49 protein-coding genes, 4 tRNA genes, 2 rRNA genes and 2 pseudogenes (1 of these 57 running past the window's edge) are annotated in these 57671 nt (G+C 63.7%); 16 read left to right on the forward strand and 41 right to left on the reverse strand.

All coding sequences use genetic code 11. The annotated features are described in order from the left end of the window. Nucleotides 1–145 precede the first annotated feature (145 nt). The 6 genes from QE444_RS00005 to QE444_RS23450 form a co-directional block, all read right to left on the reverse strand. A 23S ribosomal RNA gene (locus QE444_RS00005) occupies nucleotides 146–3038 on the reverse strand. A gap of 291 nt (nucleotides 3039–3329) precedes the next feature. Then, nucleotides 3330–3405 (reverse strand) — tRNA-Ala (locus QE444_RS00010). Nucleotides 3406–3411: 6 nt separating this feature from the next. Then, a tRNA-Ile gene (locus QE444_RS00015) sits at nucleotides 3412–3488 on the reverse strand. Between the two features lie 97 nt (nucleotides 3489–3585). Next, nucleotides 3586–5122 (reverse strand): 16S ribosomal RNA (locus QE444_RS00020). Together the 16S and 23S rRNA genes with 2 tRNA genes alongside form the textbook arrangement of a ribosomal RNA operon. A 506-nt stretch (nucleotides 5123–5628) precedes the next feature. After that, nucleotides 5629–6828, reverse strand: coding sequence for a tyrosine--tRNA ligase (gene tyrS / locus QE444_RS00025; RefSeq protein ID WP_208693709.1), 1200 nt, complete (start codon nucleotides 6826–6828; stop codon nucleotides 5629–5631). Between the two features lie 145 nt (nucleotides 6829–6973). Then, complete coding sequence (locus QE444_RS23450) at nucleotides 6974–7210, reverse strand: hypothetical protein (RefSeq protein ID WP_231500985.1); 237 nt, start codon at nucleotides 7208–7210, stop codon at nucleotides 6974–6976. Between QE444_RS23450 and QE444_RS00030 the strand changes: the two genes are divergently transcribed. Together QE444_RS00030 and QE444_RS00035 are read left to right on the forward strand one after the other, a co-directional pair. Next, nucleotides 7193–8431 carry a peptidoglycan DD-metalloendopeptidase family protein gene (locus QE444_RS00030; RefSeq protein WP_285389237.1) on the forward strand — a complete coding sequence of 413 codons (1239 nt, stop codon included), beginning with the start codon at nucleotides 7193–7195 and terminating at the stop codon, nucleotides 8429–8431. The two genes, QE444_RS23450 and QE444_RS00030, sit on opposite strands and share 18 nt — an antisense overlap. Nucleotide 8432: 1 nt before the next feature. Beyond that, nucleotides 8433–9518 (forward strand): anhydro-N-acetylmuramic acid kinase, encoded by a 1086-nt coding sequence (locus QE444_RS00035; RefSeq protein WP_285389239.1) that lies wholly within the window; start codon nucleotides 8433–8435, stop codon nucleotides 9516–9518. A gap of 30 nt (nucleotides 9519–9548) precedes the next feature. Here QE444_RS00035 and erpA read toward each other — a convergent pair whose 3' ends face one another. Beyond that, nucleotides 9549–9899, reverse strand: a complete 351-nt coding sequence (gene erpA / locus QE444_RS00040; protein WP_007162616.1) for an iron-sulfur cluster insertion protein ErpA — start codon at nucleotides 9897–9899, stop codon at nucleotides 9549–9551. 174 nt (nucleotides 9900–10073) lie between these two features. On the opposite strand from erpA, the gene hemJ reads away from it, so the two are divergent. The 4 genes from hemJ (at nucleotide 10074) to coq7 (ending at nucleotide 12447) form a co-directional block, all read left to right on the forward strand. Then, entirely contained in the window at nucleotides 10074–10499 is a 426-nt protein-coding gene (gene hemJ / locus QE444_RS00045; protein ID WP_058792657.1) for a protoporphyrinogen oxidase HemJ, read from the forward strand. A gap of 48 nt (nucleotides 10500–10547) precedes the next feature. Further along, entirely contained in the window at nucleotides 10548–11336 is a 789-nt protein-coding gene (locus tag QE444_RS00050; protein ID WP_285389243.1) for an SDR family oxidoreductase, read from the forward strand. Nucleotides 11337–11417: 81 nt separating this feature from the next. After that, a complete protein-coding gene (locus QE444_RS00055) occupies nucleotides 11418–11759 on the forward strand; it encodes a histidine triad nucleotide-binding protein (RefSeq protein WP_017642985.1) in 342 nt (113 codons plus the stop codon). A 40-nt stretch (nucleotides 11760–11799) separates the two neighbouring features. Beyond that, a complete protein-coding gene (gene coq7, locus QE444_RS00060; protein WP_187980448.1) occupies nucleotides 11800–12447 on the forward strand; it encodes a 2-polyprenyl-3-methyl-6-methoxy-1,4-benzoquinone monooxygenase in 648 nt (215 codons plus the stop codon). A 59-nt stretch (nucleotides 12448–12506) separates the two neighbouring features. Here coq7 and pcaG read toward each other — a convergent pair whose 3' ends face one another. The 3 genes from pcaG to pcaQ all read right to left on the reverse strand — a co-directional run bounded on the left by pcaG (nucleotide 12507) and on the right by pcaQ (nucleotide 14877). Then, on the reverse strand, nucleotides 12507–13118 hold the full coding sequence (gene pcaG, locus QE444_RS00065; protein ID WP_158893737.1) for a protocatechuate 3,4-dioxygenase subunit alpha: 612 nt from the start codon (nucleotides 13116–13118) through the stop codon (nucleotides 12507–12509). Nucleotides 13119–13128: 10 nt separating this feature from the next. Continuing rightward, nucleotides 13129–13854, reverse strand: a complete 726-nt coding sequence (pcaH, locus tag QE444_RS00070; protein WP_285389251.1) for a protocatechuate 3,4-dioxygenase subunit beta — start codon at nucleotides 13852–13854, stop codon at nucleotides 13129–13131. A gap of 99 nt (nucleotides 13855–13953) precedes the next feature. Then, nucleotides 13954–14877 (reverse strand): pca operon transcription factor PcaQ, encoded by a 924-nt coding sequence (gene pcaQ, locus QE444_RS00075; protein ID WP_285389254.1) that lies wholly within the window; start codon nucleotides 14875–14877, stop codon nucleotides 13954–13956. 116 nt (nucleotides 14878–14993) lie between these two features. Here pcaQ and QE444_RS00080 point away from each other — a divergent pair, with 116 nt between their 5' ends. From QE444_RS00080 to QE444_RS00100, 5 genes are all read left to right on the forward strand, one after another. Continuing rightward, nucleotides 14994–15686, forward strand: a complete 693-nt coding sequence (locus QE444_RS00080) for a TetR family transcriptional regulator (RefSeq protein WP_187980450.1) — start codon at nucleotides 14994–14996, stop codon at nucleotides 15684–15686. Nucleotides 15687–15783: 97 nt separating this feature from the next. Continuing rightward, nucleotides 15784–16284, forward strand: a complete 501-nt coding sequence (gene ureE, locus QE444_RS00085; RefSeq protein WP_187980451.1) for an urease accessory protein UreE — start codon at nucleotides 15784–15786, stop codon at nucleotides 16282–16284. Next, entirely contained in the window at nucleotides 16281–16952 is a 672-nt protein-coding gene (locus tag QE444_RS00090; protein WP_187980452.1) for an urease accessory protein UreF, read from the forward strand. The genes ureE and QE444_RS00090 overlap by 4 nt, the downstream gene beginning before the upstream one ends. Before the next feature lie 11 nt (nucleotides 16953–16963). Beyond that, entirely contained in the window at nucleotides 16964–17578 is a 615-nt protein-coding gene (gene ureG, locus QE444_RS00095; protein ID WP_285389259.1) for an urease accessory protein UreG, read from the forward strand. 173 nt (nucleotides 17579–17751) lie between these two features. Next, nucleotides 17752–18324 (forward strand): HupE/UreJ family protein, encoded by a 573-nt coding sequence (locus QE444_RS00100; protein ID WP_187980454.1) that lies wholly within the window; start codon nucleotides 17752–17754, stop codon nucleotides 18322–18324. Between the two features lie 4 nt (nucleotides 18325–18328). Here QE444_RS00100 and QE444_RS00105 read toward each other — a convergent pair whose 3' ends face one another. After that, nucleotides 18329–19585 carry a metallophosphoesterase gene (locus QE444_RS00105; RefSeq protein WP_273861274.1) on the reverse strand — a complete coding sequence of 419 codons (1257 nt, stop codon included), beginning with the start codon at nucleotides 19583–19585 and terminating at the stop codon, nucleotides 18329–18331. Nucleotides 19586–19595: 10 nt separating this feature from the next. Beyond that, complete coding sequence (locus QE444_RS00110) at nucleotides 19596–21224, reverse strand: glycosyltransferase family 39 protein (RefSeq protein ID WP_285389265.1); 1629 nt, start codon at nucleotides 21222–21224, stop codon at nucleotides 19596–19598. 258 nt (nucleotides 21225–21482) lie between these two features. Here QE444_RS00110 and QE444_RS00115 point away from each other — a divergent pair, with 258 nt between their 5' ends. The 3 genes from QE444_RS00115 to QE444_RS00125 all read left to right on the forward strand — a co-directional run bounded on the left by QE444_RS00115 (nucleotide 21483) and on the right by QE444_RS00125 (nucleotide 23330). Beyond that, a complete protein-coding gene (locus tag QE444_RS00115) occupies nucleotides 21483–22010 on the forward strand; it encodes a DUF3455 domain-containing protein (RefSeq protein WP_187980457.1) in 528 nt (175 codons plus the stop codon). An 85-nt stretch (nucleotides 22011–22095) separates the two neighbouring features. Continuing rightward, the gene (locus tag QE444_RS00120) at nucleotides 22096–22623 is read left to right on the forward strand and encodes a sigma-70 family RNA polymerase sigma factor (protein ID WP_187980458.1); all 528 of its coding nucleotides are present in this window, start codon (nucleotides 22096–22098) and stop codon (nucleotides 22621–22623) included. Continuing rightward, entirely contained in the window at nucleotides 22620–23330 is a 711-nt protein-coding gene (locus QE444_RS00125) for an anti-sigma factor domain-containing protein (protein ID WP_133863058.1), read from the forward strand. The genes QE444_RS00120 and QE444_RS00125 overlap by 4 nt, the downstream gene beginning before the upstream one ends. Before the next feature lie 9 nt (nucleotides 23331–23339). Here QE444_RS00125 and QE444_RS00130 read toward each other — a convergent pair whose 3' ends face one another. The 9 genes and pseudogenes from QE444_RS00130 to QE444_RS00170 form a co-directional block, all read right to left on the reverse strand. Next, nucleotides 23340–24098 (reverse strand): SDR family oxidoreductase, encoded by a 759-nt coding sequence (locus QE444_RS00130; RefSeq protein WP_158893757.1) that lies wholly within the window; start codon nucleotides 24096–24098, stop codon nucleotides 23340–23342. A 250-nt stretch (nucleotides 24099–24348) separates the two neighbouring features. Beyond that, complete coding sequence (locus tag QE444_RS00135; RefSeq protein ID WP_285389269.1) at nucleotides 24349–26070, reverse strand: aconitase family protein; 1722 nt, start codon at nucleotides 26068–26070, stop codon at nucleotides 24349–24351. A 2-nt stretch (nucleotides 26071–26072) separates the two neighbouring features. Next, nucleotides 26073–26789 carry an ABC transporter ATP-binding protein gene (locus QE444_RS00140; protein WP_007162636.1) on the reverse strand — a complete coding sequence of 239 codons (717 nt, stop codon included), beginning with the start codon at nucleotides 26787–26789 and terminating at the stop codon, nucleotides 26073–26075. After that, entirely contained in the window at nucleotides 26786–27661 is an 876-nt protein-coding gene (locus QE444_RS00145; RefSeq protein WP_133863055.1) for an ABC transporter ATP-binding protein, read from the reverse strand. Before QE444_RS00145 ends, QE444_RS00140 begins: the two co-directional genes overlap by 4 nt. Then, nucleotides 27658–28938: a high-affinity branched-chain amino acid ABC transporter permease LivM gene (gene livM / locus QE444_RS00150; RefSeq protein ID WP_133863054.1), complete on the reverse strand. Its 1281-nt coding sequence runs from the start codon at nucleotides 28936–28938 to the stop codon at nucleotides 27658–27660. Before livM ends, QE444_RS00145 begins: the two co-directional genes overlap by 4 nt. 4 nt (nucleotides 28939–28942) lie before the next feature. Then, nucleotides 28943–29859 (reverse strand): annotated as a pseudogene (locus QE444_RS00155) (ABC transporter permease subunit). Between the two features lie 96 nt (nucleotides 29860–29955). Next, entirely contained in the window at nucleotides 29956–31077 is a 1122-nt protein-coding gene (locus tag QE444_RS00160; protein ID WP_058792644.1) for a branched-chain amino acid ABC transporter substrate-binding protein, read from the reverse strand. A gap of 494 nt (nucleotides 31078–31571) precedes the next feature. Beyond that, complete coding sequence (locus QE444_RS00165; RefSeq protein WP_285389274.1) at nucleotides 31572–32849, reverse strand: FAD-binding oxidoreductase; 1278 nt, start codon at nucleotides 32847–32849, stop codon at nucleotides 31572–31574. A 24-nt stretch (nucleotides 32850–32873) separates the two neighbouring features. Further along, nucleotides 32874–34364, reverse strand: coding sequence for an aldehyde dehydrogenase family protein (locus QE444_RS00170; protein WP_285389276.1), 1491 nt, complete (start codon nucleotides 34362–34364; stop codon nucleotides 32874–32876). A 113-nt stretch (nucleotides 34365–34477) separates the two neighbouring features. Between QE444_RS00170 and QE444_RS00175 the strand changes: the two are divergent. After that, a pseudogene (locus tag QE444_RS00175) lies at nucleotides 34478–35363 on the forward strand (LysR substrate-binding domain-containing protein). A 214-nt stretch (nucleotides 35364–35577) separates the two neighbouring features. Here QE444_RS00175 and pnp read toward each other — a convergent pair. The 14 genes from pnp to ftsH form a co-directional block, all read right to left on the reverse strand. Continuing rightward, on the reverse strand, nucleotides 35578–37680 hold the full coding sequence (gene pnp, locus QE444_RS00180; RefSeq protein ID WP_133863050.1) for a polyribonucleotide nucleotidyltransferase: 2103 nt from the start codon (nucleotides 37678–37680) through the stop codon (nucleotides 35578–35580). Nucleotides 37681–37855: 175 nt separating this feature from the next. Then, on the reverse strand, nucleotides 37856–38125 hold the full coding sequence (rpsO, locus tag QE444_RS00185) for a 30S ribosomal protein S15 (RefSeq protein ID WP_133863049.1): 270 nt from the start codon (nucleotides 38123–38125) through the stop codon (nucleotides 37856–37858). A 92-nt stretch (nucleotides 38126–38217) separates the two neighbouring features. Next, the gene (gene truB / locus QE444_RS00190) at nucleotides 38218–39132 is read right to left on the reverse strand and encodes a tRNA pseudouridine(55) synthase TruB (protein WP_285389280.1); all 915 of its coding nucleotides are present in this window, start codon (nucleotides 39130–39132) and stop codon (nucleotides 38218–38220) included. Nucleotide 39133: 1 nt separating this feature from the next. Beyond that, nucleotides 39134–39517, reverse strand: coding sequence for a 30S ribosome-binding factor RbfA (gene rbfA / locus QE444_RS00195; protein ID WP_133863047.1), 384 nt, complete (start codon nucleotides 39515–39517; stop codon nucleotides 39134–39136). A gap of 132 nt (nucleotides 39518–39649) precedes the next feature. Continuing rightward, nucleotides 39650–42205: a translation initiation factor IF-2 gene (gene infB / locus QE444_RS00200; RefSeq protein ID WP_133863046.1), complete on the reverse strand. Its 2556-nt coding sequence runs from the start codon at nucleotides 42203–42205 to the stop codon at nucleotides 39650–39652. A gap of 26 nt (nucleotides 42206–42231) precedes the next feature. Beyond that, on the reverse strand, nucleotides 42232–43704 hold the full coding sequence (gene nusA, locus QE444_RS00205; RefSeq protein WP_017640621.1) for a transcription termination factor NusA: 1473 nt from the start codon (nucleotides 43702–43704) through the stop codon (nucleotides 42232–42234). A 49-nt stretch (nucleotides 43705–43753) separates the two neighbouring features. Continuing rightward, entirely contained in the window at nucleotides 43754–44212 is a 459-nt protein-coding gene (gene rimP, locus QE444_RS00210) for a ribosome maturation factor RimP (RefSeq protein WP_133863045.1), read from the reverse strand. Between the two features lie 127 nt (nucleotides 44213–44339). Then, nucleotides 44340–44416 (reverse strand) — tRNA-Met (locus tag QE444_RS00215). 88 nt (nucleotides 44417–44504) lie between these two features. Next, nucleotides 44505–44590, reverse strand: a tRNA-Leu gene (locus QE444_RS00220). 16 nt (nucleotides 44591–44606) lie between these two features. Beyond that, the gene (gene secG, locus QE444_RS00225; protein WP_133863044.1) at nucleotides 44607–44987 is read right to left on the reverse strand and encodes a preprotein translocase subunit SecG; all 381 of its coding nucleotides are present in this window, start codon (nucleotides 44985–44987) and stop codon (nucleotides 44607–44609) included. After that, nucleotides 44987–45745 (reverse strand): triose-phosphate isomerase, encoded by a 759-nt coding sequence (tpiA, locus tag QE444_RS00230; RefSeq protein ID WP_285389285.1) that lies wholly within the window; start codon nucleotides 45743–45745, stop codon nucleotides 44987–44989. Before tpiA ends, secG begins: the two co-directional genes overlap by 1 nt. A gap of 66 nt (nucleotides 45746–45811) precedes the next feature. Further along, nucleotides 45812–47149, reverse strand: a complete 1338-nt coding sequence (gene glmM / locus QE444_RS00235) for a phosphoglucosamine mutase (protein ID WP_158893783.1) — start codon at nucleotides 47147–47149, stop codon at nucleotides 45812–45814. Then, on the reverse strand, nucleotides 47149–48012 hold the full coding sequence (folP, locus tag QE444_RS00240; protein WP_285389288.1) for a dihydropteroate synthase: 864 nt from the start codon (nucleotides 48010–48012) through the stop codon (nucleotides 47149–47151). Before folP ends, glmM begins: the two co-directional genes overlap by 1 nt. A 7-nt stretch (nucleotides 48013–48019) precedes the next feature. Then, the gene (ftsH, locus tag QE444_RS00245; RefSeq protein ID WP_133863040.1) at nucleotides 48020–49936 is read right to left on the reverse strand and encodes an ATP-dependent zinc metalloprotease FtsH; all 1917 of its coding nucleotides are present in this window, start codon (nucleotides 49934–49936) and stop codon (nucleotides 48020–48022) included. Nucleotides 49937–50488: 552 nt separating this feature from the next. Here ftsH and QE444_RS00250 point away from each other — a divergent pair. Then, nucleotides 50489–50800 carry a YhbY family RNA-binding protein gene (locus QE444_RS00250; RefSeq protein ID WP_133863039.1) on the forward strand — a complete coding sequence of 104 codons (312 nt, stop codon included), beginning with the start codon at nucleotides 50489–50491 and terminating at the stop codon, nucleotides 50798–50800. On the opposite strand, the gene QE444_RS00255 is transcribed toward QE444_RS00250, so the two are convergent. The 6 genes from QE444_RS00255 to dapB form a co-directional block, all read right to left on the reverse strand. Further along, on the reverse strand, nucleotides 50788–51240 hold the full coding sequence (locus QE444_RS00255; protein ID WP_133863038.1) for a hypothetical protein: 453 nt from the start codon (nucleotides 51238–51240) through the stop codon (nucleotides 50788–50790). The two genes, QE444_RS00250 and QE444_RS00255, sit on opposite strands and share 13 nt — an antisense overlap. Then, complete coding sequence (gene greA / locus QE444_RS00260; protein WP_133863037.1) at nucleotides 51218–51694, reverse strand: transcription elongation factor GreA; 477 nt, start codon at nucleotides 51692–51694, stop codon at nucleotides 51218–51220. Before greA ends, QE444_RS00255 begins: the two co-directional genes overlap by 23 nt. Beyond that, nucleotides 51691–54912, reverse strand: a complete 3222-nt coding sequence (gene carB / locus QE444_RS00265) for a carbamoyl-phosphate synthase large subunit (protein ID WP_133863036.1) — start codon at nucleotides 54910–54912, stop codon at nucleotides 51691–51693. Before carB ends, greA begins: the two co-directional genes overlap by 4 nt. A gap of 21 nt (nucleotides 54913–54933) precedes the next feature. Then, nucleotides 54934–55590: a leucine efflux protein LeuE gene (gene leuE / locus QE444_RS00270; RefSeq protein ID WP_007162660.1), complete on the reverse strand. Its 657-nt coding sequence runs from the start codon at nucleotides 55588–55590 to the stop codon at nucleotides 54934–54936. A gap of 21 nt (nucleotides 55591–55611) precedes the next feature. Then, complete coding sequence (gene carA / locus QE444_RS00275; protein WP_309737145.1) at nucleotides 55612–56748, reverse strand: glutamine-hydrolyzing carbamoyl-phosphate synthase small subunit; 1137 nt, start codon at nucleotides 56746–56748, stop codon at nucleotides 55612–55614. A gap of 176 nt (nucleotides 56749–56924) precedes the next feature. Next, nucleotides 56925–57671, reverse strand: partial view of a 4-hydroxy-tetrahydrodipicolinate reductase gene (gene dapB / locus QE444_RS00280; RefSeq protein ID WP_133863034.1) — the 3' portion only. It continues 60 nt past the right edge of the window; the window shows 747 of its 807 coding nt (coding positions 61–807); its start codon lies off the right edge, out of view; its stop codon occupies nucleotides 56925–56927.

Here is a 57671-nt window from a genome sequence, read left to right on the forward strand (position 1 = left end):
CGACCAGGCGATGAGGCTGCCTAGCTGGCCCAATTGGGTCTGTGATCGAAGTAGACAACTCGTCTTGGGTCTTGCGAACCCACGCGCCCGTTTTCGGCGTCGTCTTCCTCACGCTCTGACCACGGTCAGATTGTTTGGGTGTTATATGGTCAAGCCTCACGGGCAATTAGTATCGGTTAGCTCAACGCCTCACAGCGCTTACACACCCGACCTATCAACGTCGTAGTCTTCGACGGCCCTTCAGGAAGCTCAAGGCTCCAGTGAGATCTCATCTTGAGGCAAGTTTCCCGCTTAGATGCTTTCAGCGGTTATCTCTTCCGAACATAGCTACCCGGCAATGCCACTGGCGTGACAACCGGAACACCAGAGGTTCGTCCACTCCGGTCCTCTCGTACTAGGAGCAGCCCCTCTCAAATCTCAAACGTCCACGGCAGATAGGGACCGAACTGTCTCACGACGTTCTAAACCCAGCTCGCGTACCACTTTAAATGGCGAACAGCCATACCCTTGGGACCGGCTTCAGCCCCAGGATGTGATGAGCCGACATCGAGGTGCCAAACACCGCCGTCGATATGAACTCTTGGGCGGTATCAGCCTGTTATCCCCGGAGTACCTTTTATCCGTTGAGCGATGGCCCTTCCATACAGAACCACCGGATCACTAAGACCTACTTTCGTACCTGCTCGACGTGTCTGTCTCGCAGTCAAGCGCGCTTTTGCCTTTATACTCTACGACCGATTTCCGACCGGTCTGAGCGCACCTTCGTACTCCTCCGTTACTCTTTAGGAGGAGACCGCCCCAGTCAAACTGCCCACCATACACTGTCCTCGATCCGGATAACGGACCAGAGTTAGAACCTCAAGATTGCCAGGGTGGTATTTCAAGGATGGCTCCACGCAGACTGGCGTCCACGCTTCAAAGCCTCCCACCTATCCTACACAAGCAAGCTCAAAGTCCAGTGCAAAGCTACAGTAAAGGTTCACGGGGTCTTTCCGTCTAGCCGCGGATACACTGCATCTTCACAGCGATTTCAATTTCACTGAGTCTCGGGTGGAGACAGCGCCGCCATCGTTACGCCATTCGTGCAGGTCGGAACTTACCCGACAAGGAATTTCGCTACCTTAGGACCGTTATAGTTACGGCCGCCGTTTACCGGGGCTTCGATCAAGAGCTTCGCTTGCGCTAACCCCATCAATTAACCTTCCGGCACCGGGCAGGCGTCACACCCTATACGTCCACTTTCGTGTTTGCAGAGTGCTGTGTTTTTAATAAACAGTCGCAGCGGCCTGGTATCTTCGACCGGCATGAGCTTACGGGGTAAACCCTTCACCCTCACCGGCGCACCTTCTCCCGAAGTTACGGTGCCATTTTGCCTAGTTCCTTCACCCGAGTTCTCTCAAGCGCCTTGGTATTCTCTACCCGACCACCTGTGTCGGTTTGGGGTACGGTTCCTAGTTACCTGAAGCTTAGAGGCTTTTCCTGGAAGCATGGCATCAACCACTTCTCCTTCTAAAAGAAGGATCGTCATCAGCTCTCGGCCTTAACTGTCCGGATTTACCTAAACAGTCAGCCTACCACCTTAAACTTGGACAACCAACGCCAAGCTGGCCTAGCCTTCTCCGTCCCCCCATCGCAGTAACTAGAAGTACGGGAATATTAACCCGTTTCCCATCGACTACGCCTTTCAGCCTCGCCTTAGGGACCGACTCACCCTGCGTCGATTAACGTTGCGCAGGAACCCTTGGTCTTTCGGCGTGCGAGTTTTTCACTCGCATTGTCGTTACTCATGTCAGCATTCGCACTTCTGATACCTCCAGCAAGCTTCTCAACTCACCTTCACAGGCTTACAGAACGCTCCTCTACCGCATCACCAAAGGTGATACCCGTAGCTTCGGTGCCTGGTTTGAGCCCCGTTACATCTTCCGCGCAGGCCGACTCGACTAGTGAGCTATTACGCTTTCTTTAAAGGGTGGCTGCTTCTAAGCCAACCTCCTAGCTGTCTAAGCCTTCCCACATCGTTTACCACTTAACCAGGACTTTGGGACCTTAGCTGACGGTCTGGGTTGTTTCCCTTTTCACGACGGACGTTAGCACCCGCCGTGTGTCTCCCATGCTCGGCACTTCTGGGTATTCGGAGTTTGCATCGGTTTGGTAAGTCGGGATGACCCCCTAGCCGAAACAGTGCTCTACCCCCCAGAGTGATACATGAGGCGCTACCTAAATAGCTTTCGAGGAGAACCAGCTATCTCCGAGCTTGATTAGCCTTTCACTCCGATCCACAAGTCATCCCCTGCCTTTTCAACGGAAGTGGGTTCGGTCCTCCAGTCAGTGTTACCTAACCTTCAACCTGCTCATGGATAGATCGCCCGGTTTCGGGTCTATTCCCAGCGACTAAACGCCCTATTAAGACTCGCTTTCGCTACGCCTCCCCTATTCGGTTAAGCTCGCCACTGAAAATAAGTCGCTGACCCATTATACAAAAGGTACGCAGTCACCTAACAAAGTAGGCTCCCACTGCTTGTACGCATACGGTTTCAGGTTCTATTTCACTCCCCTCTCCGGGGTTCTTTTCGCCTTTCCCTCACGGTACTGGTTCACTATCGGTCAGTCAGGAGTATTTAGCCTTGGAGGATGGTCCCCCCATATTCAGACAGGGTTTCTCGTGCCCCGTCCTACTCGATTTCATTGATAAGAGCGTTTCGCGTACAGGGCTATCACCCACTATGGCCGCCTTTTCCAAAGCGTTCCGCTACTCTCAAATCAACTTAAGGGCTGGTCCCCGTTCGCTCGCCACTACTAAGGGAATCTCGGTTGATTTCTTTTCCTCAGGGTACTTAGATGTTTCAGTTCCCCTGGTTCGCCTCTTAACCCTATGGATTCAGGTTAAGATACCTAGCTTATGCTAGGTGGGTTTCCCCATTCAGAGATCTCCGGGTCGCAGGTCATTTGCCACCTCACCGAAGCTTATCGCAGGCTATCACGTCTTTCATCGCCTCTGACTGCCAAGGCATCCACCGTATGCGCTTCTTCACTTGACCATATAACCCCAAGCAATCTCGCTGGCATCCAAGGACGCTACCGATCTGCAGGCGTTACATGAGTGAAGACGACATTTCGCCGAAAACTTGCGCTTGAGTTCGCAAGATTTTACCTTGACGACACTAACTGCCAGTGAAAACAGTTAATGCAGTCTACTTCTATCACTTTCCCAATTTTTTAAAGAACAGTTCTGATCAAAGACCAGACATCAGAGTTTGGGCTGCACCGGAAGGCGCATCAAACGCTCATGTCTGAGCTTTTCAAGCAATCGCGTTAGCGGTAGGTGGAGATGGTGGAGCCAAGGAGGATCGAACTCCTGACCTCCTGCGTGCAAGGCAGGCGCTCTCCCAGCTGAGCTATGGCCCCATCGATTGGTGGGTCTGGGCAGATTCGAACTGCCGACCTCACCCTTATCAGGGGTGCGCTCTAACCAACTGAGCTACAGACCCAATCGTCTTACCTTGAGTCTAACTAACTCAATTGCTCTTCTATCAGTGAATCAAGCAATTCGTGTGGGTGCTTGCCAGCAAGCTGACATCTTTCGATTAAGGAGGTGATCCAGCCGCAGGTTCCCCTACGGCTACCTTGTTACGACTTCACCCCAGTCATGAATCACTCCGTGGTAACCGTCCTCCCGAAGGTTAGACTAGCTACTTCTGGAGCAACCCACTCCCATGGTGTGACGGGCGGTGTGTACAAGGCCCGGGAACGTATTCACCGTGACGTTCTGATTCACGATTACTAGCGATTCCGACTTCACGCAGTCGAGTTGCAGACTGCGATCCGGACTACGATCGGTTTTATGGGATTAGCTCCACCTCGCGGCTTGGCAACCCTTTGTACCGACCATTGTAGCACGTGTGTAGCCCTGGCCGTAAGGGCCATGATGACTTGACGTCATCCCCACCTTCCTCCGGTTTGTCACCGGCAGTCTCCTTAGAGTGCCCACCATAACGTGCTGGTAACTAAGGACAAGGGTTGCGCTCGTTACGGGACTTAACCCAACATCTCACGACACGAGCTGACGACAGCCATGCAGCACCTGTGTCTGAGTTCCCGAAGGCACCAATCCATCTCTGGAAAGTTCTCAGCATGTCAAGGCCAGGTAAGGTTCTTCGCGTTGCTTCGAATTAAACCACATGCTCCACCGCTTGTGCGGGCCCCCGTCAATTCATTTGAGTTTTAACCTTGCGGCCGTACTCCCCAGGCGGTCAACTTAATGCGTTAGCTGCGCCACTAAGATCTCAAGGATCCCAACGGCTAGTTGACATCGTTTACGGCGTGGACTACCAGGGTATCTAATCCTGTTTGCTCCCCACGCTTTCGCACCTCAGTGTCAGTGTTAGTCCAGGTAGTCGCCTTCGCCACTGGTGTTCCTTCCAATATCTACGCATTTCACCGCTACACTGGAAATTCCACTACCCTCTACCACACTCTAGCCAGACAGTTTTGGATGCAGTTCCCAGGTTGAGCCCGGGGATTTCACATCCAACTTATCAAGCCACCTACGCGCGCTTTACGCCCAGTAATTCCGATTAACGCTTGCACCCTTCGTATTACCGCGGCTGCTGGCACGAAGTTAGCCGGTGCTTATTCTGTCGGTAACGTCAAAACTCACAGGTATTCGCTGTAAGCCCTTCCTCCCAACTTAAAGTGCTTTACGACCCGAGGGCCTTCTTCACACACGCGGCATGGCTGGATCAGGCTTTCGCCCATTGTCCAATATTCCCCACTGCTGCCTCCCGTAGGAGTCTGGACCGTGTCTCAGTTCCAGTGTGACTGATCATCCTCTCAGACCAGTTACGGATCGTCGCCTTGGTAGGCCTTTACCCTACCAACTAGCTAATCCGACCTAGGCTCATCTAATAGCGTGAGGTCCGAAGATCCCCCACTTTCTCCCGTAGGACGTATGCGGTATTAGCGTTCCTTTCGAAACGTTGTCCCCCACTACTAGGCAGATTCCTAGGCATTACTCACCCGTCCGCCGCTGAATCGAGGAGCAAGCTCCTCTCATCCGCTCGACTTGCATGTGTTAGGCCTGCCGCCAGCGTTCAATCTGAGCCATGATCAAACTCTTCAGTTAAGTAGACTGATCGGGTTTTGAGAAAACCCTAAACTTGGCTCAGCAATCGCAAAAAACTCATGAATTCACGAGTTACTTGTGTTGCTGATAATCTTGCGACATCAGACTTATCTCACAAGCACCCACACGAATTGCTTGATTCAACTTGTTAAAGAGCAGTTGGTTGCGACCGTGTCGCTAACCGAGGCGCGCATTCTACGCTGTCCTCACATCCTGTCAAGCGTTGATTTGAACTTTTCCGTTTCAACTCAACCACTTGCGCTTGCCTGACTGGTCTAGCCAATCTCGGCAGCGGGAGGCGAATCCTACAGCATCCTGAGACGCTGTCAACCCCCTCCGCTTCATCCCGTCATCACCCGGAGGTGAAGACCAAACAGCGAAGAATCCGTGGACCCCTCGCCCGGCTCAGACCTAAGTGCTTGATTTTCAAGCCGCTTCAGCGTCTGCGCTGGAAGTGGGGCGCATTATAGGGGAGTTTCAGGACAGGTCAACAGGTTATTTCAGATTTATTGCTGACGGACGCTGATGCGGGCAAAGGCCTTCTTGCCGGCCTGACATATATAGGTACGGCCGATCTCGAACAGGAAGCCACGATCGACCACCTCGCCATCCACCTTGACGCTCCCTGCCGCCAGCAGATCGCGAGCTGCCGCAGCGTTCTTCACCAGCCCGGCCTTGTTGAGGACGGCAGCGACCGGCAGCGCCGCATCGGTTTCCAGCTCGACTTCCGGCAGATCTTCCGGCAGCTCGCCATCCTTCATGCGGTTACCCGCGGAGCGGTGGGCGGTCTGGGCGGCTTCTTCCCCGTGGAAGCGGGCGACGATCTCTTCGGCGAGCTTGATCTTGATGTCGCGGGGATTGGCGCCCTGCTCCACATCGCTACGGAACTGGGCGATCTCTTCCAGGCTGCGGAAACTGAGCAGCTCGAAGTAGCGCCACATGAGGGTGTCGGGAATGGACACCAGCTTGTTGTACATGACCCCCGGCGCTTCCTGGATCCCAACGTAGTTGCCCAGGGACTTGGACATCTTCTTCACACCATCCAGACCTTCGAGCAGCGGCATGGTGAGGATGCACTGGGCTTCCTGGCCGTAGGCGCGCTGCAGTTCGCGGCCCATGAGCAGGTTGAATTTCTGGTCGGTACCACCCAGCTCGACATCGGCGCGCAGGGCAACGGAGTCATAGCCCTGAACCAGCGGATAGAGGAACTCATGGATGGCGATGGGCTGGTTGCCCGCGTAACGCTTGCTGAAGTCGTCGCGCTCGAGCATGCGCGCCACGGTGTACTGGGAAGACAGACGAATGAAGTCGGCCGGCGACAGCTGATCCATCCAGGTGGCATTGAAGGCCACTTCGGTACGCGCCGGATCAAGGATCTTGAATACCTGGGCCTTGTAGGTCTCGGCATTCTCCAGCACCTGCTCGCGGGTCAGTGGTGGGCGGGTGGCGCTCTTGCCACTGGGGTCGCCGATCATGCCGGTGAAGTCGCCGATCAGGAAGATGACCTGATGGCCCAGCTCCTGGAACTGGCGCAGCTTGTTGATCAGCACGGTGTGGCCGAGGTGCAGATCCGGAGCGGTCGGATCGAAGCCTGCCTTGATGCGCAACGGGGTGCCGCGCTCCAGTTTTGTTACAAGCTCTGACTCGACGAGTAGCTCATCTGCTCCACGCTTGATGACCGCCAGCTGCTCCTGGACCGTTTTCATGGGGCTTCGCCTCTGAATTTCGAAAGCGTGAACCTTATCAAGATGCCCCTAGTAGCCGCCAGCCGGCACGTCGGATCACCACCCCAAAGGGTTGTGACAGCCAGATTTTGATTATATTTTAGGCAGTTATTCACTTCTTTTAACGTCAGATCATCACTTTAGCTAAATGACGAAGCCAATCCCCAAAAGTCCGTTCTACCCCAAAAGCCACCTCGTGGCCGCCAGCGGGGTGGCCGCACTCTTGAGTCTGGCCTTGCTCGTGTTTCCCTCTCAGCAGGTCGAGGCGAAACGCACTTCCATCAATCTGGATGTTGAACAGGACGCCCGGCGCGTCGTGCAGGGTCAGGATGACCTGAAGGAGCAAGTGCTCGCAGATACTCAAGCCGCGGACACCCAGTCCCCCTCCCCCTTTGCCCAGGTAGCCCCGGAGCAGACGGAAGCCCAGACCGCCGAGGAAGCGCCTGCCGAAGAAGAAGTTGCCGCCACGGAACGCGTCGAGCCGCAGTGGAAGACCGAAACCGTGCGCAAGGGCGACACCCTCTCGACCCTGTTCGAGCGGGCCGGCCTTGCCGCTGCCGTGGTGCACGAGGTGCTGGCCAGCAGCAAGGAAGCCAAGAAGCTGACTCGCCTGCGGGTGGGCCAGAAGATCGAATTCCAGCGTGATACTTCGGGTGACCTGCTGGCGGTGCGCACCAAGCTCACCGCGTTGCAGACCCTGTCGCTGGTCAAGTCCGACCAGGGCTACGAGGTCGAGCACAAGACCGTCACCCCGGACATCCGCAAGGCCTATGCCCAGGGCCGGATCAGCAGTTCGCTGTTCGCCTCGGCGCAAAAGGCCGGGCTGTCCCATGACATGACCATGGCGCTGGCCACCATCTTCGGCTACGACATCGACTTCGCGCTGGACATCCAGGAGGGCGACGAATTCGAGGTGGTCTACGAGGACAAGGTGGTCAATGGCAAGCACGTCGGCTACGGCAATATCCTGGCCGCTCGCTTCGTCAACAAGGGCAAGGCCTACACGGCCGTGCGCTACACCGCCAAGAACGGCACCACCAACTACTACACGGCGGAAGGCGGCAGCATGCGCAAGGCCTTCATCCGTACCCCGGTGGAGTTCTCGCGGATCAGCTCGCGCTTCACCATGGGCCGCTTCCACCCGGTGCTGAACAAGATGCGCGCGCACAAGGGCGTCGACTATGCCGCTCCCACGGGTACGCCGATCCATGCTACCGGCGATGGCAAGATCGCCAAGTCCGGTCGCGAGAATGGCTACGGCAACGTGGTGATGATCCAGCACGGCAAGACCTACACCACCGTCTATGGCCACATGAGCCGGATCGCCAAGGGCATGCAGGCCGGTGCCTCGGTGAAGCAGGGCCAGGTGATCGGCTACGTGGGCATGACCGGCCTGGCGACTGGTCCGCACCTGCACTATGAGTTCCGCATCAACGGCAACCACGTCGATCCGCTCGGGGTGAAGCTGCCCATGGCCGATCCCATCGCCAAGAACGAGATCTCGCGTTTCCTGGCGCAGAGCCAGCCGCTCATGGCCCGCATGGACCAGGAGCGCGCTTCTCTGCTCGCGATGAACAAGCGCTGAGATGAAGCGCTACCTGGGGGTAATGTCCGGCACCAGTCTGGATGGACTGGATGTTGCCTTGATCGAACAGGACGAGCGGACCCGTTTCGTCGCCGCCCTGGGCGTGCCCATGCCGGACGCGCTACGCCAGGAGCTGCTGGCGCTGTGCGCGCCCGGCGACAACGAGATCGAGCGCATCGCCCGGGCCGAACAGGCCTGGGTCAGGCTGGCCGCCCGGGGTATCGCCGAGCTGCTGGCCCAGCAGGGACTGACCTCCGCGGATATCCGCGCCGTGGGCAGCCACGGCCAGACCATCCGCCATCTACCGGCACAGGGCTACACCCTGCAGATCGGCGATGCCGCCCTGCTGGCCGAGTTGAGCGGTATCGACGTGGTCGCCGACTTCCGCCGTCGCGACCTGGCCGCCGGGGGTCAGGGGGCACCCCTGGTCCCGGCCTTCCATGCCGATCTCTTCGGCCTGGAAGGCCCGCGTGCGGTACTCAATATCGGTGGCTTCAGCAACGTGACCCTGCTGGCGCCGGGTCTGCCCGTACGGGGCTTCGATTGCGGACCGGGCAATGTGCTGCTGGATGCCTGGATCCACCACAGTCAGGGGCGATTCTTCGATGCCGATGGCGCCTGGGCGGCGCAGGGGCAGGTCGTGCCGGCGCTGCTGCAACGGCTGCTGAGCGATCCCTTCTTCATGAAGAGCGGACCGAAGAGCACCGGGCGCGAGCACTTCAATCTGCCCTGGCTACAGGGACAGCTCGCCCAGCATGACGCGCTGGATCCGGCGGATGTCCAGGCCACCCTGGCCGAGCTGAGCGCTCGCAGCATCGCCGAGAGCATCCTGGCCGCCCAGGCGGTGGACGAGGTGCTGGTCTGTGGCGGCGGGGCGCACAACCGTGACCTGATGGCGCGTCTGGCCAGGCAGCTGGCGCCAGCCGTGGTGCAGAGCACCACGGCCTATGACGTCTCGCCGGACTGGATGGAAGCCATGGCCTTTGCCTGGCTGGCCCAGCGCTTCTGCGAGCGCCTGCCCGGCAACTGCCCGGAAGTCACCGGCGCCCGTGGCCTTCGCGTGCTGGGTGCGCTTTACCCGCACTAGCCAGCGCGCTGAGCCGAGGGGGTTGCCGGGTCAGATGGAGAAGGACTGACCACAGCCACAGGTGGTGGCAGCGTTGGGATTCTTGATGACGAAACGCGAGCCTTCCAGGCCTTCCTGGTAGTCCACCTCGGCGCCGGCCAGGTACTGGAAGCTCATGGGATCCACCACCAGGTGCACACCATCGCGCTCGATGACGGTGTCGTCGTCGGCGGAATCTTCGTCGAAGGTAAAGCCGTACTGGAAGCCCGAGCAGCCGCCACCCGTGACGAAGACGCGCAGCTTCAGGCGGGGATTGCCCTCTTCCTCGATCAGGTTCTTCACCTTGCTGGCCGCGCCCAGGGTGAACTGCAGGGGGGTCGGGGTGAAGGTTTCAATGGTCATTGCCGTAGTCTCCCGGCTTGCGCCGAACACAATTCAGTCAGGAAATTATCCGCTTGCCCGAGCAAAACGGTCAACTATTGCGCGACCATGGGCTGCCAGCCGAGACGACCGGAGTGAATGACTTGCCGGCAGCGCCACTCTAATATCGCGCCGCCCGATAAGGAGAACGCCCCGATGCTCTATCTTTGGTTGAAAGCCTTCCACCTGATTGCCCTGGTCTGCTGGTTCGCCGGCCTGTTCTATCTGCCGCGTCTGTTCGTCTATCACGCCCAGAGCAGCGACGCCGTGAGCCACGAGCGCTTCTGCCTGATGGAACGCAAGCTGTATCGCGGCATCATGCTGCCGGCGATGATCCTTACGCTGCTGTTCGGCATCGGCCTGCTGGTGATCAATCCGAGCTGGCTGACCCAGGGCTGGATGCACACCAAGCTGGCGCTGGTGGTGGTGCTGATCGGCTATCACCATGTCTGCGGCGCCATGCGCAAGAGATTCGAGCGTGGCGAGAACAAGCGCAGTCATGTGTTCTACCGCTGGTTCAACGAGGTGCCGGTACTGGTGCTTATCGCCATCGTCATTCTGGTGGTGGTCAAACCTTACTAGGTGCGCGGCAGATCCGCCGGCGACCGGCGTTTTCCTGGAGAAAGCAGTATGCAGCGTTATGCCCTGGTAACCGGTGCCTCGTGCGGGATCGGTCTGGCCCTGGCCGAGGCCCTGGCGCGGCGGGGTCAGCCGCTGATCCTGCTGGCGCGGCGCAAGGACAAGCTGGAGAGCATCGCCGCCGAACTGGCCCAGCGCTTCGACGTGGAGGTACTGTACCGGGTCTGCGACCTGGCGGAGCCGCTGCACCTGACCGGTCTGCTGCACGAGCTGGAGCAGAGCGAGAGAGCCATCGGCCTGCTGGTCAATTGCGCCGGGATCGGCAGCGGCGGGGATTTTCTCGCCGCCGACTGGCCGCGGGTGCAGGAGCAACTGGAGCTGAACATCCTGGCGCTCACCCGCCTGTGCCATGCCCTGGGCCAGCACATGGCGATCCAGGGTGGCGGTCAGATTCTCAATGTCGCCTCGACCGCGGCCTTCCAGCCCATTCCCTACATGAGCAGCTATGCGGCGACCAAGGCCTATGTGCTGCACTTCTCCGAGGGCCTGCGCGAAGAGCTCAAGAAGCGCGGCGTGTCGGTGTCGGTGCTCTGCCCCGGGCCGACCCGTACCTCCTTCTTCAAGAATGCCGGGCTGCACACCGGGCGCATGGAGCAAGGCAAGCTGCTGATGTCCGCCGAGGAGGTAGCCCTGGCCGCGGTGCGCGGGTTGGAAAGGCGCCAGGCGGTGATCGTCCCGGGCTGGCGCAATCGCCTGGGAAGCCTGTTGCCGCGCTTCTTCCCCCGCGCCCTGGTGCGTTCGGCCGCGGTGCGGGTCGGCAAACTCTTTCAACCCGCGTAAGGGTGATCCCGCCAGTCGAACCTGCCGGTGGGCGGTAGCCGCTGGTACACTCAAGGTCTATTCAGCCAGCAGGAGATCGACGTGGATTGTCTGTTCTGCAAGATCGTCGCCGGGGACATTCCGGCCAAGGTGCTCTACGAGGATGATCAGGTCATGGCCTTCCATGACATCGCCCCGCAGGCGCCCGTGCACTTTCTGGTCATCCCCAAGAAGCACATCGCGACCCTGCACGACCTCAGCGAGGCCGATGACAAGCAGCTCGCCGGCCATATCCTCTTCACCGCCCAGCGCCTGGCGCAGGAGCAGGGCTGCGAAGAAGGCTTCCGCGTCGCGATGAATTGCAACGCCCTGGGTGGCCAGACGGTCTATCACATCCATATGCATGTGCTGGGCAAGCGGCAGATGACCTGGCCTCCGGGCTGAGCCACGTTCTCTCCTCCCTTCGCCCGCCAAGGAGATCACCTTGAGATCCAAGCGCCTCTACTCCCCACTCGATCGACTGCTGATCCAGGCCGATACCGCTCTGCGTACCCTGACGCCCTTCAGTGGCGCTCCCACGCGCAGCTCGCCGGCCATTCCACTCAAGGATGCCGAGCTGAGCGACGAGGAACGCCGTCACGCGGCCGGCCTCATGCGCATCAACCACACCGGCGAGGTCTGCGCCCAGGCGCTGTACCAGGGTCAGGCGCTGACTGCCAAGTTGCCGGAAGTCAGGGAGGAAATGGAGCGTTCGGCAGACGAAGAGATTGATCACCTGGCTTGGTGCGAGCAGCGCATCCGTGCCCTGGGTGAGCGTCCCAGCCTGCTCAACCCGCTGTTCTATGGCCTGTCCTTCGGGATCGGCGCCGGTGCCGGACTGATCAGCGATCGCCTGAGTCTGGGCTTCGTCGCCGCCACCGAGGATCAGGTCTGCCGCCATCTGGACGAGCACCTGGACACGCTGCCGGCAGCCGACGCCAAGTCCCGTGCAGTGCTGGAACAGATGCGTATCGACGAGGAGCAACACGCCGAGCACGCTCTGGCGGCCGGTGGCTGGCGCTTTCCCACGCCGGTCAAATACGGCATGAGCCTGGTGTCCAAGGTGATGACCAAGACCACCTACCGCATCTGACCTGCGGTTGGCGCCCACGAAAAGCCCTGCCTCGGCAGGGCTTTTTGCTGTCTGCAACGCTAGATATCGAAGAAGACGGTTTCCTGCGGACCCTGCAGATGGATGTCGAAGCGATAGGCCAGGCGGCCATCGATTTCGCAACGGCGCGCCAGCAGGGTGGGGCGGCGCTCCGGCTCCGGCAGGTTGTAGACCGGACAGCGGGCGTTGGCCTCGGCTTCATCGTCGAAGTAGAGGCGGGTCTGCAGGTGGATGTTGATGCCGCGGGCGAACAGGGTGACGTTGATGTGCGGCGCCATGGGCTGGCCGCGCTGGTCGGCGACCTGGCCGGGCTTGATGGTGTGCAGCGTCCAGTCACCGGCGTCGAAGGTGGTGGCGGTGCGACCGAAGCCGTTGAAGGCCTTTTCCACGTCGTAGACCGGGTCGTACTGACCCTCATGGTCGGCCTGCCAGAACTCCAGGAAGGAATCGCGCACCAGGTTGCCGTTGCCGTCAAACACCTGGCCGGTGAGCAGGATGTGCTCGCCAGGAGCATCGGGCCTGGCCAGCTCGTTCCAGATCTCGACCGCGCGGGTGGGATTGCCGGCGGCGGCCAGAGCCAGGCCGATATGCACATAGGGGCCGGCGGTCTGGGAGGGGGTTTCCGGTAGCAGGTCGTGGCGGTTGGGGATCATGTCGGCGTCCTCAATGATGTTCGAAGAACGTCTGCCGCGCGCCGCGGGTGACGATGTCGAAGCGATAGGCCAGGCAGTCCATGGGATTGGCCATGCTCATGTCCAGGCGGGCGATGAGGGTCTGCACCGCGGCGGGATCGGCAATGGACTTGACGATGGGGCACAGAGGGATCAGCGGATCGCCTTCGAAATAGAGCTGGGTGATCAGCCGGGTGGCGATGGCCGGCCCCATGACCGAGACATGGATGTGCGCCGGACGCCAGTCGTTGCTGCCGTTGCGCCAGGGATAGGGACCCGGGCGGACGGTGCGGAAGACATAGTTGCCCTGGCTGTCGGTACGGGTGCGGCCGACGCCACCGAAGTTGGGATCGAGCGGCGCCAGGTAGACATCGTTCTTGTGCCGGTAGCGGCCGCCAGCGTTGGCCTGCCAGATCTCCACCAGGGAATTGGGCACCGGCTTGCCGAATTGGTCACGCAGGGTGCCGAACAGGATGATGCGTTCGCCCTGGGGCAACTGACCGGTGCCGAAGTTGAGCAGCAGGTCGTTGTCGTGCGGCCCGAGCGGCAGCCGCGAGAAGTCCGGGCCGCTGCGCTCGGACGCGGTCTGGTGCTGCAGACTGACCAGCGCCTGGCGCGGTGAGCGGGGAATCGAGGATTTGTAGGCGGGCGTATAGGCCTGGGGATGCCAGGTGCGATCACGGGCGACGTAGCGAACGTCGTGGGGCTTGTTATGCATTGGAATGCTCCACGGAAGGATCGGGGCCAAGACTGGCTGATCCCAGTGTGGCCCAGGTCGCCGCCTGGCTGAATTGAAAGCTGCGCCCTGACCCATAACCTAATGGTTAAGGATCAAGTCGCCGGCCACCTCGCGCAGGACGTCGCAGAATCTCTGGGTGGCCAGCGACAGGGACACGCTGCCATTGCGGCAGATGCCGACCGAGCCGCCGGCTTCGCGGACGCCAAGCTCCACCTCGATCAGCTCGCCGCTGGCCAGGTCGCGACGCACCGCATCCCGCGGAGCGATCCACAGGGCCTCGCTCTGGCGGACATACTGGCGGCTGAGGGTCGGCGACAGAGTTTCCAGCCGCTGGGGACTGAGTGGGATACCGCATTGCACGAAGAGACTCTCGGCGTGGCGGCGGATGGTGGTACCGGGCAACGGCAGCACCAGGGGATAGCGCGCCAGGGTCGCCAGATCCGCCGGCAGCGCCTCGTTCAGCGGATGCCCCGGACGGACCACCAGGGTCAGGGCCTCGGTATAGAGGTGCTCGAAGTCGAGGCCGTGGATGTCGGGGCTGTCGGTCATGCGACCGACCACCAGATCCAGATCGCCGACTCGCAGCTGACCCAGCAGGTAGGCGCTGGGGCCGGTGGCGACGTTGACGATCAATTGCCGGTGCCGCTCGTGCAGCCGCGCCAGGACCTCGGGCAGCACCTGGCTTTCCACCGTCGACAGGACCCCGACCCGTACCAGGCCACCGGCCTCGCCGCCGCGCACCAGCTCCATTCCCTCACGCAGGGCCTGGACGCAGGGACCGGCATGGCGCAGGAACAGCAGGCCGGCTTCGGTGAGGGTCACCTCGCCCTTGCCACGCTCGAACAGGCGCACCTCGAGAATCTCCTCGAGTTCGCGGATGGTCTTGGAAATGGCCGGCTGGGATACAGCGATGGCATCGGCCGCCTTGGCGAAGCTGCGCTGCTGGGCGATCTCCAGGAAACACAGCAGATGCCGGAATTTGATGCGGTTGTCGAGATTCATGACGCTCTCAAGGCAAGGCTCGGGCCAGAGACTACCACCCGGCGGTCGTGGAAAACCCTTGGAGTCAGCAGGGGCATCCTTTGCTACAGTGCCGCCTTCTCTTCCGGAATCTCTCCATGTCGATCCGTGCCCAGCAGAAGCTGCAAACGCGCCAGGCGCTGCTGGAATCGGCGCGCCTGCTGATGAACAGCGGCCGCGGCTTCGGCAGTCTCAGCCTGCGCGAGGTGAGTCGCCAGGCCGGCATCGTCCCGGCGGGCTTCTATCGCCACTTCAGCGACATGGAAACCTTCGGCCTGGCCCTGGTGGCCGAGGTGGGCGACACCTTCCGCGACGCCCTGCGCCAGGTGCGTCATCACGAATTGCAGCAGCGCGGCATGATCGAGGCCTCGGTGGAGATCTTTCTCGGCGCCGTGAGCGACAACCGCGATCAGTTCCTCTTTCTCGCCCGTGAGCAATACGGCGGCTCCCAGGCCGTGCGCCAGGCCATTGCCGAGTTGCGCCAGCGCATCACCCAGGACCTGGCCCGCGACCTGCTCGCCCTGGGTCGGCTGCCCCATCTGAGTCCGTCGCAGATCGATGTCCTGGCCGACCTGGTGGTGAAGACGGTATTCGCCACCCTGCCGGAGCTGATCGATCCGCCGCCGCTGACCACACCGCCACCGCTGTGGCCGGCGGCGAAGATGGTGCAGCAACTCAAGCTGATCCTGATCGGTAGCAAGCACTGGCGGCGCGGCGAGCGCACCAATGCCCCAAAGGAGGGCGTCGCCCTGCTAGCCGATGCAATGGCGCACCAAATAAGAGCAACCTGATCGCCAGGTCAACTTTCAGCGCCCCAGAACCAGGCGACTTGCGCGCCTTGGCAGGCCCCTTGCTGTAGAGCTGGGCAAAACTGCCAAGAGTCCTGCCATGCTGGTCGTCCAAAGCCGCTGCGCACCCCGGGATACCTGGGACGCCGAACTCCACCTCACCTACGACGCCCGCAGCAAGAGTCGCCTGAGAGCCACCACCAGCGCTGGCGAAGACGTCGGCCTGTTCCTCGAACGCGGACAACCGCCGCTGGCCGATGGCGACTGTCTGGAAGCCCGCGATGGCCGCATCGTGCGCATCGTCGCCCGGCCGGAAAAACTGCTGCATGTGACCTGCGCCAGCGCCTTCGAACTGACCCGCGCCGCCTACCACCTGGGCAATCGCCACGTCGCCCTGCAGATCGGTGACGGCTGGCTGCGGCTGCTGGACGACTATGTGCTCAAGGCCATGCTGGAGCAGCTCGGCGCCCGGGTCAGCGAGATCGAGGCCGGCTTCCAGCCCGAGCACGGCGCCTACGGCGGCGGTCACCATCACTCGCGCCATGGCGAGGAAGGTTTCAACTACGCACCCAAGCTGCACCACTTCGGCGTGCGCACGTGAATTCGCCCTTCGCCCTGCTGCGCCTGGCCAGTCCCCAGCTGCCGATTGGCGGCTACAGCTATTCCCAGGGACTGGAACTGGCCATCGACAGCGGCCTGATCCGCAGCGCGGTGGAGGCCGAGACTTGGCTGCGTGACAGCCTCGAACTCAATCTCGCCCGCTTCGAGGCGCCGCTGCTGCTGGCCCATTGCCAAGCCGCCGCGGAGGGCGACTGGACTCGCCTGGGCGCACTGGCCGAGCGTCACCGTGCCAGTCGCGAGACCGCGGAATTCCAGCTGGAAAGTCGCCAGACCGGCTATTCCCTGGCGCAGCTGCTGCTCGGACTGCCGGAGCTGGATGACGCCAGCCGCCGTCTGCTCGGCGAGCTGGCCCCGACCTTCGCCCTGGGTTGGGCGCTGGCCGCCCGGGCCTGGGCCATCGCCCCCCGGGCCGCCCTGGACGCCTGGCTGTGGACCTGGCTGGAAAATCAGCTGGCGGTACTGATGAAAACCCTGCCGCTGGGCCAGCAAGCCGCCCAGCGCCTCACCTCCCTTCTGCTGCCGACCCTGACCGCCGTGGCCGAGCACGCCGCGGCCCTGCCCGAAGCGACCTGGGGCGGCGCCCCCTTCGGCCTGGCCCTCAGCAGCATGGCCCACGAGCGGCAGTACAGCCGCCTGTTCCGTTCCTAGGAGATCTCCTGATGACTACCCAACCCCTGCGCGTCGGTATCGGCGGACCGGTCGGCTCCGGCAAGACCGCCCTCACCCTGGCCCTCTGCCGCGCCCTGCGCGAGCGCTACAACCTGGCGGTGGTGACCAACGACATCTACACCCGCGAGGACGCCGATTTTCTGGTGCGCAACGAAGCCCTGGCGCCCGAGCGTATCCTGGGCGTGGAGACCGGCGGCTGTCCGCACACCGCCATCCGCGAAGACGCCTCCATCAACCTGGAAGCGGTGAATCAGCTCAACCGCCGCTTTCCCGGCCTGGACCTGATCCTGGTGGAGTCCGGCGGCGACAACCTGTCCGCCACCTTCAGCCCGGAGCTGTCCGACCTGACCCTCTACGTCATCGACGTCTCGGCCGGCGACAAGCTGCCGCGCAAGGGTGGCCCCGGCATCTGCAAGTCGGATCTGCTGGTGATCAACAAGATCGACCTGGCGGAGCAGGTCGGCGCCTCCCTGGAGGTGATGGATCGCGACACCCGCAAGATGCGCGGCGACAAGCCCTTCGTCTTCAGCAATCAGAAGACCGGTGTGGGCCTGGAAGAGATCATCGCCTTCATCGAGAAGCAGGGTCTGCTGACCGCCGCCTAGGAACCTGCTCACGACCTCGCGAGCTAGAGACAAACAAGGCGAAAAGGCCTGAGGAAGCGGAGTTTACAAATGGTAAATGAGCATTCCGAAGGACTTTTCAACGCCGTTTGGCCGACGCGCAGCAGGTCGTGAGCAGGTTATGAGTCCAGGATTTCATCACTCAAGGAGCCCCCATGAAACACGCCAAGATCCTCGCCACCGCCGCCCTGCTGCTCGCCCCGGCCCTGGCCTTTGCCCATCCGGGTCATGCCGAGAATGGCCTGGCCGCCGGGGTGCTGCACCCCCTGACCGGTCTCGACCACCTGCTGGCCATGCTCGCCGTGGGTCTCTGGGCCGCCCAGCAGCAGGGCAAGGCGCGCCTGGCGCTGCCCTGCACCTTTGTCGGCACCATGCTGATCGGCGGCCTGCTGGGCTTCACCGGGCTGGAGCTGCCCTTGCTCGAGACCGGCATCGCCGCCTCGGTGCTGGCGCTGGGCCTGCTGGTGGCCCTGGCCGCCCGTCCGCCGGTGGCCGCCGCCGTCGGCCTGACCGCCGCCTTCGCGCTGTTCCATGGCGTGGCCCATGGTCTGGAGCTGCCGGAGATGGGCAATCCCTGGGCCTATGCCCTGGGCTTCGTCGCCGCCACCGCCACCCTGCATGGCCTGGGCTATGCCGTGGTGCGCTACCTGCCCCAGGCGGCCACGCCGCTGGTGCGACTGGCCGGCGTCGCCACCGCTGTGGCCGGGGGCTGGCTGCTCGCCGCCTGATCCGTCAGGCGATCCCCAGTTGCTGGCGCAGTCGCGCCAGCACACCCTCTTCCGCCACCGCCGGCAACTGCGCGGTATAGCCGCCAAAGCCGGCGAAGCGTGTGGCGAAATCCACCTCGAGCACGAATCTGTTGTCGAACTGCGGCGAGGCCAGGGGTGCCAGCACCTCGGCTGAATAGGTGTCGCGCGGATCGCTGCCCAGCCGCACCGGCAGGTCGCCGCTCTGCTGCCGATAGGCGACCCAGGGCGAATAGGTGAAGGCCTCCAGCCGGCCCCGCGCCAGGTCCAGTTCCAGCAGGCGCAGCAGGCCGTTGCCGCCGGCGTATTCGGTCTGGTAGTTGATCAGCAGCAGATCCACCGGATGGCCCAGGTCATTGGTCAGCCGCAGATGACCGCTGCCGTGGTTGTGGCCGTTGAGGGTCAGGAAGATCTGGTCGTTGCGGCGGATCAGCCGATTCCATAGCCGCACCCCGGTGTCGTTGCGCCGGGTGGAGAGCACGGCCTGGCCGTTCACCAGATCGACGATGTTGTGCGAGGCCAGGATGGTCGGCAGGTGCGGATAGCGATTCAGCATGCCCTGAGCCCAGTCCAGACTCTGGTCCGAGGGACACCAGTCCAGGGTCAGCAGCAGGAAGCCCTGCCCCAGTGCCGAGAAACGATGGGCCTCGTTGAGGCCGGTGACATCGCGTTCGATGAAGGTGGACTGGCGCGCCGCCCGCTCGCGGCCGAAGTACTGGGTGAAGAGTTCGCGACCGTCACGCAGGCGATCCTCGGTGTAGAGCTCGACGACATCATGGTCGCCGGTCATGACGCTGTAGGGCACCCCGGCCTGCTCCAGCCGTGCCATGGCGTGACTGGCCAGGGCCCATTCGCCACGCTGCTCGGCGTTTTCCACCAGATCGCCCAGGTGCACCACGAACGGCAGGTTCAGCGCCGCAGCGTTGTGCGCCAGCCAATGGGTCTGGGCATGAAAGGCCAGTGCCGGCGGATAGCCCAGGTGCCCATAGCGCTCCACCCGCCGGCCATTGGGCAGCATCTCGTGGTTGTTCTCGCTGTAGTACTGGGTATCCGGCAGGACACCGAGCAGGAAGCTGCTGCGCGACGGCAGCGGCGCCAGCGGCGCGAAGGTATGCCGTTCGAACCAGAGTGCGCGGTGTTCCGGCAGGCGGTAGCGCTGGGTGGGCTTGCAGGCGGCCAGCAGCGGCAGACCGGCCAGCGCCAGGCACAGCCGGCGACGTTTGAAATCGGGTGAATCGGTCATCACAGCGGCCTCAGGGCAGGTAGTAGGCCTGCCAGCGGTTGTCGTTGAAGCGGCCTTCCAATACCGGTCGGCGGTTGGCCAGCGGAGTGCCGGCCAGGGCCGCCTGGCTGTCGGCGTCGAGCAGCACATAGGCGGGTCGGGCGACCTGGGCGAGCTGCGCCGCCTGGCCGATATCGAGGAAGGTCGGCAAGGGCACGTCGTAATCCAGATTCATCAGGTAGCGAAAGGCCTTGGTGTCCTGGCCCAGGCCAAGGAACACCAGTTGCCCGGGCTCCCCCTGGCGCAGGCTTTCCAAACGGGTGACGAAGGCGCGGGTGTCGTAGCGCAGCGCCTGCATCGGATCCAGTGCCAGCACCACCAGCAGCCATTGCGCCAGGGCTGCCGCGGCCAGGGGCATGCCCAGGCGGAAGGCGCCGCGCTCGCGCCAGGCGGCCACCAGGGCGAACAGCGTCAGGATGGCGAAGGCGCCCAGCAGGAAGCGCAGATCCAGTTCAGGCCACCAGCCCGCGGCCTGCAGCTTGGGCTGCTGCAGCTTGACCAGCACCCCGAGCACCAGCGGAAAGATCACCAGCAGCGGCAGGAACAGCCGCCGTACCCAGGCCAGGGCACCCTGCCCCTGCAGCAGCACCCAGGCGCCGAGGGCGGCGCAGGCCGGGATGGCCGGCAGGATGTAATAGGGCTTCTTGAAGGTGGGTATCGACAGGGCCACCAGGATCAGCGTGGCGAAGCCGGCCAGCTGGAGCAGCAGGCGGCTGTCCGCCTGGGTCTGGCGCAGCCGCCAGTGGTGCCTCAGCGTCAGCAAGGCCAGCAGTGCCAGGGGAAAGGCCGGCGCATAGCGATAGAGCCCCAGTTGCAGGAAGTACCACCAGGGATAGCCGGCACCGTCGGTGTCGTCCAGCCGCCCGGAAACCTGCATGCGCAGCACGTCTTCGACGAAGGCCGGGCCGCCGGTACGCCAGGCCAGGCCGAACAGCAGGGCGCAGCACAGCGCCAGCACCACGGCGCCCACCAGCCCGTAGCCAAAGCTGCGCCGCCAGTCACCTTGCACCAGCCAGTAGACGCAGACCACGCCACAGGGCTCGATCAACCCCAGCGGTCCGCGCACGGCGAAGCCGGCGGCCATGCACAGGAACACCAGGGCGCGCCGCCGGGACAGGCCGCGCTGGTCGGCGCTCCACAGCAGATAGAAGCAGCCCAGCGCCGCCAGGGTGACGAACTGATCGAGGCAGATCGAACGGGCCTTGGCCAGGAAACCGTTGGTGAGCAGCAGCACCAGCACCGCCAGCAGGCCCCAGGCGCGGGACCGCTCGGCCAGCAGGCGATAGAGCAGCCCGACGATGGCCGCCGAGGCCAGCGCGGTGGGAATCACTGTGGCCAGGCGATTGACCTCGCCGAACAGCTGGGCGAAGACGTCTATCAGCAGCGTCGAAGTGGCGGGATAGTCCGGATAGGGCTGTCCGTAGCTGGTCGGGAAGGCACTGGCCCCGTGGCGAAACATCTCCTGGGCGAAGAGTGCGAAGCGGCCGTCGAAGCCAATGAAGGGCTGCTCCCACAGCCCCAGGGTGAACAGGGGCACCGCCAGCAGACACAGCGCCAGACTTTCCAGGCGCAGGCGCGCCAGACTCGGGATGGACGACACGCGGCAGGACTCCGGCAGGCTGGGAAGGACGGGCTCGCGCCTCGGCGCCACTATCGCCGAACAACCTTAGGGATCGCTGAAACCAGGCTGACGGCAGGCTGACAGGAACCCCATGACAGAGCGGTTCGGCGATGAGGCGGTCGCGACTATGCTGATGAATTGAAGATTTTTCATGACAGCTGCATCCAAAGCGCCGGCTGCCGGGTATAGCCCCTACAGTCCAACCGACTGTGCCCCCTCTCAATCCGGAGCAAGCGCATGAACAACACCTCCAGCCGTTGCAGCATCCTGGTCCTGACCGCCCTGCTGAGCACCCCGCTGCTGGCCCAGGGCGAGTTGCCCGAGGCCGTCCGCGTGCCCGCCGGCAACAGCCTGATGCTGGAAACCGTGGGCAAGGGCACCATCGTCTACGAATGCCGCGACAAGAAGGACATGCCCGGCCAGACCGAGTGGTTCTTTGTCGGCCCCAAGGCCGACCTGCATGATCGCCAGGGCAAGCAGGTGGGGCGCTACTACGGTCCGCCCGCGACCTGGGAAGCAAGCGATGGCTCCAAGGTGGTCGGCAAGCAACTGGCCGTCGCTCCCGCCGGCGCCGGCAACCTGCCCTATCAGCTGGTGGAGGCCGCGCCCGCCGAAGGCAAGGGCGCCTTCCAGGGCACCACCTACATCCAGCGCACCGCGCTCAAGGGTGGCGTCGCGCCGGCGAAGGCCTGCACCTCGGCCAACAAGGGCGAACAGCAGACCGTGAACTACCAGGCCGACTATCTCTTCTGGAAGAAGGGCTGAGGTCCGGGGGACAGCCAGGAGCGGATCGGCTAGGCTCGGCTGATCCGGTCGCCACCCTGGCGTCCCCAGCCTGGCGCGCGCCCTCGTGACCGAACGTTCCCCCGATCCAGCCACCCTGCTCGCCGCCTGTGCCCGGGGCGAGCGCGCCGCCCTGCAGCGCCTCTATCAGAACGAGGCGCCGCTGTTGCTGGGTATCGTCCTGCGCCTGGTGCGCGATCGCGGGCTGGCCGAGGACATCCTCCACGATGCCTTTCTGCGCATCTGGCGCGGCGCCGCCGGGTTCGCCCCGGAGCGCGGTTCGGCGCGTGGCTGGATGTGCAGCGTGGCCCGCAACCTGGCGCTCAACGCCTTGCGCGATCGGCAGCGCCTCGTGCCCCTGGCGGACAGCTGGGAACCCCTGGCCGAGTCTGCCGATCCGGCGCGAGAGGCCGACGGCCGCCGCCTGGAGGGCTGCCTGCAGAACCTGGAAGCACCGCGGCGGGAGGCCATCCTGGCCGCCTACCTGGACGGCTGCTCCCATGGCGAGATCGCCCAGCGCCTGCAGGCACCCCTGGGTACGGTGAAGAGCTGGATCACGCGTGGTCTCAAGGCGCTCAGGGAGTGCATGACATGAACAGCGACGCCACCCTGCCCCCGGACGAAGAACGCGAACGCCTGGCCGGCGAATACGTGCTCGGTACCCTGGACGCCGAAGAGCGTCGTCGCGTGGAGTCTGCGCTGGCGACGGACGCCCTGCTGGCCGCCGCCGTGGCGCGCTGGGAGGCGCGCCTGCAGCCGCTGGCCGAGCGGGTGCCACCCGTCGAGCCCGGCGCGAACCTCTGGCCGCGCATCGAGCGCAGTCTGGGTGAGGCCGACACCCGGGTCGTCATCCGGCGCGAGTCGCTGTGGCAACGGCTGGCGCTCTGGCAGGGTCTGAGTGCGGCAGGGCTGGCCGCCAGTCTGGTGCTCGCGGTGCTGCTACTGCTGCGCCCGGTACCCACGCCAAGCTACCTGGTGGTGCTGGCGGCGCCCAGCGATCGCACGCCCGGCTGGGTGATCCAGACTGCCAGCGCCCATGACCTGCAGTTGATTCCGCTGGGGCGCGATGCCGTGCCGAGCGGCAAGACCCTGCAATTCTGGACCAAGGCCGATGCCTGGCAGGGCCCGGTATCTCTGGGTCTGGTCCAGCCTGGGCGTACTCTGCAGGTACCGCTGGACCGGCTGCCGCCGCTGGAAGCCAACCAGTTGTTCGAACTCACCCTGGAAGACCAGGGCGGCTCGCCCACCGGCCGACCCACCGGGCCGATCCAGTTCATCGGCCGGGCAGTGAAGGTGCTCTAGCGAGCGCCCTTAACTCTGGCGGTGGATGTTGAAGTTGTTGAACGCCTGGCAGGTCGCCATCAACTGGATGCGGTTGATGTTGACGTGTCTGGGCTGGTTCAGCGTCCAGTGGATGGATTCGGCGATGTCGTCCGGCGTCAGGGGCTCGGTGCCGGCATAGACGGCATCGGCCTTGGCCTTGTCGCCACCGAAGCGCACCACCGAGAACTCGCTTTCCGACAGCCCGGGCTCGATGTTGGTCACCCGCACCCCGGTACCGAGCAGGTCGGATCTCAGGCTCAGGCTGAACTGCTTGAGGAAGGCCTTGGTGGCGCCATAGACGTGGCTGCCCGGATAGGGATAGTCACCCGCGACCGAGCCCAGGTTGACGATGCCGGCGCCGGCGCCATGGGCGATCAGTCGCGGCAACAGCAGACGGGTGCAATAGAGCATGCCCTTGATGTTGGTATCGACCATGGTGTCCCAGTCGTCCAGGTCGCAGCTCTGCGCCGGCGTGTTGCCCAGCGCCAGACCGGCATTGTTGACCAGGGCGCGCAACTGGTTGAATTCCTCCGGCAGGCCGGCGACCGCCGCTTCCACGGCCGCGCGATCCTGGACGTCCAGCACCAGCGGCAGCACCTTGGCCTGGCCGGACAGTTCCTCGGCCAGGGCGTGCAGGCGATCCTCGCGGCGGCCGGTGATGACGATCGACCAGCCGTCCTTGGCGAAGCGGCGAGCGGTGGCGGCGCCGAAGCCGGAGGTGGCGCCGGTGATGAAGATCGAAGACATGAAAGATTCCTTCTGCGAGGGAGTTTGGCCGAGGCCCACGATAGCTCAGGGTCATTGGTCAGGCGAATACTCAGATCACCGGGAATCCAGCAGATCAGTTATAACGCCTTGGAATTGCACGGTTTTCCGCGCATTGGCGAATTTTTGAACAGTTTCCGCCAGGCCAGGTGCGCCGGGCCTCACGCCCGGCTATGCCAAGCTTATCCACAGGACGATCCACGGAATTCCTGTACAGAACTCGGACCGGGCTTCAGGTGGATAAGTCCGCGCGTACCAGCCAAGCGGGCGGCTCGGCCGGCGCCAGTCCGGTGCAGGCCGCCTCGACACAGGCGGCGAGGCCGGCGAAGCGCAGCTCGCGACCGGTAAGGCCCGGGCCGTAGTGGGCGAACTTGCCGGAATTGGTCAGCAGGGTACGGGCCGCGGGCGGCACCAGGGGCTCGCCGAGCATGCACCAGCAGGTGTCCCCTACCAGCTGGGCGCCGAAGGCTTCCAGCTCGGCCAGGCTACCGGCCCGTTCGGCCGCGGCGCGCACGTCTCGCCCCAGGGTGATCACCAGGGCCACCGCGGGATGCCGCTGCCGGCCGCGGCAGAGCTCGGCCAGGCGCTGGCATTCCTCGGCGGTAAAATGTGGATTGCCCAGGGCCACCAGCTGCACCTCGCGCGCAGCGGCGCTGTCCAGTTCGGCCCAGGCCTGGCGCAGGTCCGCCAGATCTATGTCCTCGACCTCCAGCTCGGGCGCCGCGACCGCGGCCAGGATCGGCGCCTCGGGCGTCACCCCGACCAGATGGAACAGCGGCGCCGCCGAGGTGGTGGCGAAGGCGGCGCCAAAGGCCTTGAGATCGTCGCGGCTGGGCTGGGCCTGTTCCAGCCCGAGCACCGCGGGGATCCGGGTGGGCGAACGCAGGCCGATGCAGTAGCCGAGCAGCGGATAGAAGGCGTCGTCATGGCCCTCGGGTACGCTGATCCGGAAGACCTTGCCCGCGCGGCGGCCGCTGTCCAGATGGCAGCCGGCTAGGGGTGCTCGACCGGTCAGGGCGGTGCAGATATCGAGGAAGTCGGCGTACTTCTGGGTGCGCGCCCCCAGCACGCTGTTGGCGAAGACCACGGCATTGGATTCGGCCCAGACCACCTGCTCGCCCAGGGTCGGAGCGCTGTCCAGCAGATAGGGCGCACAGGTGAAGGTGGGACGGCAGCCCAGGGCCACATAGGCCTCGGCCAGGGCGCTGGCCGGTTCGCCCAACGCTGGCGCCACGCCCTGCGCACGCCAGCGACGCTGATCCACCGATACCGCATTGAGGCTGGTGGGCACCCGTACCCGACCGCCCCACTCCACCAGGCGCTGGGCGAAGGCCAGGCTGGCCGGGCCGGTGTAGATGCAGCCGTCGATATGGGCCTGGGTGATGTCGAGCAATTCGCGAGCGCCCTGCAGGTGCGCCATGCGCACCAGGATCTTCATCGCCGCCTGCACGGCCTGGCCCTCGGCGCCCGCCAGCTTGGCTCGGTCGGTCGCGCTGAGCTGCAAAGCGGCAGGGGCTTCGGTAGCGGTGCCGGGAAAGCGCTCTCCGGGCGCGCCGACCCAGCCATCGTTTACCGCGATCTCCTCCTGCCCGGCGAGGGCCGCGAAGGCCTCGGCGCCCAGGCTGACGACCGGCAGGGAGCAACCGAAGAGTTCTTCCGCGACGATGGCACCCAGGCTGAGGATCTCGTCCGGCTCGGCCAGCAGCAAGGCTGCCGGCCCGCGGCCCGCCAGCAACAGCTCCAGCAGCACGGCGCTGCCGGTGCAGGAACCACGACCGCTGGGAATGGCGAGGATGCGTCCGGCCAGTTCCAGGCCGTGCAGGGGATGATGGCGATCGATCACCTTGCCGCTGGCCGGATCGACGCCACCCCAGAAACTCAGACCCAGGGGCGCCCAGGCCAGGCGTCCCCGGGCCTGGCCCGCGACCAGACAGCGACCGCGGACCGCCGCCACCGCTAGTGGCCGCCCAGGTAGGCTTCGCGCACCTGGGGATTGGCCAGCAATTCCTGGCCACTGCCGCTCATGCGGATCTCGCCGGTGACCATCACATAGGCACGGTCGGACAGGCGCAGGGCATGGTTGGCGTTCTGCTCTACCAGGAAGATGGTCATGCCGCTCTGCGCCAGCTCGCGCAGGATCTGGAAGATCTGCTTCACCACGATGGGCGCCAGGCCCAGGCTGGGCTCGTCGAGCAGCAGCAGCTTGGGTCGCGCCATCAGCGCCCGGGCGATGGCCAGCATCTGCTGCTCGCCGCCGGACATGGTCATGGCGCGCTGGTTGCGGCGCTCCTTGAGGCGCGGGAAGAGCTCGAACATGCGCTGCATGTCCTCGTCCACCCAGCGGGTGCCGATGGGGATGGTACCCATCAGCAGATTCTCCTCGACCGTCATGTCGGGGAACACATGGCGCCCCTCCGGCGACTGGGCGATGCCGTTGGAGGCCACGTAGTGGGCGTTCTTGCGGGTGATGTCCTCGCCCCGGTAGAGGATCTGCCCGTTGCGCGCCTGGGGCTGGCTGAAGATGGACATCAGCAGGGTGGACTTGCCGGCGCCATTGGAGCCGATCAGGCTCACCGTCTCGCCTTCGTTGATGGACAGGGAGACGCTCTTCAGGGCCTGGATCGGCCCGTAGAAGACGTCGACGTTGCGAAATTCCAGGATCGGCGTGGTCATGCCACCTCCTCTTCTTCGGCGCCAAGGTAGGCGGCGATGACCTTGGGATCGTTGCGGATGTCGGCCGGCAGGCCACGGGCGATGACCTGGCCATGATCCAGCACCACGATGTGGTCGGAGATGTTCATCACCATGCCCATGTCGTGCTCGATCAGCACCACGGTGATGCGGTGCTGGTCGCGCAACAGGCGGATCATCCCGGCCAGGGCTTCGGTCTCGGCCGGGTTGAGGCCGGCGGCGGGTTCGTCCAGGCAGACGATCTCCGGACGGGTACACATGGCGCGGGCGATTTCCAGACGGCGCTGCTGGCCGTAGGAGAGTTCGCCGGCCAGGCGGTTGGCGTGATCCACCAGGTCCACCACCTCCAGCCAGTAGAAGGCCGTGTCCAGCGCCTTTTCCTCGGCGCGGCGATAGCCGGGGGTGTTGAGGATGCCGGTGATGAGGTTGCGGTTGCACTGCATGTGCTGCGCCACCAGCAGGTTCTCCACCACCGACATCTCCTTGAACAGGCGGATGTTCTGGAAGGTGCGGGCGAGACCGGCGCGGTTCACCAGGTGGGTGCCGCCGAACATCTTGTACCAGAGCCGGCTGCCGAACTGCACCGGATTGACGAAGTCGGCCGCCTGGAAGCGCTCGCCCATGATCTTGCCGACGCGGGTCGAGCGACCGTCGGCGGTGTCCAGGCGGATCTCGCCATCGGTGGCCTTGTAGAAGCCGGTCAGGCAGTTGAACACCGTGGTCTTGCCGGCGCCGTTGGGGCCGATCAGCGCGGTGATGGACTGGCGCTGGATCTCGAAGCTCACGTCCGAGAGGGCCTTGATGCCGCCGAATCTCATGCCCAGACCCTTTACGGTCAGAATGTTGTCGCTCACGGCGCCACTCCCTTGCGAATCGCGAAGCCACTGCGGGCGATACGGATCAGGCCACGCGGCCGCCACATCATCATCACCACCATGAGCACACCGAACACCAGCATGCGGATGTCGCCGAATTCACGCAGCAGTTCGAACAGCAGGGTCATGACGAAGGCCGAGACCACCACCCCGACGGTGGAACCCAGGCCGCCCAGCACCACGATGGCCAGCACCAGCACCGACTCGAAGAAGTTGAACGAGGCCGGGTTGATGAAGCCCTGGTAGGTGGCGAAGAACACCCCGGCCAGGCCGGCGGTGGAGGCACCGATCATGAAGGCCGAGAGCTTGACCAGCACATGGTTCAGGCCCATGGCGCGGCAGGCGATCTCGTCTTCGCGCAGGGCTTCCCAGGCGCGACCGACCGGCATGCGGGTCAGGCGGTGCTTGATGTAGAGCACCAGCAGCACCACCAGGAACAGCACGGTGTAGATGAAGATCATCGTCGCGTTGGGGTTGTAGCTGATGCCCAGCAGCTCATGGATGGGCACCCCGCCCTCCTTCGCCCGGCGGCCGAATTCGATGCCGAAGAAGGTCGGCGAAGGCGCGGCGATGCCGTTGGGGCCCTTGGTCACTTCCAGCCAGTTGTTCAGCACCAGCCGGATGATCTCGCCGAAGCCGAGGGTGACGATGGCCAGGTAGTCCCCGTGCATGCGCAACACCGGGAACCCCAGTATCGCCCCCGCTACCGCGGCCAGCACCGCGGCGAGCGGCAGCATGGTCCAGAAGCCCAGGCCGAGGTACTGGTAACCCAGCGCCAGGCCGTAGGCGCCGATGGCATAGAAGCCGACGTAGCCGAGGTCGAGCAGACCGGCCAGGCCCACCACGATGTTCAGGCCCAGGCCCAGCAGCACGTAGATCAGGCAGAGGATGATCACCGTCAGCCAGTACTTGGTGGCCAGGAAGGGAAAGGCGATGGCCACCAGGATGATGATGGGCAGGATGAATCTGAGGTTGGACTTGTGTCCCGGCGGCAGCACGTGGACGCCACCGTCGTTGCGCTTGAAGGACTCGATCCAGTCGCGGCCCTTGGCGGTCTGGCCAAACAGGCTGAGCAGGAAACGACCGGCCATGACCACCGCGACCATGATGCCGACGCGGCCGGGCTGGACGTTGTAGCCATAGCCGTCGAGCACGATGCCGACGATGGGGCCGAACAGGATCAGCGAGACCAGGCCGACCATGAAGGTGTCGCGCAGCACGACCTTGAGATCGAAGGAGGAAGACGTCTGACTCATGGATTCACACCTTCGTGACCTGGGGTTTGCCGAGCAGCCCCTGGGGCCTAAAGATCAGGATCAAGCCACCAGCAGCGAAAAGCTGAAGACGTCCTTGTAGTCCGAGTTCACCAGGCTGGCGAACTGGGCTTCGGAGATGCCGAGGATGATCCCGCCGAGCATGGCACCGGGCAGCGAACCGATGCCGCCGAGCACCGCCGCGGTAAAGGCCTTGATGCCGATGATGAAGCCGGCATAAAAGTCGAAGGTGCCGTAGTTGAGGGTGATCAGCACCCCGGCCAGCGCCGCCATGGCCGCGCCGATGATGAAGACGTAGGAGATCACCCGGTCGGTGTTGATGCCGAGGATCTGCGCCATCTTGCGATCCTGCTGGGTGGCCCGGCACATGCGACCGAGGGTGGTCTTCTGGATCACGTAGGTGAGCAGCCCCATGCCGATGATAGAGGCCAGGATGATGAAGATCTTGGTGTAGGTGATGATCACGAAGCCTTCGCCGATGTGCAGGCGCAGGGCGCCGTCGAGCAGCGTCGGTACGCCCTGCTGGCGCGCGCCCTGGGCGAGCTGCACGTAGTTCTGCAGGATCAGCGACATGCCGATGGCCGAGATCAGCGGGGCCAGGCGCGTGGAGTTGCGCAGCGGCTTGTAGGCGATGCGCTCGATGGCCCAGCCGTACACGGAGGTGACCACCACGGTGAAGATCAGGGTGCCGAGGATCAGCACCGGGAAGGAATGCAGGCCGAACACGCTCAGCAGGGCGATGCCGATGGCGGCGAGATAGGCCGACACCATGTACACGTCGCCGTGGGCGAAGTTGATCATGCCGATGATGCCATAGACCATGGTGTAGCCGATGGCGATAAGTCCGTAGACCGAGCCCAGGGTCAGGCCGTTGACCAGTTGTTGCAGGAAGATACCGTCCACGTTTGCAGTCTCGCGCTGGATGGATGACGAGGGCCGCCAGCCACCGCCTCGTCCTGGGGCGGAGACGAGGTGGCGGCTGGCGGATTCACGCGAGGATCAGGGCAGCTGGTGGTACTTGCCCTTGTCGTCCCATTCGTACATCACGTAGTCGGAGACCTTGAGGTCGCCCTTGCTGTCCCAGCTCTTCTCACCCAGTACGGTGTTGACGCTGTGGGACTTCAGCCACTCGGCGGCCTTGGCGCCGTCGGTGCCCTTGATGCCGTTGAAGGCGGCGGCCACGGCCTGCAGCGAGGCGTAGGAGTAGAGGGTATAGCCCTCGGGCTCGTAGCCGGACTTGCGCAGGGTTTCCACCACGGTCTTGCCGGCGGGGTTCTGCAGCGGGTCGGCGCCGAAGGTCATCAGCACGCCCTTGGTGTACTGGGCGCCACCGGCGGTGGTGACCAGGTCGGCGGAGACGATGCCGTCGCCGGAGACGAACTTGGCGGTCACGCCCTGCTCGCGCATCTGGCGTACCAGCGGACCGGCTTCGGGGTGCAGGCCGCCGAAGTAGACCACGTCGGCGCCGGAGGCACGGATCTTGGTGACCAGGGAGTTGAAGTCCTTCTCGCCGCGGGTCAGACCCTCGTAGAGCACCTCTTTCACGCCGCGCTTGTTGAGCTGCGCCTTGGTGGCGTCGGCCAGGCCCTGACCGTAGGTGTCCTTGTCGTGGATGATGGCGACCTTCTTGGCCTTGAGGGTATCGACGATGTAGTCGCCGGCCACGATGCCCTGCTGGTCGTCACGTCCGCACATGCGGAACACGCCGGTCAGGCCACGCTCGGTGATCTTGGGGTTGGTGGACGCCGGGGTGATGGAGATGATGCCGGCTTCGTCGTAGATCTCCGAGGCGGGCATGGTGTTGGAGGAGCAGAAGTGGCCGATCACGGCCTTGACCTTCTCCGAGTCCACCAGGCGGTTGGCCACGGCCACGGCCTGCTTGGGCTCGCAGGCGTCGTCGCCCTGCACCAGCTTGATCTTCTCGCCATTGATGCCACCGGCGGCGTTGATGTCCGCCGCGGCCTGGGTAGCCCCCTTCCAGAACTGCTCGCCATAGGCGGCACTGGCCCCGGTGTAGGGACCGGCGACACCGATCACGATGTCGGCATGCGCCAGGGAGGAGAGAGTGAACGCAGAACCGATAGCGAGAGCCAGAATGCCTTTTCTGTAAATCTTCGACATGGGAGGTGTGCTCCAGAGGGTGGTTGGCCTGTTCGCCGGAGCAAAGCCTGTGCCATCACCCAGCTGTGTACCGGGCGCAAAGGCCATTTGCCGCCACCGCGATGAGCCAAAACCTTCGTTTGCAGGCGGCGAGGGCTGCTGCCAGTGGACTCGACTGCGCCTTAGACTTTTGTCTTAACTGGCTCATTAGTCTGGATAATTCTGCAAAGCGGTAGCAGCGGAACAGGCAAAAGGCAGCGGTTTGTTACCAGATAGCAACCCGGTTGCACCTGTTTCGCACCAAAACGTAACACCGTCCCCACACTGTGCCACCAAAGTAACCATGATCCTGCGGCCTCAGGCCCCTGGGAAATCCGCCGTTCTCTCAGCCTGCTGGCGGTTATGAACAGCCATGAAAAAGCGGCCGACTTGCACAGGTCTAGATGCGCAAATCGGCCGCTTCGGGGCGTTATCGCCTGGCCCGAGGGCCGGTGACAGCGGGTATGGCGGGGTCGCTAGAGCACCACGCGCAGGCACTGCCCCGCGTGATAGAGGGTGAAGCCGGCTTCGTACATCAGACTGCGCCACTGGCCGACCGGATTGGCATCCAGCGACGCCAGGGGCAGCGGCAGGTCGTGGCGATCGCCACTGCACAGATAGCGGGCAAAGGCCTGCCCCACCACCGTGCCCGTGGTCACCCCGCGACCGTTGTAGCCGGACACAGCCAGCAACCCCGGCGCCGGCTCGAACAGTCGCATCAGATGATCGGGCGTGAAGCCGATACGGCCCGTCCAGTTGCACTCCCACTCGACCTTTCCGAGCGCCGGGAAATAGTGTCGCTGGATACGATCGGCCCAGGCGCGGATGAAGCCGGCCGGCCGCCCCGCCATGTTGCCGAGACTGCCCAGCAGCAGACGGCCATCGGCATCGCGGCGGATGCTGCTGAGCACCGTCCGGGTATCCCAGGAACCACGGCCCCGGGGCAGGATGAAATCCGCTTCCGGACCGAGCGGCAGCGAGGCCACCTGGTAGTAGTAGCCCGGGAAGAATTGCGTCCGCAGGGTGGTCCACTCGCCTTCGGTGTAGGCATTGGAAGCGATCACCACCTGGTCGGCGGTGACTCGTCCCTGTGGGGTTTCCACCTGCCAGCGTTCGCCGACCCGCTGCAGGCGCTGTACCGCGCTCCGCTCGAACAGCTCGCCGCCTTCCTGACGCAGCGCCCTGGCCAGGCCCAGGGCATAACCCATGGGCACCAGGGTGCCGGCGCGATGATCGAGCAGCGCGCCACTGATGTCGCGCGTGCCGCAGGCGCTGTAACAGGCTTCCCCCTCCAGCAGCTCGACCCGGGCACCGCGCCGCTGCCATTGCTCGGCACGCTGCCCCAGATCGGCCAGGCCCTTGGCGCTGTGCGCCATGTGCAGAGTGCCGGCGCGGCGCGGCTGGCAATCGATGCCATAGCGCTCGATGAGACCGAATACCTGACTCGGCGCATCGCCCATCACGCCCAGCAGGCGCTCTCCGACCTCCGGCCCCAGGGTCGCCACGGCTTCGTCCGGCGGGATCCACATGCCGGCATTGACCAGCCCGACATTGCGTCCGGAGCCGCCATGGCCGACGCCATGGGCTTCCAGCAGCACCACCCGCCGCCCGGCCTGCGCCAGGTGCAGGCCGGTGGACAGGCCGGTATAGCCACCGCCGATAACGCAGACCTCGGTGTCACGCTCGCCCTGCAACGACGCCCCCGGCACCGCCGGATACAGCCGCTCCCACAGGCACTCTTCACGCAACTGCATTCTCTGCGCTCCTGGCGGACCCACTCAGTCGAAGACGATGCCCTGGGCCAGCGGCAGTTCGCGGGAATAGTTGACGGTGTTGGTCTGGCGGCGCATGTAGGCCTTCCAGGCGTCGGAGCCGGATTCGCGGCCGCCACCGGTTTCCTTCTCGCCACCGAAGGCGCCACCGATCTCGGCACCGCTCGGTCCGATGTTGACATTGGCGATGCCGCAGTCGCTGCCGGTCGCCGACATGAAGGCCTCGGCCTCGCGCACGTCGGTGGTGAAGATGCAGGACGACAGGCCCTGGGGTACGGCGTTGTTCAGCGCCACCGCCTCGTCGAAATCGTCATAGGTCAGCACATAGAGGATGGGGGCGAAGGTCTCATGGCGCACCGCCTCGCTCTGCTCGGGCATCTCGACGATGGCCGGCGCCACGTAGTAGGCCTCGGGATACTGCTCAGCCAGCTGACGCTCGCCGCCGTAGACCACGCCGCCCTCGCCACGCGCCTGTTCCAGTGCACCCTGCATGGCCTGGAAACTGGCCGCATCGATCAGCGGACCGATCAGGTTGCCTTCCAGCGGATGGCCGATGCGGACTTTGGCATAGGCGGTCCTCAGCCGGGCGACGATATCGTCCTTCACCGAACGGTGGGCGATCAGCCGGCGCAGGGTGGTGCAGCGCTGGCCGGCGGTACCGACGGCGCTGAACAGGATGGCGCGTACCGCCATGTCCAGATCGGCGCTCGGCGCGAGGATCATGGCATTGTTGCCACCCAGCTCGAGGATGCTGCGGCCGAAGCGCGCTGCAACCCGCGGTCCTACCTCGCGACCCATGCGGGTGCTACCCGTGGCGCTCACCAGCGCCACCCGCGGATCGTCCACCAGGGCCTCACCGGCGGCGCGATCACCGACGATGACCTGACTCAGATCGGCCGGGGCATCGCCAAAGCGCGCCAGGGCCTTCTCGAACAGCGCCTGGCAGGCCAGGGCGGTCAGCGGGGTCTTTTCCGAAGGCTTCCAGATCACCGGATTGCCGCAGACCAGGGCCAGGGCAGCGTTCCACGACCAGACCGCCACCGGGAAGTTGAAGGCACTGATGATGCCCACCACGCCCAGCGGCTGCCAGGATTCGCGCATGTGGTGACCGGGACGCTCGGAGGCGATGGTCAGACCATAGAGCTGGCGCGACAGGCCAACGGCGAAGTCGCAGATGTCGATCATCTCCTGGACTTCGCCCAGGCCCTCCTGGGTGATCTTGCCGGCTTCCCAGGACACCAGTTCGCCGAGATCGGCCTTGTGCGCGCGCAGTTCTTCACCCAGCAGCCGCACCAGTTCGCCCCGGCGCGGCGCCGGTACCGCGCGCCAGGCCTGGAAGGCGCGCTCGGCACGGGAGATCTTCTGCTCCACTTCGGCGGCGCTTTCCAGGGCGACGCTGCCCAGTTGGCTGCCATCGATGGGGGAATGCACCCGGTGCTCGCCTTGGGTGTAGTGCTGGGCAGAAACGCCGAGGCGTTCCAACAGGGCCTTGCTCATGCTGAGGTCTCCGCGGAAAGGGAATCGTCCCTGAGTATGGTCAGCCCAGCGGCGCCGGACAACCGACCTTTGCTCGGCATATCATTCCCTTTTTTCATGCCGCGAGTCCGCTCATGCAACGCCGCCACCTGCCGTCCCATCACCGCCATGCAGTGCTTCGAGGCGGTCGCGCGTCATCTGAGCTTCACCCGCGCGGCCGACGAACTGGCGCTGACCCAGAGCGCCGTCAGCAAACAGGTCGCCCAGCTCGAGGACCTGCTGCAGCACAGTTTATTTCGCCGGGTCCGTCGCCGCCTGCAGCTTACCCCGGCGGGCGCCCTCTACCTCGCCGAGGTGGACAAGATCCTCAATCAGCTGGAGATGTCGGCGCGCTATCTGAGGTCCTATGGCGGCGAGACCGAGGTGCTGCGCGTGGCCACTCCGCCGACCTTTGGCGAGCGCTGGCTGGTGCCGCGGCTCAAGGGCTGGCGCCTGCGCTTTCCCAACATCCACCTGGATGTCTCCAGCGCCCTGGAACCGGTGGACTTCCGCGACCCCCGGCATGACGTGGCGCTGTTCTACGGCCACGGCAGCTGGCCGGGCGCCGAGTGCGAACTGCTGCTGCACGAGCACATGGTCGCGGTCTGCGCGCCGGACCTGCTGCCCGCCGAGGGCATCGCCGGGCCGGAGCAACTGGTGGACTTCGTCCTGCTGCAGAACACCACCCGCCCGGAATCCTGGCACGACTGGTACGCCAGCCTCGGGCGCGACGAGGTGCACAGCCACCACGGCCCGCGCTTCGACACCTTCACCCTTTGCGCCCGCGCCGCCCAGGAAGGCTGCGGGGTGGCCCTGCTCCCGGAATTCCTGGTCGCCGAAGAACTGGCTTCCGGTCGCCTGGTGCTCGCCTGGCCCCATCGCCTGGCCAGCCCCCATGCCTACTGGCTGGCCTATCCGGAACAGATGGCCGAGGTGCCCAAGGTGCGCAGCTTTATCGAATGGATTCGCGAGAAGGCTTGATGCACGGGCCAATCGTGACCATGGCGGTTCGCAGGTGCGACCGCTTGCCGTTTGCTGATCGCGGCCATGGGCCGCTCCTACAAAACATCACTCTCTGTAGGAGCGGCCGCATCGGCGGACCGCCACGGCCGCGATGAGGATATCCACCGTGAACTTCATCCCGCACCAGAAACGAAAAACCCGGCCGAGGCCGGGTTTTTTATTCAGGATCGTCTTAGACGCCGGAGGCTTCCGCCGCCGCCACATCCTTGATCGACAGCTTGATGCGACCGCGGTTGTCCACGTCCAGCACCAGCACCTTCACTTCCTGACCTTCTTTCAGCACGTCGGTGACCTTCTCGATGCGCTGATCGCTCAGCTGCGAGATGTGCACCAGGCCATCCTTGCCAGGCAGGATGCTGACGAAGGCGCCGAAGTCGACGATGCGCTCCACCTTGCCGACGTAGATCTTGCCGATCTCGGCCTCGGCAGTGATGCCCAGGACGCGCTGCTTGGCCGCTTCAGCGGCTTCGCGAGTCTCGCCGTAGATCTTGATGGTGCCGTCGTCTTCGATGTCGATCGACGCCTTGGTCTCTTCGCAGATACCACGGATGGTGGCGCCACCCTTGCCGATCACGTCGCGGATCTTGTCCTGGTCGATCTTCATCGCCAGCATGGTCGGGGCATTTTCGGACAGCTCGGCACGCGACTCGGAGATCACCTGGTTCATCTGACCCAGGATGTTCAGACGCGCTTCCAGCGCCTGCTCCAGAGCGATCTCCATGATCTCTTCGGTGATGCCGTTGATCTTGATGTCCATCTGCAGGGCGGTGACGCCCTTGGCAGTACCGGCCACCTTGAAGTCCATGTCGCCGAGGTGATCTTCGTCACCCAGGATGTCGGTCAGGACGGCGAACTTCTCGCCTTCCTTGACCAGACCCATGGCGATACCGGCAACCGGGGCCTTGACCGGCACACCGGCATCCATCAGCGCCAGAGAGGCACCGCAGACCGAGGCCATGGAGCTGGAGCCGTTGGATTCGGTGATCTCGGAGACTACGCGGATGCTGTAGGGGAAGGCGTCCTGGGTCGGCAGCATGGCCTGGATGCCACGACGGGCCAGACGGCCGTGACCGATCTCGCGACGGCCCGGGCTGCCCATGCGGCCGCACTCGCCGACCGAGAAGGGCGGGAAGTTGTAGTGCAGCATGAAGCTGTCACGGCGCTCGCCTTCCAGGGTGTCCAGCAGCTGCGAGTCACGGGCGGTACCCAGGGTCGCGGTGACCAGGGCCTGGGTTTCGCCACGGGTGAACAGTGCCGAACCGTGGGTTTTCTTCAGCGGACCGACTTCGATCTGCAGCGGGCGAACGGTGCGGGTATCGCGACCGTCGATACGCGGCTTGCCGTCGACGATGTTCTGGCGCACGGTGCGGTATTCCAGCAGACCGAAGGTCTCCTTGACCTCGGCTTCGCTGTACTGACCGTTCTCACCGGCCAGCTTGGCGATGGCCTGGTCACGCAGGGCACCCAGGGCCGCATAGCGATCCTGCTTGATGGTGATGGTGTAGGCACGGGACACGGCGTCGCCGACTTCGGCCTTGACGGCTTCGATCAGGGCGGTGTTCTCGGCAGGCGCCTGCCAGTTCCAGGTCGGCTTGCCGGCTTCGGCAGCGAACTGGCTGATGGCCTCGATGGCCACCTGGAATTCTTCGTGGGCGAACAGCACGCCGCCCAGCATCTGGTCTTCGGTCAGCTCGTCGGCTTCGGATTCCACCATCAGCACGGCGTCACGGGTGCCGGCCACGACCATGTCCAGGCTGGAGCTCTGCAGCTGCTCGTAGCTGGGGTTCAGCAGGTAGCCCAGTTCGCTGTGGTAGCCCACGCGGGCGGCGGCGATCGGACCGGCGAAGGGGATACCGGAAATGGCCAGGGCGGCGGAGGTGCCGATCATGGCGGCGATGTCCGGATCGGACTTCTTGTTGGTGCTGACCACGGTGCAGACCACCTGGACTTCGTTGAGGAAGCCTTCGGGGAACAGCGGACGGATCGGACGATCGATCAGGCGCGAGGTCAGGGTTTCCTTCTCGGAAGGACGGCCTTCACGCTTGAAGTAACCACCGGGGATACGGCCAGCGGCGTAGGTCTTCTCCTGGTAGTGCACGGACAGCGGGAAGAAGTCCTTGCCGACGGCGGGCTGTTTGGCACCGACCACGGTGACCAGCACGCTGACGTCATCGGTGGAGACCAGCACGGCACCGGTCGCCTGGCGCGCGATGCGGCCGGTTTCCAGGGTGAAGTTCTGCTCACCGAACTTGAATTGCTTGATTACTGGATTCACAGTCTTTCCTTCTCTTTATTGCCTTGGGGGAAACAGGGGCGACCAGAGGGATTCGGACCCTCGCTGATCTCCGGGGTGACGCAGGCCGATTCTGCCGGCCTTTCAAGCAAAAAAGCCGGAGGCCGGCGCGAGCCGACCTCCAGCTTCAGACTGCTTGCAGCAGGTCTGCATCGTATTAACGACGCAGGCCCAGGCGAGCGATCAGTGCGCTGTAACGAGAGGTGTCTTTGGACTTCAGGTAGTCCAGCAGCTTACGACGCTGGTTGACCATGCGGATCAGACCACGACGGCTGTGGTGATCCTTGCCGTTGATCTTGAAGTGACCTTGCAGCTTGTCGATGTTGGCGGACAGCAGGGCAACCTGCACTTCCGGCGAACCGGTGTCGCCTTCGGCGCGCTTGAACTCGTTTACGATCTGGGCTTTGTCTTCAACGCTCAGTGCCATGATAGGGCTCCTCTGAGGAACAGGCCGGGATAGGTCCCGTGCTTAGGAAAGAGGTGTGACCGTGCCTGCTGACAGCCACCCTCGGTATCGGTCTAGGACCGAATCAGTCTACGGGGGGCAACCTGCCCCTCGTCATCAATCTCGCCGATGCCGATGAATCGACCCTGGTCGTCCTGCACCCGCATCAAGCCGAATTTCGGTGCATTGGCCGCCCGGACGGGCTGACCGTGCAACCAGTAGTAGGCGCTGTGCTGAGTCAACTGCACCAGCGGCCAGTGCTCCAGGCCACTGTCGACCGGCAGCAGGAAGCGATCCAGCGCTGCGGAACCGCCTTCGGCGTGCACCGCCTCCAGCTCTTCCAGGCTGATGGCCTGCGCCAGACCGAAGGGGCCGGCCTGGGTACGGCGCAACTCGGCCACATGGGCACCGCAGCCGAGCAGGGCGCCGAGGTCTTCGACCAGGGTGCGCACATAGGTGCCCTTGCTGCAGGCCAATTCCAGCGTCGCGCGATCTTCCTGCAACGCCAGCAGTTCCAGCCGGGCAATAGTAACAGAACGCGGCTCGCGCTCCACTACTTCGCCCGCACGCGCCAGCTTGTAGAGCGGCTGACCGTCGCGCTTCAGCGCCGAATACATCGGCGGAATCTGCTCTATCTGGCCCCGGAAGGCCGGTAGCGCCGCCTGGATGGCCGCTTCGTCGACCGCGACCGCTCGTCGCTCCAGCACCTCACCCTCGGCATCGCCGGTGGTGGTGGTGACGCCGAGTTGCGCCACGGTGCTGTAGCCCTTGTCGGCATCCAGCAGATACTGGGAAAACTTGGTCGCCTCGCCAAAGCACAGCGGCAGTACGCCGGTGGCCAGGGGATCCAGGCTACCGGTGTGCCCGGCCTTTTCGGCATTGAGCAGCCAGCGGACCTTTTGCAGGGCGGCATTGGAGGAAAAGCCGCGCGGCTTGTCCAGCACCAGCACGCCATGCACCTGCCGGCGAATTCGCTTGACCTGGGCCACCCTACTCCTCCCCGTCCTGCCGACGGTCTTCGGCGACCGCCCGCTCGATCAGCGCCGACAGCTGGGCGCCGCGACGGATGCTCTCGTCATACTGGAAACCCAGTTGCGGAACGGTCCGCAGTTTCATCGCCCGACCCAACTGCTGCCGCAGGAAGCCGGAGGCATCCTTGAGGATGGCGATATTCTGCTTGATCGCCTCGGGGTCATCGTCCTTGCCCAGCACGGTGATGTGCACCTTGGCATGGGACAGATCACGGGCCACGTCCACGCCGGTGATGGTCACCATGCCCAGCCGTGGATCTTTGATTTCGCGATGGATCAACAGCGCCAGTTCGCGCTGTATCTGATCACCGATACGCTGGGTACGGCTGAATTCTTTGGCCATGTCGAAACTCTCGTACAAAAGGCCGCAGACGTCAGGCCTGCCAGCCATGAACCTTGGAAACGCGAACGGCAAGTCCGGACCTGGCAGGGTTCTGCCAGGTCCGCGACCTGCCGTCCTGGTGCAGAGTCGTCGTTACAGCGAACGGGCGACCTGAACCTTCTCGAACACTTCGATCTTGTCGCCGACGCGGACGTCGTTGTAGCTCTTCACGCCGATACCGCATTCCATGCCAGCGCGTACTTCGGCCACGTCATCCTTGAAGCGACGCAGGGATTCCAGCTCGCCTTCGAAGATGACCACGTCTTCGCGCAGGACGCGGATCGGACGGTTGCGGTGCACCATGCCCTCGGTGACCATGCAGCCGGCGACGGCGCCGAACTTGGGCGAACGGAAGACGTCACGCACCTCGGCGATACCCAGGATGTTCTCCCGGACGTCACTGCCCAGCATGCCGGTCAGCGCCTTCTTCACATCTTCGATGATGTCGTAGATGACGTTGTAGTAGCGCATGTCGAGGCCTTCCTGCTCGACGATCTTCCGCGCCCCGGCATCGGCCCGGACGTTGAAGCCGAACAGCACGGCATTGGACGCCAGCGCCAGGTTGGCATCGCTCTCGGTGATACCACCGACGCCACCGCCGACTACCCGTACCTGGACTTCGTCGTTGCCTAGACCGGACAGCGAACCCTGCAGCGCCTCGAGGGAGCCGCGCACATCGGACTTGAGCACGATGTTGAGGGTCTTTTTCTCGTCCTGGCCCATGTTCTCGAAGATGTTCTCGAGCTTGCCGGCGTGAGCGCGGGCCAGCTTGATCTCGCGGAACTTGCCCTGACGGAACAGCGCCACTTCGCGCGCCTTCTTCTCGTCGGTCAGCACGGTGAGTTCGTCACCGGCATCCGGGGTGCCGTCCAGGCCGAGAATCTCGACCGGGATGGACGGGCCGGCTTCCTTGATCGGCTTGCCGTTCTCGTCGAGCATGGCACGGATGCGGCCGAAGTTGACGCCGACCAGCGCCATGTCGCCCTGCCGCAGGGTACCGTTCTGGACCAGCACGGTAGCGACCGGACCACGACCCTTGTCCAGGCGCGATTCGATGACCACACCGCGACCGGGTGCTTCCGGCGTAGCGGTCAGCTCCAGGACTTCGGCCTGCAGCAGGATGGCTTCGAGCAGCTCGTCCACACCGGTACCGGCCTTGGCCGAGACGTGCACGAACTGGGTATCGCCGCCCCACTCTTCCGGGATGACCTGACGACCGGCCAGATCGTGCTTGACGCGATCCGGATCGGCATCAGGCTTGTCGATCTTGTTGACCGCCACGACGATGGGGACACCCGCCGCCTTGGCGTGCTGGATGGCTTCCTCGGTCTGCGGCATGACGCCGTCATCGGCCGCGACGACCAGGATGACGATGTCGGTGGCCTTGGCACCACGGGCACGCATCGCGGTGAACGCGGCGTGGCCAGGGGTATCCAGGAAGGTCACCATGCCACGCTCGGTTTCGACGTGGTAGGCACCGATGTGCTGGGTGATGCCACCGGCTTCGCCCGACGCGACCTTGGCGCGACGGATGTAGTCCAGCAGCGAGGTCTTGCCGTGGTCGACGTGACCCATGACGGTCACCACCGGCGCACGGTGCAGGGCCTTGCCACCCTCGAACTTGAGGGACTCGGCCAGCTGGTCTTCCAGGGCGTTCTCGTTGACCAGCTTGACCTTGTGGCCCAGCTCTTCGGCCACCAGCTGTGCCGTCTCGCGGTCGAGCACCTGGTTGATGGTGGCGGGAGACCCCATCTTGAACATGAACTTGATGACTTCGGCGGCCTTCACCGACATCTGCTGAGCTAGCTCAGAGACGGTGATGGTCTCACCTAGATTGACTTCGCGCACTACAGGTCCTGTCGGGCTCTGGAACCCGTGTTGGTTTCGCTTCTTGAGTCGCGATTTGCCACCGCGACCGCCACGCCGGCCAAAGCCCTCTTCCTCGTCGTCGCCACTGCGCACGGTACGGGGAGCTGCGACCTTGTCCTTGATCGACGGGCGATGCTGGGCATTCTTGCGCTCACGGCGCTCGTCTTCTTCGCGCTTGCTGCTCGGGGCAGGATGCACGGGACGACGCGGTTCTTCGCGCTTGCGCTCACCAGCCGGGTCGGCTTTCTTGACCTCGGCGGCAGGCGCGGCAGCGGGTTGCTGCTCGGCCACCACCGCCGGGGCTTCCGGCGCGGCAGGGGCTGCAGCCTCGGCGGGGACCGCCTGCTGCGTGGCCTGAGCCGCGGCTTCGGCCTGCTGCTGGGCAGCGGCCTCGGCAGCGCGCTGGGCTTCTTCCTCGGCACGTGCCTGGACAGCGGCCTCTTCGGCGGCGCGCTGGGCTTCCTGCTCGCGGCGCTGTTCGGCCTCGAGTTCAGCGGTGCTGCGCTTGACGAAGGTCTTCTTCTTGCGCACTTCGACGCTGACTGTCTTGCTGCCGGCCACTTTCAGCGTGGTCTGGGTCTTGCGCTGCAGGGTGATCTTGCTTGGCTCGTCGAGCTGCGCGGTCCCCTTCAGGTGCGTCAGCAGGGCCTGCTTTTCCGCATCGCTCACCAACTGCTCAGCACTGCTGTGCGTCAGACCTGCCTCGCGCATCTGCTGTAGCAGACGTTCCACCGGCGTATTGACCGTTTGGGCCAGTTCTTTCACCGTGACTTGCGTCATGCACTTCTCTCCTCAGACTGCGCCGCTTACTCGAACCAATGGGCACGGGCAGCCATGATCAGCTTGCCGGCACGCTCTTCGGTCATGCCGTTGATGTCGAGCAGGTCGTCGATCGACTGCTCGGCGAGCTCTTCGCGATTGACCACGCCACGCTGGGCCAGCGCGCTGGCGAGCTGGGGATCCATGCCGTCGAGGGTCAGCAGATCTTCGCTGGGGCTCTTCTGTTCTTCGGTCGCGATGGCCCGGGTAAGCAGGCGATCCTTGGCCCGAGTACGCAGCTCGTTGACGATGTCTTCGTCGAAGCCATCGATGTTGAGCATCTCTTCCATGGGCACGTAGGCCACTTCCTCGAGGGAGGTGAAGCCTTCTTCCACCAGTACCTGAGCCAGCTCCTCGTCGACATCCAGCTCGTCGATGAAGCGCTGGATGATGTCGCCGGTCTCCGCCTGCTGCTTGGCGTTGATATCCGCCTCGGTCATCACGTTGAGCGTCCAGCCGGTCAGTTGACTGGCCAGGCGCACGTTCTGACCGCCACGACCGATGGCCTGGGCCAGGTTGTCCTCGGCGACGGCGATATCCATGGTACGGCTGTCTTCGTCGACGATGATCGAAGCGACTTCGGCCGGGGCCATGGCATTGATGACGAACTGCGCAGGGTTGTCGTCCCAGAGGACGATGTCGACCCGCTCGCCACCCAGTTCACCGGATACCGCCTGGACACGCGAACCGCGCATGCCGATGCAGGCACCCTGGGGATCGATGCGCTTGTCCTTGGAACGGACGGCGATCTTGGCCCGCGAACCCGGATCCCGGGCAGCCGCCATGACATCGATCAGCTGTTCGGAAATTTCCGGTACTTCGATGCGGAACAGCTCGATCAGCATCTGCGGATCGGTACGCGACAGCATCAGCTGCGGACCGCGGTTTTCCGTACGGATTTCCTTGAGCAGGGCACGCAGACGCACGCCCATGCGGAAGGTCTCGCGGGGAATGATGTGCTCGCGCGGCAGCAGCGCCTCGGCATTGTTGCCCAGGTCGACGATCACGCTGTCACGGGTGACCTTCTTGACGGTACCCGAGATGATCTCGCCGACCTTCTCGCGATAGGCGTCCACCACCTGAGCCCGCTCGGCCTCGCGCACCTTCTGCACGATCACCTGCTTGGCGGTCTGGGCGGCAATCCGACCGAACTCGATGGACTCGATCTTCTCTTCGATCACTTCACCGGCCTTGACGCCGGGATGCTCTTCCTGGGCGTCTTCCACCGTCAGATGCGAATCGGGCAACTGATAGTCTTGGTCTTCCACCACGGTCCAGCGGCGGAAGGTTTCGTAGCTGCCGTTGTGTCTGTTGATCGACACCCGCAGATCCACATCTTCTTCGTAGCGCTTCTTGGTAGCCGTGGCGAGAGCCAACTCCAGTGCCTCGAAGATGACGCCGGGTGGAACACCCTTCTCGTTCGAAACAGATTCCACTACCAGCAGAACTTCTTTGCTCATCTTACGCCTCGTATTCGCAATCCTTGGGATCCGCGGTCTCGCGCTCAAATCACTCGAAACGGGGAACGACGTTGGCCTTGTCGATCATCTCGATGGGCAGCAGATACTCATGCTCGTCCACCTGCACCACGACGTCCTGGTCTTCCACACCGCGCAGCAAACCCTGGAAATTACGTCGCCCTTCGAAGGGCGACCGAAGTTTGACCTTGACCTGTTCACCGACGTGGGCAGCGAATTGCTCCAGGGTGAACAGCGGTCTATCCATACCGGGGGAAGACACCTCAAGGGTGTATTCATTGGTGATCGGATCTTCCACATCGAGTACGCCACTTACCTGGCGACTGACAGCCTCGCAATCTTCGACGAGAATGCCGTTGGGATGATCGATGTAGACACGCAGTAGCGAATGCCGCCCTTGGGAGATGTACTCGACACCCCAGCAGACATAGCCAAGCGCCTCGACGACGGGGGCCAGCAAGGCCTGCAACTGTTCTAGCTTGCTCGACACCTGGTTGCCTCGCGTTTTTTGAGAATAAAAAATGGGCATTACGCCCATCCCTAAGAGGTCTGCGCAAGAAAGCGCGACCCGAACTGTCCAGCCAACAAAAAGCCCCTAAAAAGGGGCTTTAAATAACTGGTTGCGGGGGCTGGATTTGAACCAACGACCTTCGGGTTATGAGCCCGACGAGCTACCAGACTGCTCCACCCCGCGTCAAAGCTGGAGCGAGATTATATTCAACTGAACTCTAGGAGTCAACCTACTCTATTCTCGCCGCGTCCTGCAGGACGTCTTTGCTATTTGGTGCCGAAGATGGGACTCGAACCCATACAGCCTATGGCCACTACCCCCTCAAGATAGCGTGTCTACCAATTCCACCACTTCGGCATGAAACCTTTTAAACCTACTTGGACTCCTGGGGCACGTCCCCGGAAGTACCACCCTGGGCAGCACGTGGCTGGCTCAGAGGAACATCGTTACCATCCTGCTTCGGCTGAGGAGCCTGCTGGACTGGCTGAGTGGGCAGACCCACCTCACGCAGACCCAGCGCACGGTCTTTGGCGTAATACCCCAGACCCAGGCTAGTCGCGAAAAAAACCGCGGCTAGTATAGCAGTAAAACGACTCAGAAAGGTAGCAGAACCTTGACTACCAAACACGGTACCCGAGGCGCCCGCACCAAAGGATGCACCGGCTTCGGCACCCTTGCCCTGCTGCATCAATACCAGCACGATCAGGCCAAGCGCCATCAGCAAGTGGATCACAACTACTGCAGTTTCCAACATTATCCACGTCCTGCAGCGCGGCAAATCGCACTGAACTCTTCAGCATTCAGGGAGGCTCCACCCACCAGCCCCCCATCAATATCCGGCATGCCGAACAACTCGGCAGCACTGGCAGCCTTGACACTGCCGCCATACAACAGCTGAAGGCCATCAGCGACCTCAGCATCGGCTTCGCGCACCAGGGCACGAATCGCCGCATGAACCTCTTGCGCCTGCTCCGGCGTTGCCGTGAGCCCCGTACCTATCGCCCAGACCGGCTCGTAGGCCACGACGGCATTGGCAAAAGCTGCCACTCCAACCACCTCGATGACCGCCTTCAGCTGGCCACCTACCACGTCCAAAGTGCGCTCAGCCTCCCGCTCTTCACGGGTTTCGCCGACGCAGAGCACGGGAATCATCCCGCCCTCCTGAATGGCCGCGAATTTCTTCGCCACCACCGCATCATCCTCGCCCAGCAGTGCACGCCGCTCGGAGTGCCCCACCAGTACGTAACGGCAACCGAATTCTGCCAACTGGGTCGAGGACACCTCGCCAGTCAGAGCCTTCTCACCCGCGACGGAGGCACAAGTCTGAGCCCCCACCATCAGCGACGTTGCCGCCAGCGCTTCAGCCACCCCCGGCAGATGCACCAATGTCGGAATCACCACGACATCAACACCCGCTGCGCCATCCAACCCTTTCAAGCCTGCGACCAGCGCCGACACGCCTTGCAGCGAGCCATGCATTTTCCAGTTACCGGCAACCAGGGAACGACGCATGCGTTTTACCTCAGGGAGCGAAGTGGGCGCAGATGTTACTCAATCGAAAACAGGCATGCAAGCAAATCAAGCACATACCTCGCTTATCAGCTCGGCGAGGGCCTCGGCATGGGCGCGCACCTCGCGCTCGTTCTCGCCTTCGACCATGACGCGCAGCAGCGGCTCGGTACCGGATTTGCGCAGCAGTACCCGTCCCTTGCCGGCCATCTTCTCGGTGACCTCGGCACTGGCCTGCTTGACCCGCGGATTCTCCAAGGGATCCTGGCCGCCACCGAACCTCACGTTTATCAGCACCTGTGGGCACTTGCGCAGCGCCATGCGCGCCTGGGCCAGGGTCTGGCCGGCATTGCGCAGGGCGATGAGCACCTGCAGCGCGGCGATGGTGGCGTCGCCGGTGGTAGTATACTGGCAACAGACCACATGCCCGGAATTCTCGCCGCCCAGCACCCAGTTGCGCTCCAGCAGCTCGGCCATCACATAGCGATCGCCTACCTTGGCGCGCACGAAGGGAATATCCAGTTCGGCCAGCCCCAGCTCGAGACCGAGATTGCTCATCAGGGTACCGACCACCCCACCCTCGAGGCGACCACGACGCTTGAGATCGCGGGCGATCAGATAGAGCAGCTCATCGCCATCCACTGCCGCTCCGGTGTGATCCACCATCAGCACTCGATCACCGTCGCCGTCGAAGGCGATGCCGATGTCGGCGTGCTGGTCGAGCACCGCCTGTTGCAGCCCCTCCAGATGGGTGGAACCGCAATCCTTGTTGATATTGAGACCGTCCGGCTGCACCCCGAGCACGCTGACATCAGCTCCGAGCTCACGGAAGACGCTGGGTGCGATCTTGTAGGTGGCGCCATTGGCGCAGTCCAGCACGATCTTCATACCGGCGAAACTGGTCCCGGTCGGCACGCTGCTCTTGCAGAATTCGATGTAACGACCCGCGGCATCGTTGATGCGCGAGACCTTGCCGATACGCGCCGAGTCGACCACGGTCATGGGCGTGTCGAGCAGCTCCTCGATCATGGTTTCCAGTTCATCGGGCAGCTTGGTGCCGGCGCCGGAAAAGAACTTGATGCCATTGTCGTAGTAGGGATTGTGCGAAGCACTGATAACGATGCCGGCGCTGGCCTGGAAGGTCCGCGTCAGATAGGCGATACCCGGCGTCGGCATGGGACCCAGCAGCATGACGTCGGCACCGGCAGCGGAAAGACCGGCTTCCAGTGCCGATTCGAACATGTAGCCGGAGTTGCGGGTGTCCTTGCCCACCAGCACTCGACAACCGCCGCGACTGCGAAAGGCGATACCCGCCGCCCAGCCCAGCTTGAGCATGAACTCGGGGGTGATGGGATACGTTCCGACCTTGCCGCGAATACCATCGGTTCCAAAATACTTTCTTGCCATCAGTTCTGTTCCTGCCTGAAGCCTTCGACCGCGGTGATCATCTTCACCGCGTCCACCGTTTCCGCCACATCATGGACCCTGAGGATCTGCGCACCCTTGGCCAGCGCTAGCGCCGCCAGAGCCAGACCGCCTGCCAGGCGCCCCTCTACGGGTCGCCCGGTAACCGCGCCGATCATGCTCTTGCGAGAAACGCCCACCAGCAAGGGTAGCCCAAAGGCGAGCAACTCGGTTTGTCGTCTGAACAGCTCGAGGTTGTGCTCCAGGGTCTTGGCAAAGCCATAGCCCGGATCCAGCACCAGCCGCCCGCGGCAGATCCCGGCCGCTTCGCAACGGGCAATCTGCTCGGCGAGAAAGGCGCCGACTTCGCCGGCGACGTCAGCATAGACGGGCGCCTGCTGCATGGTGCCGGGCTCGCCCCGCATGTGCATCAGGCAGACCGCCAGATCGGTCGCGGCGGCAGCTTCCAGGGCGCCGGGCCGGCGCAGCGAGCGGACATCATTGATCAGACCGGCCCCTGCCTGAGCACCTTCCCGCATGACTACCGGCGAGGAGGTGTCCATGGAGATGACGACATCCAGCTCTCGGGCGATCGCCTCGACCACCGGCACGACACGCTCGAGCTCCTCGACCTCGGACACCGGGAGCGCCCCTGGTCGCGTGGACTCTCCACCCACATCGATGATGGCAGCACCGGCCGTCATCATCGCCTCGGCATGGCGCAACGCGCTGTCGACAGCCGTATAGCGACCGCCGTCGGAGAAGGAATCGGGCGTCACGTTGAGGATGCCCATGACTTTGGGCGCGTCAAAAACAAGAACCCGATTGCCGCAAGGCAATCGGGTCGAAGGGAACGGATTGAACATGGGTGTTTCAGTGTTCTCCGGCCGGACCACCGATGGGCGTTTCAGGACGATCGCTACCGCTTTGCGGTGCCGGCGAATCACCGGTAGGACCACCCCGGTCATGCCAGTCGCGCGGCTCACGCGGCACCTTGCCCGCCATGATGTCGTCGATCTGGTCCGAATCGATGGTCTCGTACTTCATCAGGGCATCGGACATGAGTTCGAGCTTGTCGCGATTCTCGTCCAGCAGCCGCTTGGCAGTGTTATAGCAGTCGTCGATGATGCGACGAATCTCCAGATCGATCAGCTTGGCGGTCTCTCCCGACATGTTGCCGGCGCCACCACCCCCCGAACGACCCAGGTAGCCTTCGTTCTCTTCCTCACCATACAGCAGCGGACCGAGCTTCTCGGACAGGCCCCACTTGGTCACCATGTTTCGCGCCAGGGAGGTCGCCCGCATGATGTCGTTGGAAGCGCCCGTGGTGACGCCTTCGAAGCCCAGGGTCATCTCTTCGGCGATACGGCCACCGAACAGCGAACAGATCTGGCTTTCCAGCGCCCGCTTGGACAGGCTGTAGCGATCTTCCTCGGGCAGGAACATGGTCACGCCCAGGGCCCGGCCACGGGGAATGATGGAGACCTTGTAGACCGGATCGTGCTCGGGCACCAGGCGACCCACGATGGCATGGCCCGCTTCGTGATAGGCAGTGTTGCGCTTCTCCTTCTCGGACATGACCATGGTCTTGCGCTCGGCGCCCATCATGATCTTGTCCTTGGCCAGCTCGAACTCGCGCATATCAACGGTGCGCTTGTTGGAACGAGCGGCGAACAGGGAGGCCTCATTGACCAGGTTGGCAAGGTCGGCACCGGAGAAACCCGGGGTACCCCGCGCGATGACGCCCGCGTCGACGCGCTCGCCAATCGGCACCTTGCGCATGTGCACCTTGAGGATCTGCTCGCGGCCGCGGATGTCCGGCAGACCGACCACGACCTGGCGGTCGAAACGACCGGGACGCAGCAGTGCCGGGTCCAGTACGTCAGGCCGGTTGGTGGCTGCGATGACGATGATGCCATCGTTCATTTCGAAGCCGTCCATCTCGACCAGCAGCTGGTTCAGGGTCTGCTCGCGCTCGTCATGACCACCGCCCATGCCATTGCCACGATGGCGACCGACCGCATCGATCTCGTCGATGAAGATGATGCAGGGGGCATGCTTCTTGGCCTGGTCGAACATGTCGCGGACACGGCTGGCGCCGACACCGACGAACATCTCGACGAAGTCCGAGCCGGAAATGGTGAAGAACGGCACCTTGGCCTCGCCTGCCACGGCCTTGGCCAGCAGCGTCTTGCCGGTACCCGGCGAACCGACCATCAGCACACCGCGGGGAATACGCCCGCCGAGGCGCTGGAACTTGCCCGGATCACGCAGGAATTCGACCAGCTCGGTGACTTCTTCCTTGGCTTCGTCGCACCCGGCGACGTCGGCGAAGGTGGTCTTGACCTGGTCTTCCGACAACAGCCGCGCCTTGCTCTTGCCAAAGCTCATGGGGCCGCCGCGACCGCCGGCGCCTCCCTGCATCTGGCGCATGAAGAACATGAAGACCGCGATGATCACCAGGATCGGGAAGCTGGCCACCAGCAGCTGAGTCCAGATGCTCTGCTGCTCGGGTTGCTTGCCGGTGATGGTGACGCTGTTGTTCACCAGATCGCCGATCAGGCCATTGTCCTGGATCGCCGGACGAATGGTCTTGAAGGGATCGCCGTCACGGTGCTTGCCGGTGATGACATAGCCATCCACGGTCACGCTCTCGATCTGCCCGTCCTTCACCTGCTGGATGAAGTCGGAATAGTTGAGCGTCTGGGGTTCGTTGGGGCTGGAGAAGTTGTTCATCACGGTGACGAGCACCGCGGCGATGATCAGCCACAGGATCAGATTCTTTGCCATGTCGTTCAATTGACTACCCTCTGCGCCGGTTTCGTGGGTAAACCGTTCGAAGCGAAACCGGCAGTGACCGGTAAGTTACTACACAAAGCCTGGCCCACGGCAGACATCGTCTGTAACGCTATATGAGTCTTCTGCCTTTGACTCTAGGGCAAGGCAGACGTTGCGGCCATCAATTCTCTCAATTGCCCCTAAAACCGCGACCCAATAGCTATTGCTGGCGCGATCTGGTCCCGCGACACGGAGAGCCCTGGACCAGCCCGCCGTACTCCGCTCGCTCATATGGGGGCCAGGACGGAAATAACAAGGCCTCCCGCCGGACACCTGGTATCTGGCCCTGCGAACTGCCCAGGCAGATCCCCCGGGTGGCTTGCTTCCAGCCGCGAGTCCATCCACTACGGTCATGCCTCAGAGTGACCTGACGCCTGCGCTCGTGGCGGTATCCCTTGAGCCGGCGAGGCCGGTTCTGTCGGGGGCCACCGTCACGTTGTCGCGTATCGCTGGGCGGCACCGGGCAGCTGGGATAAACTGTTCGGCTTTTATCCGGGGTGAATTATGGCGCTCAACAACGAGCTCAAAAAGCGGTTCAAGGCGATCGGTCATCAACTCAAGCCGGTGGTCACCATCAGCGAGAACGGCCTGAGCGAAGGCGTACTGGGTGAACTCGACCGCGCGCTGAACGATCACGAACTGATCAAGATCAAGCTGGCCGTCACCGAGCGTGATGACCGCCGGGCCCTGATCGACGAGCTGTGCGCGTCGAGCAAGGCGGAGCTGGTGCAGGTGATCGGAAAGATGGCGCTGATCTATCGCAAGGCCCGCGAGCAGAATCGCAATCTGTCCAACGTGGTGCGCTACACCGCCTGATTGCCCGGCGCACGCCCGGGAACGGGCTGCAGCACCAGGATCAGTCCGCAGAGCAGCAGAACCAGGTAGCCGGCCAGGGCGGTCGGCCCGGTCCAGAAGCGTGCCAGTTCGTTCTGCAGCAGCACCGCCAGTGCACTGGCCAGCAGCAGCTGGCCGCGCAGGTCACGCCACAAGGCGCCCACACCTGCCCACCACACCAGCACCACGATCTGGGTAAAGACCCCACCGCCTGCGGCGCTGAGCATCATGCGTAGCAATTCTTCGCGTCCGGACTGGATCAGCAGCGGCGCCCAGCCCGCCTGGGCCAGCGCCACGGGGATGCACAGGTGCAGGGCGACCAGCGGGCCGACCCAGAACACCTGGGCCAGCTGCCAGGCGGCGGCGAGCAGCCTGGCGAGCCAGCCGCCGGCGCGATGATCAGACGTGACGGACGGCGACAATTTCGTATTCGACATTGCCACCCGGGGTCTTCACCACCACCACGTCCCCTTCTTCCTTGCCGATCAGCGCGCGCGCGATGGGCGAACCCACCGACAGCTTGCTCTGCTTGATATCCGCCTCGTCGTCACCAACGATCTGGTAGGTCACCGTCTCGTCAGTCTCGGTGTTGGCGATCTCCACGGTGGTGCCGAAGATCACCTTGCCGGTGTGCGGCAAGGCGGCCACGTCGATCACCTGAGCGTTCTGCAGGCGACCTTCGATATCGCGGATACGCGCCTCGACCATACCCTGCTGCTCACGGGCGGCATGGTATTCGGCGTTCTCCTTGAGGTCACCCAGCTCGCGCGCCTCGGCGATGGCCTGGGTGATCTGCGGGCGTAGCTCGGTCTTGAGATGCTTGAGTTCGTCTTCCAGGGCGCGAGCGCCCTGGACGGTCATCGGATACTTGGTCATGCCTTCACTCCTGCATGCAGATCTTGCAGACGGCGCACGGTCTTCTCGGCGCCGAATTTCAAAGCTTCGCAAATGGCCTGGCCGCCGGCAATGGTGGTGGTGCAGCAGAGCTTGTGCTGCAGCGCGTTGCGGCGGATCGAATAGGAATCAGCAATGGACTGCCGGCCTTCGGTGGTGTTGATGATCAGGGTGACCTCGTCGTTCTTGATCATGTCGACCACGTGGGGACGGCCTTCGGTCACCTTGTTCACGCGGCGCACCGGCAGACCGGCGGCCTCGATCACCCGCGCGGTACCGGCGGTGGCCACGACCTCGAAGCCGAGGCCGACCAGATCGCGGGCGACCTGCACGGCTTCGGGCTTGTCATCGTCCCGCACGCTGATGAAGGCGCAACCGGAATTCGGCAGGATCTCGTTGGCGCCCAGCTGGGCCTTGGCGAAGGCTTCGCCGAAGCTGTCGCCGACCCCCATCACCTCGCCGGTGGACTTCATTTCCGGGCCGAGGATGGGGTCGACGCCGGGGAACTTGTTGAAGGGGAACACCGCTTCCTTGACGCTGAAGAACGGCGGGATGATCTCCTGGGTGAAGCCCACCTCGGCCAGGGTCTTGCCGGCCATGACCCGGGCGGCCACCTTGGCCAGGGACTCGCCGATGCACTTGGAGACGAAGGGCACGGTACGGGAAGCGCGCGGGTTGACCTCGATGACATAGATGTCTTCACCCTGCACGGCCATCTGCACGTTCATCAGACCGATCACGCCGAGTTCCAGGGCCATCTTCTTGACCTGCTCGCGGATCTCGTCCTGGATGTGCTTGGGCAGCGAATAGGGCGGCAGCGAACAGGCGGAGTCACCGGAGTGCACGCCGGCCTGTTCGATGTGCTGCATGATGGCGCCGATCACCACGGTCTTGCCGTCGCACACCGCATCCACGTCCACCTCGATGGCGCAGTTGAGGAAGTGGTCGAGCAGCACGGGACTGTCGTTGGACACCTTCACCGCTTCGCGCATGTAGCGCTTGAGCTCTTCTTCTTGGTAGACGATTTCCATCGCCCGGCCGCCCAGCACGTAGGAGGGACGGACCACCATCGGATAGCCGATGTTCTTGGACAGGGCCAGGGCCTCGTCTTCACTGCGCGCGGTGGCGTTGGCCGGCTGACGCAGATTCAGACGCTGCACCATCTGCTGGAAGCGCTCGCGGTCTTCGGCGCGGTCGATGGCGTCGGGGCTGGTACCGATGATGGGCACGCCGGCTTCTTCCAGGGCGCGGCAGAGCTTGAGCGGGGTCTGGCCGCCGTACTGGACGATGACGCCCTTGGGCTGCTCGACGCGAACGATCTCCAGCACGTCCTCCAGGGTCACCGGCTCGAAGAACAGGCGGTCGGAGGTGTCGTAGTCGGTGGAGACGGTTTCCGGGTTGCAGTTGACCATGATGGTCTCGTAGCCGTCTTCACGCATGGCCAGGGCCGCGTGCACGCAGCAGTAGTCGAACTCGATGCCCTGGCCGATGCGGTTGGGACCGCCGCCGAGGATCATGATCTTGTCGCGACCGCTGGGCTTGGCCTCGCACTCTTCCTCGTAGGTGGAGTAGAGGTAGGCGGTGTCGGTGGCGAATTCGGCGGCGCAGGTATCCACCCGCTTGTATACCGGCAGCACCTTGAGCTTGTGGCGATGGGCCCGCAGGTTCTTCTCGGTGACGCCGAGCAGCTTGGCCAGACGCGCATCGGAGAAGCCCTTGCGCTTGAGCTTGCGCATCAGGTCGTAGTCGAGGTCGGCCAGGCCCAGGGTCTTGATGCGCTCCTCGTCCTTGATCAGGTCTTCGATCTGCACCAGGAACCAGGGATCGATACGAGTCAGTTCGAAGACCTTGTCCAGGCTGTAGCCCTGACGGAAGGCGTCGCCGATGTACCAGATGCGATCGGCACCGGGCACGGTCAGCTCGCGCTTGAGGGTGCTGTCGGCCTCGGGATCGGTCGGGTCCAGCTTGGGATCGAAGCCGACCACGCCCACTTCCAGACCGCGCAGGGCTTTCTGCAGGGATTCCTGGAAGGTACGGCCGATGGACATGACCTCGCCCACGGATTTCATCTGGGTGGTCAGACGGGCGTCGGCCTTGGGGAATTTCTCGAAGGCGAAGCGCGGGATCTTGGTGACCACATAGTCGATGGCCGGCTCGAAGGACGCCGGGGTACGACCGCCGGTGATGTCGTTCTGCAGCTCGTCCAGGGTGTAGCCGACCGCCAGCTTGGCGGCGATCTTGGCGATGGGGAAGCCGGTGGCCTTGGAGGCCAGCGCCGAGGAACGCGACACCCGCGGATTCATCTCGATCACCACCATGCGCCCGGTGTCCGGGCAGATGCCGAACTGGACGTTGGAGCCGCCGGTCTCGACGCCGATCTCGCGCAGCACCGCCAGGGAGGCGTTGCGCAGGATCTGGTATTCCTTGTCGGTCAGCGTCTGCGCCGGCGCCACGGTGATGGAGTCACCGGTGTGCACGCCCATGGGATCGAAGTTCTCGATGGAGCAGACGATGATGCAGTTGTCCTTCTTGTCACGGACCACCTCCATCTCGTATTCCTTCCAGCCGATCAGGGATTCGTCGATCAGCAGTTCGTTGGTCGGCGACAGGTCCAGACCGCGATTGCAGATCTCTTCGAATTCTTCCCGGTTGTAGGCGATGCCGCCACCGGTGCCGCCCATGGTGAAGGACGGGCGAATGATGCAGGGGAAGCCGACCTTCTCCAGCACGCCGTAGGCTTCTTCCATGCTGTGGGCGATGCCCGAGACCGGACAGGCCAGACCGATGTCCTTCATGGCCTTGTCGAAGCGCGAGCGATCCTCGGCCTTGTCGATGGTATCGGCGTTGGCGCCGATCATCTCGACGCCGAACTTCGCCAGCACGCCATGGCGCTCCAGATCCAGGGCGCAGTTCAGCGCGGTCTGGCCACCCATGGTCGGCAGCAGGGCGTCGGGGCGCTCCTTCTCGATGATCTTGGCCACGGTGGCCCACTTGATCGGCTCGATGTAGGTGGCGTCGGCCATCGACGGGTCGGTCATGATGGTGGCCGGATTGGAGTTCACCAGGATGACGCGGAAGCCTTCCTCGCGCAGGGCCTTGCAGGCCTGGGCGCCGGAATAGTCGAATTCGCAGGCCTGGCCGATGACGATGGGGCCGGCCCCGAGGATCAGGATGCTCTTGATGTCTGTACGCTTAGGCATGGGCTTCTCGAATGCAGGTAATCAGGTCAGGGTCGCGGTGGCCAACTTCACACCGAACCCCACGAACAGGGCGCCGACGCCACCGGTGGCGCCCGCGCTGAGGCGACGCCGCTGACGGAACCAGGCCGCCAGGCGAACGCCGCAGAAAATCAGGAACGACAGGTAGCAGAAGCTGATGGCTTCCAGGACCGCGCCCAGCACCAGAAAGGACAGCGCCGGATGGGCGTAACCGGGGTCCACGAACTGGATGAAGAAGGAGACGAAGAACAGGATCGCCTTCGGGTTCGACAGACTCAGCAGCAGGGCCTTGCGGAACGGCTGGTGGACGTCTTCGCGCAGGGTCGCCTCGGCCTGGCCCTGGGCCGGGCTGCGCCAGGACTTGAGTCCGCCGCGCAACATGCCCCAGCCGAGGTAGAACAGATAGGCCGCGCCCAGATACTTGAGGATCTGGAAGAACAGTGGCTCGGCCTTGAGCAGCGAGGCGACGCCCAGGGCGGAGAGCAGCATCAGCACGGCGTCACCGAGGAACACCGCGGAAGCCGCCTGGTAACCGCTGCGGATACCGCGCTGGGCGCTGGTGGCAAGCACGAAGAAGGAGTTGGGGCCGGGCAGCAGGATGACGAACAGGGTCCCGACCACGTAGGTCCAGAAGTCGATGACACCCAGATTCGCCAGCATGAGCCTTACCCTCCTTCCGTCTTAGCGGCGTGCCGCCATGGCCTGGATGAACTTGTCGAACAGCGGTGCCACGTCGTGCGGACCAGGGCTCGCCTCGGGGTGACCCTGGAAGCTGAAGGCGACCTTGTCGGTACGCTCGATGCCCTGCAGGGTGCCGTCGAACAGCGACTTGTGGGTGGCCCGCACATTGGCCGGCAGACTGGCCTCGTCCACGGCGAAACCGTGGTTCTGGCTGGTGATCATCACCACGCCGCTGTCGAGATCCTGCACCGGATGGTTGGCGCCGTGGTGACCATTGGGCATCTTCACCGTCTTGGCGCCGGAAGCCAGGGCCAGCAACTGGTGGCCCAGGCAGATGCCGAACACCGGAATCTCGGTTTCCAGGACGTCCTGGATCGCCTTGATGGCGTAGTCGCAGGGCTCGGGATCGCCCGGGCCATTGGCCAGGAAGACACCGTCGGGCTGCAGCGCCAGGGCTTCGCTGGCCGGGGTCTGGGCCGGCAGCACGGTGATGCGGCAGCCGCGGGCCACCAGCATGCGCAGGATGTTCAGCTTGACGCCGTAGTCGAAGGCCACCACGTGATAGGGCAGCTGTTCGGCCGGGATCTCGGCGTGGCTGTCGGTCTCCAGCGACCAGACGCTGGAACGCCATTCGTAGCGTTCCTTGACGCTGACTTCCTTGGCCAGGTCCATGCCCTTGAGGCCGGGGAAGGCGCGGGCCAGTTCCAGGGCGCGCTCTTCGGTAGCGTCTTCGCCGGTGAGGATGCAGCCATCCTGGGCGCCCTTCTCGCGGAGGATGCGGGTCAGTCGACGGGTGTCGATGCCGGCGATGGCGATGGTGCCGTTTTCCCTGAGATAGTCCGGCAGCGACTGCTTGTTGCGCCAGTTGCTGGCCAGCAGCGGCAGGTCACGGATGATCAGTCCGGCGGACCAGACCTGGGCGGCCTCGCCATCCTGCGGCGTGGTGCCGGTGTTGCCGATGTGCGGATAGGTCAGGGTGACGATCTGATTCGCATAGGAAGGATCGGTCAGGATTTCCTGGTAGCCGGTCATGGCGGTGTTGAACACCACTTCGCCGACCGTGTGGCCGTCGGCACCGATGGATTCACCGCGAAAGATGCTGCCATCGGCAAGTGCGAGTATGGCTGGCTTAGTCAAGAAGACCTCCGAAAATCAAGCCTTGGCGGGCAAACGCAGGGTGCAAAAAAACGGGATGACATCTCGAAGAGTCATCCCGTTTTAATGTTGTGATTTCATTCTGCGCTAGCTTTTAGTGGATACACTAAAGCTGCATTGTACAGGAATTGATCACGGCTGGCACCCCCGCGAGCGGTTCAGCGCAACTCCAGCACGTCCTGCATGTCATATAGCGCCGGTTGTTTGTCCTTGAGCCAGAGGGCTGCGCGTACGGCGCCCTTGGCGAAGGTCATGCGACTGGACGCCTTGTGGGTGATCTCGACCCGCTCGCCTTCACTGGCGAACAGCACCGTGTGATCGCCCACCACGTCGCCGGCACGTACGGTGGCGAAGCCGATGGTCTGGCGATCGCGGGCACCGGTCTGGCCTTCCCGGCCATAGACGGCCACTTCTTCCAGATCACGACCCAGCGCCTGGGCAACGACCTCGCCCATGCGCAGGGCAGTACCCGAGGGCGCATCGACCTTGTGCCTGTGGTGCGCCTCGATGATCTCGATATCGACCTCGTCACCCAGCACCCGGGCAGCGGTATCCAGCAACTTGAGACAGAGATTGACGCCGACGCTGAAGTTGGCCGCGAAGACGATGGGGATTTCCTTGCTGGCCTCCAGCAGGGTCAGCTTCTGCTCGGCGGTGAAGCCGGTGGTGCCGATCACCATGGCCTTCTTCGCCTTGCGGCAGAGCGCCAGATTCTGCAGAGTCACATTGGGGTGGGTGAAGTCGATGACGACATCGAAATCATCCAGCACCCGCGCCAGGTCACCCGACAGCATCACCCCGTTACGGCCGATGCCGGCGAGCTCGCCCGCGTCGGCACCCACCAGGCTGCTCTCGGGACGATCCACCGCGGCGGTAAGGCCGGCAGCGCCCTGGGTCTGCTGGAC

The sequence above is a fragment of the Pseudomonas sp. SORGH_AS_0199 genome (genome assembly GCF_031453735.1).
GTDB lineage: Bacteria > Pseudomonadota > Gammaproteobacteria > Pseudomonadales > Pseudomonadaceae > Chryseomonas > Chryseomonas aestiva.

Coding starts and splice junctions, on each gene's coding strand:
- pcaG (WP_158893737.1), bottom strand. CDS start 13,118: ATGATCCCCAACCGCCACGACCTGCTACCGGAAACCCCCTCCCAGACC.
- QE444_RS00125 (WP_133863058.1), top strand. CDS start 22,620: ATGAACAGCGACGCCACCCTGCCCCCGGACGAAGAACGCGAACGCCTG.
- folP (WP_285389288.1), bottom strand. CDS start 48,012: ATGTTCAATCCGTTCCCTTCGACCCGATTGCCTTGCGGCAATCGGGTT.
- QE444_RS00115 (WP_187980457.1), top strand. CDS start 21,483: ATGAACAACACCTCCAGCCGTTGCAGCATCCTGGTCCTGACCGCCCTG.
- erpA (WP_007162616.1), bottom strand. CDS start 9,899: ATGACCATTGAAACCTTCACCCCGACCCCCCTGCAGTTCACCCTGGGC.
- rbfA (WP_133863047.1), bottom strand. CDS start 39,517: ATGGCCAAAGAATTCAGCCGTACCCAGCGTATCGGTGATCAGATACAG.
- secG (WP_133863044.1), bottom strand. CDS start 44,987: ATGTTGGAAACTGCAGTAGTTGTGATCCACTTGCTGATGGCGCTTGGC.
- leuE (WP_007162660.1), bottom strand. CDS start 55,590: ATGCTGGCGAATCTGGGTGTCATCGACTTCTGGACCTACGTGGTCGGG.
- nusA (WP_017640621.1), bottom strand. CDS start 43,704: ATGAGCAAAGAAGTTCTGCTGGTAGTGGAATCTGTTTCGAACGAGAAG.
- hemJ (WP_058792657.1), top strand. CDS start 10,074: ATGCTCTATCTTTGGTTGAAAGCCTTCCACCTGATTGCCCTGGTCTGC.
- pcaQ (WP_285389254.1), bottom strand. CDS start 14,877: ATGAATCTCGACAACCGCATCAAATTCCGGCATCTGCTGTGTTTCCTG.
- QE444_RS00165 (WP_285389274.1), bottom strand. CDS start 32,849: ATGCAGTTGCGTGAAGAGTGCCTGTGGGAGCGGCTGTATCCGGCGGTG.
- carB (WP_133863036.1), bottom strand. CDS start 54,912: ATGCCTAAGCGTACAGACATCAAGAGCATCCTGATCCTCGGGGCCGGC.
- QE444_RS00080 (WP_187980450.1), top strand. CDS start 14,994: ATGTCGATCCGTGCCCAGCAGAAGCTGCAAACGCGCCAGGCGCTGCTG.
- QE444_RS00140 (WP_007162636.1), bottom strand. CDS start 26,789: ATGACCACGCCGATCCTGGAATTTCGCAACGTCGACGTCTTCTACGGG.
- infB (WP_133863046.1), bottom strand. CDS start 42,205: ATGACGCAAGTCACGGTGAAAGAACTGGCCCAAACGGTCAATACGCCG.
- ureE (WP_187980451.1), top strand. CDS start 15,784: ATGCTGGTCGTCCAAAGCCGCTGCGCACCCCGGGATACCTGGGACGCC.
- pcaH (WP_285389251.1), bottom strand. CDS start 13,854: ATGCATAACAAGCCCCACGACGTTCGCTACGTCGCCCGTGATCGCACC.
- ftsH (WP_133863040.1), bottom strand. CDS start 49,936: ATGGCAAAGAATCTGATCCTGTGGCTGATCATCGCCGCGGTGCTCGTC.
- ureG (WP_285389259.1), top strand. CDS start 16,964: ATGACTACCCAACCCCTGCGCGTCGGTATCGGCGGACCGGTCGGCTCC.
- QE444_RS00250 (WP_133863039.1), top strand. CDS start 50,489: ATGGCGCTCAACAACGAGCTCAAAAAGCGGTTCAAGGCGATCGGTCAT.
- livM (WP_133863054.1), bottom strand. CDS start 28,938: ATGAGTCAGACGTCTTCCTCCTTCGATCTCAAGGTCGTGCTGCGCGAC.
- QE444_RS00160 (WP_058792644.1), bottom strand. CDS start 31,077: ATGTCGAAGATTTACAGAAAAGGCATTCTGGCTCTCGCTATCGGTTCT.
- QE444_RS00170 (WP_285389276.1), bottom strand. CDS start 34,364: ATGAGCAAGGCCCTGTTGGAACGCCTCGGCGTTTCTGCCCAGCACTAC.
- glmM (WP_158893783.1), bottom strand. CDS start 47,149: ATGGCAAGAAAGTATTTTGGAACCGATGGTATTCGCGGCAAGGTCGGA.
- tyrS (WP_208693709.1), bottom strand. CDS start 6,828: ATGAAAACGGTCCAGGAGCAGCTGGCGGTCATCAAGCGTGGAGCAGAT.
- QE444_RS00100 (WP_187980454.1), top strand. CDS start 17,752: ATGAAACACGCCAAGATCCTCGCCACCGCCGCCCTGCTGCTCGCCCCG.
- QE444_RS00105 (WP_273861274.1), bottom strand. CDS start 19,585: ATGACCGATTCACCCGATTTCAAACGTCGCCGGCTGTGCCTGGCGCTG.
- tpiA (WP_285389285.1), bottom strand. CDS start 45,745: ATGCGTCGTTCCCTGGTTGCCGGTAACTGGAAAATGCATGGCTCGCTG.
- QE444_RS00050 (WP_285389243.1), top strand. CDS start 10,548: ATGCAGCGTTATGCCCTGGTAACCGGTGCCTCGTGCGGGATCGGTCTG.
- greA (WP_133863037.1), bottom strand. CDS start 51,694: ATGACCAAGTATCCGATGACCGTCCAGGGCGCTCGCGCCCTGGAAGAC.
- QE444_RS00035 (WP_285389239.1), top strand. CDS start 8,433: ATGAAGCGCTACCTGGGGGTAATGTCCGGCACCAGTCTGGATGGACTG.
- QE444_RS00130 (WP_158893757.1), bottom strand. CDS start 24,098: ATGTCTTCGATCTTCATCACCGGCGCCACCTCCGGCTTCGGCGCCGCC.
- rpsO (WP_133863049.1), bottom strand. CDS start 38,125: ATGGCACTGAGCGTTGAAGACAAAGCCCAGATCGTAAACGAGTTCAAG.